52 protein-coding genes (2 of these 52 only partly in view) are annotated in these 56,551 nt (G+C 70.9%); 18 read left to right on the forward strand and 34 right to left on the reverse strand.

The features are described from left to right. Positions 1–61, reverse strand: the 5' end (the start) of a protein-coding gene (locus FXO23_RS14065; protein WP_158884825.1) for a DinB family protein. It extends 431 nt beyond the left edge of the window; the window shows 61 of its 492 coding nt (coding positions 1–61); its start codon is at positions 59–61; the stop codon falls past the left edge of the window. Between the two features lie 11 nt (positions 62–72). Next, on the reverse strand, positions 73–699 hold the full coding sequence (locus FXO23_RS14070; RefSeq protein WP_158884827.1) for an SAM-dependent methyltransferase: 627 nt from the start codon (positions 697–699) through the stop codon (positions 73–75). Positions 700–787: 88 nt separating this feature from the next. Here FXO23_RS14070 and FXO23_RS14075 point away from each other — a divergent pair, with 88 nt between their 5' ends. Further along, positions 788–1,357, forward strand: a complete 570-nt coding sequence (locus tag FXO23_RS14075) for a helix-turn-helix domain-containing protein (RefSeq protein WP_158884830.1) — start codon at positions 788–790, stop codon at positions 1,355–1,357. 72 nt (positions 1,358–1,429) lie between these two features. On the opposite strand, the gene car is transcribed toward FXO23_RS14075, so the two are convergent. The 3 genes from car to FXO23_RS14090 form a co-directional block, all read right to left on the reverse strand. Continuing rightward, positions 1,430–4,990 carry a carboxylic acid reductase gene (gene car / locus FXO23_RS14080; protein ID WP_158884832.1) on the reverse strand — a complete coding sequence of 1,187 codons (3,561 nt, stop codon included), beginning with the start codon at positions 4,988–4,990 and terminating at the stop codon, positions 1,430–1,432. A 656-nt stretch (positions 4,991–5,646) separates the two neighbouring features. Beyond that, positions 5,647–6,606, reverse strand: a complete 960-nt coding sequence (locus tag FXO23_RS14085) for a penicillin-insensitive murein endopeptidase (RefSeq protein WP_158884834.1) — start codon at positions 6,604–6,606, stop codon at positions 5,647–5,649. Between the two features lie 14 nt (positions 6,607–6,620). Next, positions 6,621–7,538, reverse strand: a complete 918-nt coding sequence (locus FXO23_RS14090; RefSeq protein WP_158884836.1) for a peptidoglycan-binding protein — start codon at positions 7,536–7,538, stop codon at positions 6,621–6,623. Positions 7,539–7,679: 141 nt separating this feature from the next. On the opposite strand from FXO23_RS14090, the gene FXO23_RS14095 reads away from it, so the two are divergent. Genes FXO23_RS14095 through FXO23_RS14110 form a run of 4 tightly spaced genes read left to right on the forward strand, consistent with a single transcriptional unit; the run spans position 7,680 to position 13,744 of the window. Continuing rightward, a complete protein-coding gene (locus tag FXO23_RS14095; RefSeq protein WP_158884838.1) occupies positions 7,680–9,413 on the forward strand; it encodes a glycoside hydrolase domain-containing protein in 1,734 nt (577 codons plus the stop codon). Positions 9,414–9,415: 2 nt separating this feature from the next. Further along, positions 9,416–11,020: an FG-GAP-like repeat-containing protein gene (locus FXO23_RS14100; RefSeq protein ID WP_158884840.1), complete on the forward strand. Its 1,605-nt coding sequence runs from the start codon at positions 9,416–9,418 to the stop codon at positions 11,018–11,020. 11 nt (positions 11,021–11,031) lie between these two features. Next, a complete protein-coding gene (locus FXO23_RS14105; protein WP_158884841.1) occupies positions 11,032–12,576 on the forward strand; it encodes an alkaline phosphatase D family protein in 1,545 nt (514 codons plus the stop codon). A gap of 28 nt (positions 12,577–12,604) precedes the next feature. Next, positions 12,605–13,744, forward strand: coding sequence for a right-handed parallel beta-helix repeat-containing protein (locus tag FXO23_RS14110; RefSeq protein WP_158884843.1), 1,140 nt, complete (start codon positions 12,605–12,607; stop codon positions 13,742–13,744). Here the strand turns inward: FXO23_RS14110 and FXO23_RS14115 are convergent, their stop codons facing one another. Further along, positions 13,745–14,710, reverse strand: a complete 966-nt coding sequence (locus FXO23_RS14115; protein ID WP_158884845.1) for an ArsR/SmtB family transcription factor — start codon at positions 14,708–14,710, stop codon at positions 13,745–13,747. 278 nt (positions 14,711–14,988) lie between these two features. Here FXO23_RS14115 and FXO23_RS51030 point away from each other — a divergent pair, with 278 nt between their 5' ends. Continuing rightward, positions 14,989–15,987: a C40 family peptidase gene (locus FXO23_RS51030; RefSeq protein ID WP_218952002.1), complete on the forward strand. Its 999-nt coding sequence runs from the start codon at positions 14,989–14,991 to the stop codon at positions 15,985–15,987. A 4-nt stretch (positions 15,988–15,991) separates the two neighbouring features. Here the strand turns inward: FXO23_RS51030 and FXO23_RS14125 are convergent, their stop codons facing one another. Beyond that, positions 15,992–16,201, reverse strand: coding sequence for a heavy-metal-associated domain-containing protein (locus FXO23_RS14125; RefSeq protein ID WP_158884847.1), 210 nt, complete (start codon positions 16,199–16,201; stop codon positions 15,992–15,994). Here FXO23_RS14125 and FXO23_RS51035 point away from each other — a divergent pair. Next, positions 16,157–16,384 (forward strand): hypothetical protein, encoded by a 228-nt coding sequence (locus FXO23_RS51035; RefSeq protein WP_218952062.1) that lies wholly within the window; start codon positions 16,157–16,159, stop codon positions 16,382–16,384. The genes FXO23_RS14125 and FXO23_RS51035 overlap by 45 nt on opposite strands. Before the next feature lie 7 nt (positions 16,385–16,391). On the opposite strand, the gene FXO23_RS14135 is transcribed toward FXO23_RS51035, so the two are convergent. Further along, positions 16,392–17,141: a DUF899 domain-containing protein gene (locus FXO23_RS14135; protein ID WP_158884851.1), complete on the reverse strand. Its 750-nt coding sequence runs from the start codon at positions 17,139–17,141 to the stop codon at positions 16,392–16,394. 87 nt (positions 17,142–17,228) lie between these two features. Between FXO23_RS14135 and FXO23_RS14140 the strand changes: the two genes are divergently transcribed. Then, entirely contained in the window at positions 17,229–17,720 is a 492-nt protein-coding gene (locus FXO23_RS14140) for a winged helix-turn-helix transcriptional regulator (protein WP_158884853.1), read from the forward strand. A gap of 6 nt (positions 17,721–17,726) precedes the next feature. Here FXO23_RS14140 and FXO23_RS14145 read toward each other — a convergent pair whose 3' ends face one another. Both FXO23_RS14145 and FXO23_RS14150 read right to left on the reverse strand, forming a co-directional pair. Next, positions 17,727–18,818, reverse strand: a complete 1,092-nt coding sequence (locus FXO23_RS14145) for a hypothetical protein (RefSeq protein ID WP_158884855.1) — start codon at positions 18,816–18,818, stop codon at positions 17,727–17,729. A gap of 21 nt (positions 18,819–18,839) precedes the next feature. Then, positions 18,840–19,115 carry an erythromycin esterase family protein gene (locus FXO23_RS14150; RefSeq protein ID WP_158884857.1) on the reverse strand — a complete coding sequence of 92 codons (276 nt, stop codon included), beginning with the start codon at positions 19,113–19,115 and terminating at the stop codon, positions 18,840–18,842. 631 nt (positions 19,116–19,746) lie between these two features. Between FXO23_RS14150 and FXO23_RS14155 the strand changes: the two genes are divergently transcribed. After that, positions 19,747–21,444: an AAA family ATPase gene (locus FXO23_RS14155; RefSeq protein WP_218952007.1), complete on the forward strand. Its 1,698-nt coding sequence runs from the start codon at positions 19,747–19,749 to the stop codon at positions 21,442–21,444. A gap of 3 nt (positions 21,445–21,447) precedes the next feature. Further along, positions 21,448–22,296, forward strand: coding sequence for a DUF7192 family protein (locus FXO23_RS14160; RefSeq protein WP_158884859.1), 849 nt, complete (start codon positions 21,448–21,450; stop codon positions 22,294–22,296). Here FXO23_RS14160 and FXO23_RS14165 read toward each other — a convergent pair. Continuing rightward, complete coding sequence (locus FXO23_RS14165) at positions 22,268–23,182, reverse strand: DMT family transporter (protein ID WP_218952008.1); 915 nt, start codon at positions 23,180–23,182, stop codon at positions 22,268–22,270. The two genes, FXO23_RS14160 and FXO23_RS14165, sit on opposite strands and share 29 nt — an antisense overlap. Before the next feature lie 37 nt (positions 23,183–23,219). Here FXO23_RS14165 and FXO23_RS14170 point away from each other — a divergent pair, with 37 nt between their 5' ends. Continuing rightward, positions 23,220–24,629 (forward strand): aminotransferase-like domain-containing protein, encoded by a 1,410-nt coding sequence (locus FXO23_RS14170; protein ID WP_158884863.1) that lies wholly within the window; start codon positions 23,220–23,222, stop codon positions 24,627–24,629. Here the strand turns inward: FXO23_RS14170 and FXO23_RS14175 are convergent. The 5 genes from FXO23_RS14175 to FXO23_RS14195 form a co-directional block, all read right to left on the reverse strand. Beyond that, positions 24,626–27,715: an ATP-binding protein gene (locus FXO23_RS14175; protein ID WP_158884865.1), complete on the reverse strand. Its 3,090-nt coding sequence runs from the start codon at positions 27,713–27,715 to the stop codon at positions 24,626–24,628. The two genes, FXO23_RS14170 and FXO23_RS14175, sit on opposite strands and share 4 nt — an antisense overlap. A 10-nt stretch (positions 27,716–27,725) precedes the next feature. Continuing rightward, on the reverse strand, positions 27,726–29,063 hold the full coding sequence (gene dctA, locus FXO23_RS14180; RefSeq protein ID WP_158884867.1) for a C4-dicarboxylate transporter DctA: 1,338 nt from the start codon (positions 29,061–29,063) through the stop codon (positions 27,726–27,728). Between the two features lie 78 nt (positions 29,064–29,141). Further along, positions 29,142–30,197 carry a tartrate dehydrogenase gene (locus FXO23_RS14185; protein WP_158884869.1) on the reverse strand — a complete coding sequence of 352 codons (1,056 nt, stop codon included), beginning with the start codon at positions 30,195–30,197 and terminating at the stop codon, positions 29,142–29,144. A gap of 73 nt (positions 30,198–30,270) precedes the next feature. Continuing rightward, positions 30,271–31,146 carry a LysR family transcriptional regulator gene (locus FXO23_RS14190; RefSeq protein ID WP_158884871.1) on the reverse strand — a complete coding sequence of 292 codons (876 nt, stop codon included), beginning with the start codon at positions 31,144–31,146 and terminating at the stop codon, positions 30,271–30,273. A 55-nt stretch (positions 31,147–31,201) separates the two neighbouring features. Beyond that, complete coding sequence (locus tag FXO23_RS14195) at positions 31,202–31,855, reverse strand: HAD-IA family hydrolase (protein ID WP_158884873.1); 654 nt, start codon at positions 31,853–31,855, stop codon at positions 31,202–31,204. Between the two features lie 65 nt (positions 31,856–31,920). Between FXO23_RS14195 and FXO23_RS14200 the strand changes: the two genes are divergently transcribed. Together FXO23_RS14200 and FXO23_RS14205 are read left to right on the forward strand one after the other, a co-directional pair. After that, on the forward strand, positions 31,921–33,039 hold the full coding sequence (locus FXO23_RS14200) for an ROK family protein (RefSeq protein ID WP_246257224.1): 1,119 nt from the start codon (positions 31,921–31,923) through the stop codon (positions 33,037–33,039). Between the two features lie 151 nt (positions 33,040–33,190). Continuing rightward, complete coding sequence (locus tag FXO23_RS14205) at positions 33,191–34,156, forward strand: helix-turn-helix domain-containing protein (RefSeq protein ID WP_246257225.1); 966 nt, start codon at positions 33,191–33,193, stop codon at positions 34,154–34,156. Here FXO23_RS14205 and FXO23_RS14210 read toward each other — a convergent pair whose 3' ends face one another. The 5 genes from FXO23_RS14210 to FXO23_RS14230 all read right to left on the reverse strand — a co-directional run bounded on the left by FXO23_RS14210 (position 34,157) and on the right by FXO23_RS14230 (position 38,636). Beyond that, complete coding sequence (locus FXO23_RS14210) at positions 34,157–34,690, reverse strand: hypothetical protein (protein ID WP_158884875.1); 534 nt, start codon at positions 34,688–34,690, stop codon at positions 34,157–34,159. Between the two features lie 263 nt (positions 34,691–34,953). Next, positions 34,954–36,267 (reverse strand): family 2 encapsulin nanocompartment cargo protein terpene cyclase, encoded by a 1,314-nt coding sequence (locus FXO23_RS14215; protein ID WP_246257227.1) that lies wholly within the window; start codon positions 36,265–36,267, stop codon positions 34,954–34,956. Positions 36,268–36,287: 20 nt separating this feature from the next. Further along, the gene (locus tag FXO23_RS14220; protein WP_158884877.1) at positions 36,288–37,142 is read right to left on the reverse strand and encodes a geranyl diphosphate 2-C-methyltransferase; all 855 of its coding nucleotides are present in this window, start codon (positions 37,140–37,142) and stop codon (positions 36,288–36,290) included. A gap of 574 nt (positions 37,143–37,716) precedes the next feature. Then, positions 37,717–38,292 (reverse strand): dihydrofolate reductase family protein, encoded by a 576-nt coding sequence (locus tag FXO23_RS14225; protein WP_158884879.1) that lies wholly within the window; start codon positions 38,290–38,292, stop codon positions 37,717–37,719. Positions 38,293–38,408: 116 nt separating this feature from the next. Next, positions 38,409–38,636, reverse strand: coding sequence for a hypothetical protein (locus tag FXO23_RS14230; protein ID WP_158884881.1), 228 nt, complete (start codon positions 38,634–38,636; stop codon positions 38,409–38,411). Between the two features lie 93 nt (positions 38,637–38,729). Here FXO23_RS14230 and FXO23_RS14235 point away from each other — a divergent pair, with 93 nt between their 5' ends. The 4 genes from FXO23_RS14235 to FXO23_RS14250 all read left to right on the forward strand — a co-directional run bounded on the left by FXO23_RS14235 (position 38,730) and on the right by FXO23_RS14250 (position 42,486). After that, a complete protein-coding gene (locus FXO23_RS14235; protein WP_158884883.1) occupies positions 38,730–39,557 on the forward strand; it encodes a metalloregulator ArsR/SmtB family transcription factor in 828 nt (275 codons plus the stop codon). After that, a complete protein-coding gene (locus tag FXO23_RS14240) occupies positions 39,554–40,153 on the forward strand; it encodes a dihydrofolate reductase family protein (protein WP_158884885.1) in 600 nt (199 codons plus the stop codon). The genes FXO23_RS14235 and FXO23_RS14240 overlap by 4 nt, the downstream gene beginning before the upstream one ends. Before the next feature lie 162 nt (positions 40,154–40,315). Continuing rightward, positions 40,316–41,749, forward strand: coding sequence for an MDR family MFS transporter (locus tag FXO23_RS14245; protein ID WP_158884887.1), 1,434 nt, complete (start codon positions 40,316–40,318; stop codon positions 41,747–41,749). Positions 41,750–41,826: 77 nt separating this feature from the next. Then, entirely contained in the window at positions 41,827–42,486 is a 660-nt protein-coding gene (locus FXO23_RS14250; protein WP_158884889.1) for a class I SAM-dependent methyltransferase, read from the forward strand. A 12-nt stretch (positions 42,487–42,498) separates the two neighbouring features. Here the strand turns inward: FXO23_RS14250 and FXO23_RS14255 are convergent, their stop codons facing one another. Then, positions 42,499–43,584 (reverse strand): hypothetical protein, encoded by a 1,086-nt coding sequence (locus FXO23_RS14255; RefSeq protein WP_246257229.1) that lies wholly within the window; start codon positions 43,582–43,584, stop codon positions 42,499–42,501. Between the two features lie 80 nt (positions 43,585–43,664). On the opposite strand from FXO23_RS14255, the gene FXO23_RS14260 reads away from it, so the two are divergent. Continuing rightward, positions 43,665–44,705 carry an alpha/beta fold hydrolase gene (locus tag FXO23_RS14260; protein WP_158884891.1) on the forward strand — a complete coding sequence of 347 codons (1,041 nt, stop codon included), beginning with the start codon at positions 43,665–43,667 and terminating at the stop codon, positions 44,703–44,705. A gap of 6 nt (positions 44,706–44,711) precedes the next feature. On the opposite strand, the gene FXO23_RS14265 is transcribed toward FXO23_RS14260, so the two are convergent. The 12 genes from FXO23_RS14265 to FXO23_RS14320 form a co-directional block, all read right to left on the reverse strand. Further along, the gene (locus FXO23_RS14265; protein ID WP_246257230.1) at positions 44,712–45,968 is read right to left on the reverse strand and encodes a DmpA family aminopeptidase; all 1,257 of its coding nucleotides are present in this window, start codon (positions 45,966–45,968) and stop codon (positions 44,712–44,714) included. A gap of 240 nt (positions 45,969–46,208) precedes the next feature. After that, positions 46,209–47,225: a methyltransferase gene (locus FXO23_RS14270; protein WP_158884894.1), complete on the reverse strand. Its 1,017-nt coding sequence runs from the start codon at positions 47,223–47,225 to the stop codon at positions 46,209–46,211. 26 nt (positions 47,226–47,251) lie between these two features. Further along, a complete protein-coding gene (locus FXO23_RS14275) occupies positions 47,252–48,628 on the reverse strand; it encodes an acetyl-CoA carboxylase biotin carboxylase subunit (protein WP_158884896.1) in 1,377 nt (458 codons plus the stop codon). 5 nt (positions 48,629–48,633) lie between these two features. Then, positions 48,634–49,101, reverse strand: a complete 468-nt coding sequence (locus FXO23_RS14280) for an acetyl-CoA carboxylase biotin carboxyl carrier protein (protein ID WP_158884898.1) — start codon at positions 49,099–49,101, stop codon at positions 48,634–48,636. Continuing rightward, positions 49,079–50,779: an acetyl-CoA carboxylase, carboxyltransferase subunit beta gene (accD, locus tag FXO23_RS14285; RefSeq protein ID WP_158884900.1), complete on the reverse strand. Its 1,701-nt coding sequence runs from the start codon at positions 50,777–50,779 to the stop codon at positions 49,079–49,081. The genes FXO23_RS14280 and accD overlap by 23 nt, the downstream gene beginning before the upstream one ends. Before the next feature lie 19 nt (positions 50,780–50,798). Beyond that, positions 50,799–51,860: a methyltransferase gene (locus FXO23_RS14290; protein WP_158884902.1), complete on the reverse strand. Its 1,062-nt coding sequence runs from the start codon at positions 51,858–51,860 to the stop codon at positions 50,799–50,801. Beyond that, on the reverse strand, positions 51,857–52,342 hold the full coding sequence (locus FXO23_RS14295; RefSeq protein ID WP_158884904.1) for an SRPBCC family protein: 486 nt from the start codon (positions 52,340–52,342) through the stop codon (positions 51,857–51,859). Before FXO23_RS14295 ends, FXO23_RS14290 begins: the two co-directional genes overlap by 4 nt. A gap of 1 nt (position 52,343) precedes the next feature. Then, on the reverse strand, positions 52,344–52,601 hold the full coding sequence (locus FXO23_RS14300; RefSeq protein WP_158884906.1) for an acyl carrier protein: 258 nt from the start codon (positions 52,599–52,601) through the stop codon (positions 52,344–52,346). A 34-nt stretch (positions 52,602–52,635) separates the two neighbouring features. Next, positions 52,636–53,868 (reverse strand): ketosynthase chain-length factor, encoded by a 1,233-nt coding sequence (locus FXO23_RS14305; protein WP_158884908.1) that lies wholly within the window; start codon positions 53,866–53,868, stop codon positions 52,636–52,638. Beyond that, positions 53,861–55,129, reverse strand: coding sequence for a beta-ketoacyl-[acyl-carrier-protein] synthase family protein (locus FXO23_RS14310; protein ID WP_158884910.1), 1,269 nt, complete (start codon positions 55,127–55,129; stop codon positions 53,861–53,863). The genes FXO23_RS14305 and FXO23_RS14310 overlap by 8 nt, the downstream gene beginning before the upstream one ends. Further along, complete coding sequence (locus tag FXO23_RS14315; RefSeq protein WP_158884912.1) at positions 55,126–55,554, reverse strand: cupin domain-containing protein; 429 nt, start codon at positions 55,552–55,554, stop codon at positions 55,126–55,128. The genes FXO23_RS14310 and FXO23_RS14315 overlap by 4 nt, the downstream gene beginning before the upstream one ends. Before the next feature lie 101 nt (positions 55,555–55,655). Then, positions 55,656–56,551, reverse strand: the 3' portion of a protein-coding gene (locus FXO23_RS14320; RefSeq protein WP_158884914.1) for a methyltransferase. Its footprint extends 142 nt past the window's final position; the window shows 896 of its 1,038 coding nt (coding positions 143–1,038); its start codon lies off the right edge, out of view; its stop codon occupies positions 55,656–55,658.

Raw genomic sequence — 56,551 nt, forward strand, 5'->3', positions numbered from 1 at the left:
TGTTGCCGGTGCGGGGCGGTGGTTCGTCGCGGCGGCGGGTGCGGCGGGCGGTGGTGGGCATGGTCGTCTCCTTCACGCGGTGCGGCGGATGAGCAGGATGTGGTCGGTGACCTCGGCGGTGCGCCCGCCGGGCCCGGTGGCGAGCCGGCGGGATGCCTCGGCGCGCTCGACCGCCCACCCCGCCGGATCCAGGCTGAGGTCGGCCGCGATCTCCCGCGGCGTCGGGTAATGGGCTTCGGGGTCCTGGTTCCACGACCACGGCGCGGTCGAGCCGTGGTCGACGACCAGGAGCCGCCCGCCTGGGCGCAGCGCGTGCGCGGCCGCGCGCAGGACGCGCGCCCGGGACAGCGCGAAGGGGGTGTGGAGATAGTGGGCGGAGACGAGGTCGAACCTGCCCCGGGGAAAGGACTCGTGCAGATCGTGGCACTCGGCGGCGACCCGGTCGCCGACGCCGAGCGAGCGGGCGCGGGCCCCGAGCCGCTCGGTCGCCACGGCCGAGATGTCGACGGCGGTGACGTGCCACCCCCGGCGGGCGAGCCACAGCGCGTCACCGCCGTTGCCGCATCCCAGCTCCAGCGCGGCACCGGGGGGCAGGTCGGCGGCCAGATCGACGAGGCTGCCGTTGGGTGGCGGATCGGTCGCCGCGGGTCGAGCGGCGTGGACGCCGTCCCAGAATGTGACCGCATCGGTGGTGTTCATCGGGGGCTCCTTCGGACGAGATGCGGCCAGTTTCGTCAGGCGCTCCCCGGGCTGGCACGGAATCTTGCCGTTCTGGCAACCTGGATCCATGGACGACGTGCTCAACGCGGTGGGCCCGCGGTTGCGGTCGCTGCGTAGTGCCCGCGGCATCACCCTCGCCGAACTCGCGGTGGCGACCGGCATTTCGGAGAGCACGCTGTCCAGATTGGAGAGCGGGCAGCGCAAGGCGACGCTGGAACTGCTGCTGCCGCTCGCCCGCACCTACGACGTTCCGCTGGACGACCTCGTCGGCGCGCCGCGCACCGGCGACCCCAGGATCCACTTGAAGCCGATCCGGCGATTCGGGATGACCTTCGTGCCGCTGACCCGGCGGCCGGGCGGGGTGCAGGCGTTCAAAATGCTCATCCCGGCCCGGCGGGAACCGGCGGAACCGACCCCGCAGACGCACTCCGGCTTCGAGTGGCTGTACGTGCTCAACGGCCACCTGCGGCTGGTGCTCGGGGAACGCGACCTGACGCTGCCGCCCGGTCAGGCCGCCGAGTTCGACACGTCCCTGCCGCATTGGCTGGGCAGCGCCGACGGGGGCGCGGTCGAGATCCTCGTCCTGTTCGATCCGCAGGGGGTGCGGGCCCACGTCCGGCCCGCCGCGCAGAACTGAGGTGGCCGGAATGCGGAAACCGGTCCGGGCCAGGGAAACACCCGTCGAGGCCCGGACCGGTTCAGCGCATTCCTAGAGCAGCCCCAGCCGCTGGAGATCGGTGACGTACTTGTCGATCAGGGCCGCGGACAGATGGGGGATGTCCTTGTCGGGCCCGATCTTGGCGGCCTGCACGGCCGCGTGGAACCGTTCGGCCGGGATGGCGGAACCGCGGACCGCCGCCTCCGGCCGTTCGAAGGCGTGCAGCAGGGGCAGCAGCGAGTGCTGCCGCTGCTTCTCCGGCAGGGCGCGGATGGCGGTTTCGAACCGGGCGAACCAGTCGCCGTAGTCGTCGATGCGGTGAATCGGGTGGCCGGTTTCGGCCAGCCAATCGACGAAGACGTCGAGCGAAATGCCGTCGTCGTGCGGGTTCACGGTGTTGTAGGTCCAGAACCCGTCGGTGGCCTGACCGCCGAGGGTGGCGATGGCTTCCGCGGTGAAGTCGGCCGGTAGCCCGTCGTAGTGCGCCCGCTGCCGGTTTCCTTCGGCGTCGGTGGGGTAGAACGAACGCGGCGCGATACCGGTGGCGACCAGGCTGAGCAGCAGGCGGGTGAACATGTCGGGCACGTTCAGCTGCCCGGCGTACCGGCTGTGCGCGAGGATCATGTCGGACCGGAACACGGCGACCGGGAGGCCGAAGAGGTCGTGCGCTTCCCGGAGCAGTACCTCACCGGCCCATTTGCTCGTGCCGTAGCCGTTGGCGTAGCTCTCGTCGATCTGGCGCACCGGGCTGGTGGCGCGGATGTCGGCGTCCTCGTCGAGGGCGGCGGGCCCGACCCCCGCGGCGACCCCCACGGTCGAGAGGTAGGTGACCGGCTTGATCCGCGTGGTGATGGCCATCCGGATCAGCTCGGCCGTCCCGACGACGTTGGGGCCGAACAACTGGCCGTAGGGGAGGACGTGGTTGACCAGGGCGGCCGGGTGGACGATCCGGTCGACCGTTCCGGCCAGCCGGTCCCAGGTCCCTTCGTCCAGGCCGAGGTTCGGCTCGCCGATGTCACCGGCGAGGACTTCCAGCTTCCCGTCGGCCAGTTCCCGGTAGTGCCGCAGCAGCTCCGCGTCGCCGCTGTCGAACGCGTCGTCGAGCCGTTTCCGCGCCGCGGCCGCGTCGCTTCCCCGCACGATGCAGATCAGTTTGCCGCCTTCCGGCGCCAGCCGCTCCAGCCATTCCAGGCACAGGAAGCGGCCGAGGTAACCGTTCGCCCCGGTGAGCAGGACGGTCCGCGCGACACCGTCCGCGCGGGGGAGCGTCCGGGCGCCGGCGAGCGTGCGGGCGTCGAGGAACTTGTCCAGCGTGAGGTCGCTCGCCCGGACCGCCGAGGCGCCGGGGCCGTGCACGCTCGCGAAGGTGGGCCGTTTCGCCCCGGAGGTGCGTTCCGCCTCGATGTACTCCGCCAGCTGGCGGAGGCTGTTCGCCGGGCTGATGACGACCCCCACCGGGACCTCGATGTCGAAGATCTCCTGGAGGAGGTTGGAGAAGGACAGCGCGGAGAGGGAGTCGCCGCCCAGATCGGTGAAGTGGACGTCCGGGCCGAGGTCGGCGCTCGAGCAGCCCAGCAGCGCCTGGGTGGCCCGGCTGACCGTTTCGAACACCGGCCGGTCCCGTCCGGCTCGGCGCAACTCGCTCAGCTCGTCCGCCTGCCCCCGGGCGAGATCGGCGTAGAGCTGCTCGAGGCGTTCGCCGTAGTGCTCCTTGAGCCGGGGCCGCAGCAGCTTGCGGGCGTCCGAGAGCAGACCGTTCTCGGTGCTGAACGGTTCGGTCTCGATCAGGAAGTCGCGCGGAATCTCGTAGGAATTCAGTTCGGCTTCCTTCGCGGTCCGTTGCAGCGACTCGCTGAGCAACGCCTTGAGATCCTCGCCGCTGTTCCCGGCCCGTTCGATCGCGTCCGGCGTGGGCACGATCACCGCGAGCAGGAATGCGCGTTCGCTGTTGCCGTAGACGAAGATCTGCCGGATCAGTTCGCCGTTCACGAAGACGGCTTCCAGGCGGGAAAGCGCCACGAACTCGCCCTGGGAAAGCTTCAGCACGTTCTTGCGGCGGTCGACGTAGACGAGTTCGTCCGGCCCGACTTCGGCCATGATGTCGCCCGTTTTGTAGTAGCCGTCCTCGTCGAAGATCTCCGCGGTGACCTCGGGCCGCTTGTAGTACCCGGGAATGATGGTCTCCGTCTTGATCAGGAGCTCACCCCGCGGATGCGGCGAATCGGTGCGGAAATAGCCCAGTTCGGGAACGTCGACGAGCTTGTAGTCGAGCACCGGCGGCCGGGCCAGCTTGTTGTCGAACAGAACTCCACCGGCTTCGGTCGAGCCGTAGCCGTCGTGCAGCGGCACGTCCAGGCACGATTCGACGAATGCCGCCATCTCGGCGGACAGCGGCGCGGAGCCGCACAGGGCGCGCACGACGCGCCCGCCCAGGAAGTTCTCCCGCAGATCCGCCTTCACCTCGGCTTCGAGCGCGGCCCGGTCGCCGGGTTCCGCCGCGCGCCGGTCCAGTTCGCTCTGGTACCGCTGGAAAAGCATGTCGCACACCCGCGGCACCAAGGTCAGCTCGGTGGGGCGGGCGAGCGCGATGTCCTCGAACAGGGTGGACAGATCGCTCTTCGCCGCGAAGTAGCCGGTGCCGCCGCGGGAGAGCGTCCCGATCAGCGAAATGCGTCCGGCGAGGTGGCTCAGCGGCATGAAGTTGATGCCGATCGAGGGCACCTCGGACTCCGCCGCCGACGGCCACAGCCCGTCCCACAGTGTGCGCACCAGCCGCTCGGGGTACATGGCGCCCTTGGGCGTGCCGGTGCTGCCCGAGGTGTAGATCAGCATGGCGAGCGGATCCTCGCCCGCGTCCGCGGTGAACAGGGGCGCGGGTGGCAACGCCGCTCCCCGTTCGCGGATCGCGGCCAGCGAGTCGACCACGATCGGGGAACCGGCTTCGGCCAGGCGCCGACGCGCGGATTCGAACGCGTCGCGCTGATCGTCGACCTCCGGGTGGTAGTCGAAAACGACCAGCCGCCGCAGCGAAGGGCTGGCCAGCGCGGCTTCGACGGCGGTGTCCAGGCGTTCGGCGCTCGCCGCGAGGATGCGCGGTCGCGTCTCCGCGAGGATCGGGTTCAGCTGGGAAACCGGCGCGCTGGACTGCAGCGGCACGGAGACCGCGCCGAGGTGGACGCAGGCCAGGTCGAGGATCTCGTAGTCGATGCTGGTGAAGCCGAGGATGCAGACGAAGTCACCCGCGCTCAACGGGTTTTCCTTGTTGTGGTGCCATTCACCGGCGATCGCGCGGACCCGCGCCCACAGTTCTCGGTAGCTGATCGTCTCGAACCTCGGCAGCAGGCGCAGCGACGTGCGACCCGTCGCGGGGTCCGTCGCCAGTTCCCGCGCGCGCTCGCCGAGCGCGGGCCGGTCCGCGTAGCCCTCCATGATCGTCGCCACGGCCCGCGCGAGCGGCAGTCCGGGATCTCGGACCGCCGCGGTGACCGATTCGAGTGGTTTCGCGTGCCGGACCTGCGGGTCGTTGGCGTACAGCTCGGCGGTGCGACGCTCTTCCCGAGGGTCGGTCGACCCGCCGTTGCCCTTGGCTTCAAATCGCGAATCAGTCGCCATAGTCAGCCTCCCGTCAGTTGCGGCTGCGCGTAGGGGAATTGCCCGAAAGGGCTCCGCGCTTAGATGCTTACGCTAACTAAGCGTATCGCGATTGCTCCGGGGAGCACAGGAAATGACGGTGTGACTTACCAGTCACCACTGCACTCGAATGGGTGACGAAGGCAAGTGGTGGCAGCTTTTTCGCCGCCCTGTGTCAAATGGCACCCGAATAACGGAATACTGCCCACCGGGCCAAGGACGGCGACCCGCCGCCGCGAGTCGCACACTCAGGCACGCGAGTTACACGTTCGGGCACGCGAGTTGCACACTCGGGTACACGGTTGTCCGTGTGGGACCCCGCAGGCGCATTCGGGCTGCCGGATGCGGTGTGTGCGGTACCCGGCGGGTTCCCGATCGCGGCGGGTCCTGGGGGTCGATCGGTGTCGCGGAGGTGGTCCCGAGTGTGTATTTCGCTTGCCCGAGTGTGTAGTTCACTTACCTGAGTGTGGAACTCGGCGACTGGAACGGGGACTCGCGGCGGGCGGAGGCCACTGGCGCGAGTCCCCCGTTTCGGACGTGCGAGTTCCCCGTTTCGGGCTACCGAGTTCCCCATTTCGGTAGGCGCGCTCCGCCCCCGGGCGTTTTTCGGCACTTCATGGCCAAAAAGCGGCCTGCGCTCAGCAGGTGTACAGGCTGCTGGGATGGACCGCCTCGCAGTAGCGGACGTGCAGGTGGTTGTCGTGGTTCGCGTAGCTGGTGGTCAGGCCCTCGCTGATCAGCGTCGGATCGTTGAAGAAGATCAGCTTGACGTGGCCGGGCGCGGCGGCGCGGATCGCGCGGACCAGTTCGCGGGTCGCCGCCCGGTCGTAGGCCGGGGACCGCCAGGTGATCCGGCCCCCGGAGCACTGGGCGCTGTCGGTCCGGATCGGCCACAGGTCGGCGTCGAGGCCGACCTCGTGGCTGGCGTGCCCCGGGATGTCGCCACCGTGCTCCAGAGCGATGTCGCCCACCGGGATCTTCCCGTTGCCGGAGGCCGCGAAGGTTCGCGCGGCCTGCTCCAGCTGCCCGATGGCGGCGGCGGTTCCCCAGTTCGCGGTTCCGTTGCCGTCGGGATCCTGGTCGCACATGCCGGTGCCGAAGTCCGGGTAGTCGTAGTGCCAGACCAGGTTCTTCCAGGTGTTCGGGCCGGTGATCCCGTCGGCGCCGATGCCGGCGTGGGTCTGGAACGCCCGCACCGCCGCGGTGGTGGCCGCGTCGTACTGCCCGGTGACGGCCAGGTTCAGTCGCCGCTTGGCATTCAGTTCGATCTGCAACGCCCGGACCGCCTCGCCGCTGTCCCCGGGCCGGATGGTGGGGGTCAGGGCAGCCCAGGTCAGCGGCCCGGCGATGCCGTCGACGCCCAGGCCCTTGGCGGTCTGGAAGGCGCGCACGGCGCCGGCCGTGGCCGCGTCGAACACGCCGCTGGCGGGCACGGCCTGGCCGTGGTGGGCGAGCAGGTGCTGGATCGCCAGCACCTCCACGCCGCGGTTCCCGCTGTGCTGGGTGTGGAAGAACGCGTTGCCGTACGCGTGTGCCGGGGTGCCGGAAACGATCGTCGCGCTCAGCAGGGCGGCGAACACGATAGCGAATCTGCGCATGGGTTCTCCCACGGTCAGTACGAGCAACCAGAGGTGGGCAGGGTGGCCGGTGCGGGCGGGGCCACGCCGTCGTAGATCGCCAGCAGGAGCCGTTGCGGGCAGTGGCTGGTGGCGCCGATCTTGATGCCGAAGTGCAGGTGCGGTCCGGTGGAATTCCCGGTGCTGCCGGTGTAGCCGAGGAGCTGTCCGGGCCGCACCGCCGCGCCCGAAGCCACCGCGTGCCGGGACAGGTGGCAGTAGATGTAGCGGACCCCGTTGGCGCTCAGCACCACACCCTTGCCGCAGCTGCTGTCGTTGACCAGGGCGGCGGTGCCCGCGGTGACGGCGAACGCCTTGGTGCCGGTGCCGACCGGAAGGTCGATGGCCGGGTAGTCGTGGTGCGGGTCGTCGTATTCGCCGCGCGGCAGCGCGTTGCGCGGCAACGGGAGCGCCCAGCCCTCGATGGTCGGGGTGCCGCCGATGAGCCACTGCCAGGTGACCGCGTCGATCAGGGAAGTGGCGGGGAGCCCGTGCTTGCTCTTGAACCCGGTCACCGCGGTGACCGTGCTCGCGCCGAACACGCCATCCGGGGTGACCGCGAAACCGTGCCGCACCAGCTGGTGCTGCGCTCCGGTCACCGCCTCGCCCCGGGCCCCGCTGTCCAGGTCCACCACCAGTTTCGCCCAGGTCAACGGCCCGACGATGCCGTCCGCCGGGAGACCCCGCCCGGTCTGGAACGCCTTGACCGCCGCCTGGGTCTTCGGCCCGACGATCCCGTCGGCCTCGATCTGCGCGCCGTGCTGGCGCAGCAGGTACTGCGCGGAGGTCACCTCGGGGCCGGTGGCGTCCGCGCCCACCAACGGCCACGCGGGCGCCGGGGCCGCGTTCGCGGTCCCCATCCCGACCATCACCATCGCCACCACGGTGGCCACCAGCGCCAGTAGACGCGCCATCTCGTTTCCTCCCAGATCAGACCGGGGCGAAACGGTAATCCGGGCACCGGGTGCGCCGGAAACCTTTTGGCCGGGGCCGAAACGCTTCCCGCCCGTGCGCGGGCGCGCATAGCCTGCCGTCCTTGCTCTGGGAGGAGAACGATGACCGATTCGTCATGGCGCGCGCGGGCCGCCGGCACGGTCGCGGGGTTGCTGGCCGCCGGGGGATTGTTCGCACCGGCCGCGACCGCGGCTCCGGCCGGACCGGACGTGCGCACGATCACGTACCACGGCTACCAGGTCGACGTGCCGGCCACCTGGCGAGTGGTCGATCTGGCCGACGATCCGCGCGCCTGCGTCCGGTTCGACACCGAGACCGTCTACTTGGGACGGCAGACCGAGCAGCCGGACTGCCCGGCGAAGCTGACCGGGCGGACGGCCGGGCTGGTGCTCGAACCGCTCGCCGGGCTCCCGCCCGAGCGGGTGCCCGAAGACGTGGTGACGGCGCCGCCCGGCACGGCCACGCCACCGGACGGGACGCCCTCCCGGCAAGGCGAGATCCACCTCGCCGTCCGGGACGCCGGGGTCCTGGTCACCGCGGCACACGCGGAGGACACCGAGCCGGCCGTGCGCGACGTGCTGGGCCGGGCGCGCCTGGCGCCCGGCGGCAATCCCGCCGAACTCCCCGCGGCGTTCCGGCGGGCGGCCCCGGCACAGCCGATCATCGCGCCGGGCACCTTCGAGGGCAAGGGATTCGACGTCTGCGCGGCGCCCTCGCAGTCCACAATGGACGCTTGGCGGGCGTCCCCGTACCGGGCCGTCGGCATCTACACCAGCGGCGGCCTGCGCGCGTGCTCGCAGCCGAACCTCACCCCGTCCTGGGTGGCGAACCAGGCCGCCAAGGGCTGGCGCTTCATCCTCACCGACGTCGGCCGGCAGGCGCCGTGCACCGGATTCCGGCTCAAGATGTCCACCGATCCGGCGACCGCCCGGCAGCAGGGGCGGGACGGCGCCACGGCCGCGATGACCGCGGCGACCGCACTCGGTTTCGGCGCGGGCAGCGCGATCTACAGCGACATCGAGGCGTACTCGGGAACCGCGTCCTGCAGGGCGAGCGTGCTCTCCTACGTCAGCGGCTGGACCGAGGCATTGCACGCCAAGGGCTGGCTGTCGGGCGTCTACTCGAGTGCGGCCTCCGGGATCAAGGACCTGGCCAGCGCCTACGACAACACGGCCTACCGCCGGCCCGACCACATCTGGTTCGCGTGGTGGAACGACAAGGCCGATGTGGACACCGGTTCCTACGTGCCGAGCACGTACTGGGCGCGGCACCAGCGGATCCACCAGTACGCGGGCGAGGTGCCGGAGACCTGGGGCGGGGTGCGGATCTCCGGCATCGACCGGAACTACCTCGATGTCGCCTCCGGCAAACCCAAGCCCTGCGACGCGGTGAGCCTGGACTTCACCAGCTACCCGAAGCTCGAGGCGGGCGCGACCGGGAACGCGGTCAAGGCGGCGCAATGCCTGCTGGCGGACGCGGGGCACCGGCCGGGCGCGGAGGAGCCGACCGGCACGTTCGACGAGGCCACGGTCGCCGCGGCGAAGGCGTTCCAGCAGTCCCGCGGGCTCGCCGCGACCGGTCTGGTGGAGGCGCGCACCTGGACCGCGCTGCTGTCCACAGGAGACGGTCCCACATTGCGGCAGGGTTCGTCCGGTGCGGCGGTGAACCGGCTGCAGCGCGCACTCACCGCGGCGCTCGGCGCGACGCTGGCCATCGACGGCAAGTTCGGGCCGGACACCGAGAAAGCGGTTCGCGACTACCAGGGCTCGCGCGGGCTGAGCGTCGACGGCGTCGTCGGCCAGGCCACCTGGGCGGCCCTGCGGGCAGGGAGGTAACCATGGTTTCTCAGCGCGGATTTCTGGTATTGGCGGCTGCCGCGGTAGCCGCCCTGGCCACCTTCCCGGTCGCGGCGGCCTCGCCGGTCGCGCCCCAGGCGGCATCCCGGGCGGACGTGAACGGTGACGGCGTCGCCGATCTCGTCCTGTCCACCGGCGCGCGGGTCACCTACAGCGGCGACACCTCGCTCGTGCCCCACGACCTCGGCGGCTCGGTCCAGGTGGTCCCCGGTGGCGCGGGCGCGCTGCCCGGCGCGCCGTCCGCGCTGGTCAACCAGAACACCCCCGGGATCGGGCTGGGGATGGAGGCCAACGACAAGTTCGGCGCCGCCCTCGCGACCGGCGACTTCAACGGCGACGGGCTGGCCGACGTCGCGATCGGCAATCCCGGCGAATCGGTCGGCAACCTGGCGGGCGCCGGTACCGTGTCGATCCTGTACGGCCAGCGCACCGCGCCGTACCTGCGCACGCTCCCCGGCGCGCTCGGCACCATCAACCAGGACACCGCGGACGTGCCCGGCGGGATGGAGGCCGGTGACCTGTTCGGCGGCAGCCTGGCCACCGGTGACTTCAACGGGGACGGGTTCGCCGACCTCGGTGTCGGCTCGCCCGGTGAGGCGATCGAGACCAAGGCGCGCGCCGGCGCGGTGTGGATCTTCTACGGCAGCGGCGCCGGGCTCACCACCCGCGGCGTGATCGCGTTCAACCAGGACGATCCGAACCTGGCCGGAGCCGCGGAGGCGGGCGATCTGATGGGCTGGGCGCTGGCCGCGGGCGACGTCACCGGCGACCGGCGCGACGACCTCGCCGTGGTGTCGGCCGGTGAGGTGATCAACGGGACCACCGGCGCCACGGGGTCCGTGCACCTGCTGCACGGCTCGGCGAGCGGGCTGTCCTCGGCCGCGTCGTCGTACGTCAGCGTGGGCAACGCCGCCACCGAGGGAAAGTGGCGGGGTGCGGTGATCGGACGCTTCCACGGCGGCGCCAACGCGGATCTGGTGATCCAGGCCGAACGCCGCCGCGGCGGGCCCGCCGGCTCCGGTGCGCTGGCCGCCGTGCGCGGCAGCGCTTCCGGGCTCACCACGACCGTCCAGGTGATCGACCAGGACACCGCGTCGATCCCGGACAACGCCGAAGCGAACGACTTCTTCGGCGGCACGGTCGCCGCCGGCGACCTGGACGGCGACTCGATCGACGACCTCGCCGTCGGCACGCTCAAGGAGGACAACCGCACCGGATCGGTGACCCTGCTGCGGGGTGGCGCCAACGGCCTGCTCACCGCGCCCGGCACCGAGGTGCGGGAGAACACCCCGCCGATCAACGCGAATCCGGCCGTGGGCGAGGGTTTCGGCTACGGGCTGCGGATCCTCGACATCACCGGCGACGGCAAGGCCGAACTGGTCGCCTCCGCGCCGTGGGAGGGCGGCACGCCGCAGACCGGCGCGCTGTTCGTGCTGAACACCGGGCTTTCCGGGAACGCCTTGGCGGTGACGGCTTCGCGCCAGGTCACCCGGTCCGATATCGGGATGCCGTCCGGCTACGGGCCGGGCACCCCGTTCGCGGGCGGTTCCCACGTGCTCAACGACAACCAGGACTCACCGAAGTAGGGGGAGGAGACATGACCAAGTTCAACCGCCGGATCTTCGTGCTCGGCAGCGTCGCCGCCGCGGGAACGCTGGCCCTGGGCGGCGGGGGACAGGCGAGGGCCGCGCTGGCGTACCCGTTCAAGCTCGGCGTCGCCTCGGGCGACCCGCTGCCGGACGGCGTCGTGCTGTGGACCCGGCTGGCGCCGACCCCGCTGGATCCCGATCGGCCCGGGGGCATGCCGACGAACCAGAACTTCACGGTGGACTGGGAAGTCGCCACCGACGAGCGGTTCACGAACGTCGTCCAGCGCGGGAGCGAGGTCGCCGTCCCCGGCGCCGCCCATTCGGTGCACGCGGAAGTGCACGGCCTGCGGCCGGACTACGAGTACTTCTACCGGTTCAAAACCGAGGGGCACCTCTCTCCCGTCGGCCGCACCCGCACCGCGCCCGCGCTCGACGTGCTCGGCCGCGACCTGCTGCTGGCGTTCACCTCGTGCGCCGCCTTCGAAGACGGCTTCTACAACGTGTACCAGCGGATGGCCGAGGATCGGCCGGGGCTGATCCTGCATCTCGGCGACTACATCTACGAGGGCGGCCCCGGCGCGGACGCGCTTCCGGGCCGGAAGCACTCGGGCACCAGGGAGATCGTCAACCTGGCCGAGTACCGGCTCCGGTACGCGCAGTACAAAGCGGACGCCGATCTCCAGGCGGCGCACGCCGTGGCGCCCTGGCTGGTGGTTCCGGACGACCACGAGGTGGAGAACAACTACGCCGCGTGGAAACGCGACAACAACAAACCGGAACTCACCGAGCAGCAGTGGAAGGACCGCCGGGCACACGCGTACCAGGCGTACTACGAGAACATGCCGCTGCGCGGCGGGGCCAAGCCGAACGGGGGCAACATCCAGCTCTACCGCCGCATCCGGTGGGGCAGGCTCGCCACCTTCCACCTGCTGGACACCCGCCAGTACCGCGACGACCAGGCGTGCGGGGACGGCTGGAAGTACTGCCCGGAGGCCGGTGACCCCGCCCGCAGCCTGCCCGGCACGGCGCAGGAGAACTGGCTGCTCGACGGGTTGGGGCAGCGGAACGGAACCTGGGACATCCTCGGCCAGCAGGTGTTCTTCGCCCGGCGGGTCGACGGCAACGACGCGTCCGGAATGGACGGTTGGGACGGTTATCCGGCATCCCGCGACCGCATCCAGAAGGGCTGGGTGCAGCGCGGCGTCCGCAACCCGGTCGTGCTCACCGGCGACGTGCACCGCGCCTGGGCCAACGAGTTGAAAGTGGACTTCACCAATCCCGCTTCCCCGGTCGTCGGCACCGAACTGGTCACCAGTTCGGTCGCCTCCGGGGGTGACCGCGACATCTCGGACATCCCCATCCCGGACGCGGCCTACAACCCGCATCTCAAGTTCTACTCCCGGCGCCGCGGTTACGTGCGCGCCAACCTGAGCCAGACCAGGATGGACGTCGACTTCCGGACCGTCAGCACGGTCACGTCGAAGACGCACACGGTGTCGACGCAGCGGTCCTTCGTCATCGAAGAAGGCCGGCCCGGTCTGCGGAATCCTTGAGGGATCGGAAAGCGCGGAAAGGGATCGCATGCGAATCGGCTCGGCACTCGTCGGCGTGCTGCTCGCCGTCACGTCCTGCGTCGGCGTGGGAACCGCACAGGCCGCGGACGTTTGCACCGTGTACATGGCACCGACCGGCTCGGACGGCGCGAGCGGGCTGACCCCGGCCGCCGCGGTGCGGAGTCTCGTCCGGGTGCAGGAGGTGCTTCGCGACGCGAAGCCCGCCACCGACGTCGAGGTCCGGATCGAACAGGGCACCTATGTCGCGCCACCGATGCAGGACTGGCGCTTCTACGTGCCCGGCCACACCATCTCGTTCCTGCCGATCGACTACGAGTACGGCGAAGGCGAGGACGGCATCGCGGGACGGCCGGTGTTCCGCAACCTCGCGGGCAAACCGGCCGGGTTCTGGCTGCAACCCCGGCTGCCGAAGGATCCCGCCGATCCGCGGTACGACGGCGGGGACAGCGGTCTCCGCTTCTACTACCTGCAGGTCGAGCACTACTCTTCGGGCGCCGTTTCGGTGTTCGGCGATTCGGAGCGGGACATCACCGACGAGAACCACGATCCGCCGATGCGCCGGCGCGGCAGCAAGGGGCTCAACGGGAACACCTTCTTCGGCATGGTTTTCACGCAGCTGGGCAGCAAATGGGCGCCGTGCGGCGCGACCTGCTACGGTTGGGGCGCGATCGTGCTGACGAATTCCTCGAACAACAAGATCGCCAACAACCATTTCGTCAACGTGGAGAACCACGGGAACTACGGCGGCCACATCCACGGGCTTTACGTGACCCATTTCAGTTCCGGCAACACGATGAACGCGAACCGGTTCTCGTTCATCAACGGGGACCCGGTGAAGATCCGCGACCGGAGCAATTTCAACACCGTGGAGAGCAACACCTTCACCCGGACCGGCCGGGCCGGTTTCTACCGCGACGAGTTCTGCGACCTCGCCTGCGTCAAGGAACATCCGGAGGTGGGCAGCCGCCAGTGCGCCTCGTACCACAACCGCTTCGCGAACAACCGGTTGATCTCGGACTACGACGGCGACAACTCGAGCGAGGCGTGGACCTTGCAACCACCCGGGCTCACCAACGCCGGGGGCGCCCCCTGCGCGATCCCGGCCGGGGACCAGCGCCTTCGCACGGCCGGGAACACCACGTCGTGATCACTGGGCTTCGGCCAGCAGGGCTTGGCCCAGGGGAGTGATGGAATGCAGCACGGACTGGCCGTTCTGGCGGCTGCTGACCAGGCCGGCGGCGCGCAGGGTCGCCGCCTGCTGGCTCGCGGTGGGCAGGCTGGTGTCCGTCCGCCCGGCCACTTCGCTGGTCGTGCACGGGCTTTCGCCGATGGCTTCGAGGGTGCTGGCCCGGGTGCGGCCGAGCAGGGCAGCCAGCGGCCGGCGCCCGCCGTCCTCCGCGGACCAGCCCGCGCGGTGCTGGATCGGATAGACCAGGGTCGGCTCGAACTCGTCGTCGAAGAAGGTCGTCGGCATGCCCCAGCAGAAGAACGACGGCACCAGTTGCAGGCCGCGCCCGTTCAGGTGCAGCTCGTGGTCCACCGGGTAGCCCAGTTCCAGCACGGGATAGCTCCAGCGGACCGTGGGGTGCAGCTCCCCGAGCAGGCGCTCGAAGCCGTGGTCCGCCATCAGCTTCGCCTGCCTCGCGCGTTCGGAATCGACGCGGCCGCGCACGCGCGGCCAGTACGGCGCGATGCAGGCCGCGAAGTAGCGGTCGATCGCGTCGGCGAGGTGCGCCAGCACCTCGGTGCGCCCTTCGGCCAGGTCGGCCGTCCACGACGGAAGCCGCCGGTCACCGGCGAGGACGGACAGATCGGTGCGCAGCCGCCGTTTCGGCGTGTGCCGCAACTCGTCCAGGCCCTCGGCCAGGGACCCTTCCCGCCCCACCGGGGTGAGGAAGTCGGCCGCGTAACCGGCCGGTGGCACGAGGTCGGTGAGCAGCCCGGTGCTCGCCGGCACCCGCGCGGCCACCGATCTTCGCCACTCCGCGAAGACGACGTCACCCTGCCGGTTGCGCAGGCGGTACAGGCTGAGCAGCATCTCCCACATCGGATGCGGGGCGCTGCTGATCTTCGTTCTGGCCAGGTCTTCGGGGGTGAAGTGGATTCTCAGCACTGGGGCTCCCGGGGTCGGGCGACGAGTCGGTGGTCGGACGAGCACGCGGGCAGGCGGAGCGCGCGACATAATGTCCCCCAGCGCACTCCGAACTGCCAGAAAACGAGGAATCCGATGGGTTCGCACCCGATTCTAGAGTGTTCCGGATTTCCGTGAACTGGAGTCGGCGTTTTTTCCTACCAACATTTTCCCAAACACCCGCCCCCGCAGGACAGGGGTGGGACGCGTTTTCCCCAGTTTCCGGGCAGCGCCCGGATCCGATGCGGTAAGGATTGCTCATGCGCACCAGAGTCGCCGGCGTTGTCGCCGTTTTCACGGTCCTCTGCGGACTTTTCCTGGCCGGCGGCCCGACGGCCGCCGCGCGGCCGGATCCCGGTGCCGCCGGCCACCCGGCGGCGGATCTGAAGCTGACCCGGGACGACATCCTGACCCGCGCGCGGAGCTGGCTGGACGAGCGGGTGCCCTACAGCCAGTCGGCTTCGCACACCAACCGGTACGGCACCTACCGCCAGGACTGCTCGGGTTACGTGTCGATGGCCTGGGGGCTGAAGACCGGGCGCTGGACCGGCAACATCATGGAGGTCGCCACCCGCATCGACAAGAGGGACCTGCTACCGGGCGATGGCCTGTGGGTGCACAACAGCAGCCACCAGCACATGGCGCTGTTCCTCCGGTGGGCCGACACCGCGAAGACGCGGGCGGTGGTGTGGGAGGAGTACCGGACCGGGACGGTCGCCTCGGAACGCACCTGGTCCGCGGAGCGGACGGCGGGGTTCGCCGCGATCCGTTACCGGAACGTCCTCGAGGGGGACGCGAAGACCTGTGCCGCGGTCAACCTGAGCCACTCGCGTTACCCGCTGATCGCCCCCGGTGCGACGGGTGAGCTGGTCAAGGCCGCCCAGTGCCTCCTCACCGCCGCCGGATTCGGCACCGGCGCGGAAGGGCCCACCGGTGCCTTCGACGAAACGACGGCGAGCGCGGCCCGGCAGTTCCAGGCGAAGGCCGGACTGGAACCCACCGGAACGGTCGACGCGCACACCTGGACCGCGCTGCTGGCCCGCGGGGCCACGCCCCAGGTGCGGGAGGGCGCCTCCGGCGACGCGGTGCTGCGCCTGCAACGCGCCCTGAACGCGGCACTCGAGGCCGACCTGGACGCCGACGGCAAGTTCGGTCCGAAGACGACGGCCGCGGTGAAGCAGTACCAGGGCGCCCGCGGCCTGGACGCGGACGGCATCGTCGGCGCCAACACCTGGGCCGCCCTGCAGGCCGGTAAGTAGGACCCTAGCGCGAGCCGAGTTCGTAGCCCGCTTCCTCGACCGCCGCGCGCACCTCGGCGAGGCGCAGGTCCCGGTCGCTGGTCACCGTGACCGTGCCGTTCTCGACGTCCACCGCCACGGCGGTGACGCCGGTGACGCGTTCGATCTCCTCGGTGACGAATTCCGCGCAGTGCCCGCAGGCCATCCCGCTGACGGAGTAGGAACTCTCGGTCATCCGGACACCTCGGGCGGGTCCGAATTCGACGACCGGCTTTCCGCGGACTGGCTGGTCGCGGTCACCGTCAAACTCGGCCACGCCGCCAGCGAGGAGGTGGACGCCGGCCGGATGTCCGGAAAGCAGGCGACCCGGGCGCTGCACACCAGCCTGCTCCGCGTGTTCGGCGCGACCACGCCCTGAAGTCGCCTCAGCCCGCGGCGGCCGGGTAGCCGGGGTCGGCCGGATACGCGTCGGGCACCCGGCCCTTCGGCTCCTCCCAGTCCTCCTGGCGGCCCAGGGCGGTGAGGTCGAGGAGGGTGTAGGCGTTCATCATCACCTCGACGCCCCGCCCGAACGTCGAATAGGTGTGGAAGACCTGGTCGCCGTCGCGCAGGAAGCAGCTGACGCCGGGCTGTTCGCCGACGTATTCGGTGATCCACGTCAGGCCCGCGGCGGCCAGCTCGTCGGCGTTCCGGAAGTTGTAGCTGACCGGCGCCACGGCCGGATCGAGCGTGACGTGGAAGTCGTAGTTGAAGTCGCTGCCGTGGGAGGAGTACCAGGGAAAGGTCCATCCCTTCGCCGCTCGCACGGCCCGCAACTTCGGGTACGGCGCGCGCGACACGGCGGCGAACGCGGTGTCGCGCTTGCCCAGGTGCTCGAGCACGCCGCCGCTCAGATCATCGGCCATGGCGGTACAGCTCGGGCAGCCCTCGTCCCACGACGGGTCGAACATGAAGTGCTGGAGGACCAGCTGCCGGTGGCCGTCGAACAGGTCGAGCAAGCCGACCTCGCCGTCCGGCCCGGTGAACCGGTAGTCCTTGTCGATCCGCACCATCGGCAACCGCCGCCGGTCCGCGCTGAGCGCGTCGCGGGCGCGGGTGAACTCCTTCTCGCGGCGCAGCAACTCCTTGCGTGCGGCCAGCCACTCGTCGGGTGAGACGACCTGCGGAAGATTCATCGGAGCCTCCTCTTGGACTTGCGTGATGCAAGTACGCTACCGTGCGTGACTTGCATCACGCAAGCTCGGATTGGCTATCATCGGTCTGTGCTGGGTCGCAGGTACGAACGCCAGAACTGTTCCGCGGCGCGCGCCCTCGAGCTGGTGGGCGAGCGCTGGAGCCTGCTGATCATCCGCAACGCGGTCTTCGCCGGGATGACGCGCTTCTCGGAGTTCGAGCGCCGGCTCGGCATCGCGCCGAACATCCTCGCCAAGCGCTTGGACGGTTTCGTGTCCGACGGGCTGATGGAATCCCGGCCCGCGGGCGATGCCGCCGGCGCCCGCGAATACGTCCTCACGCAGAAGGGGCGCGAGCTCGGGCTGGTGGTCATGGCGCTGACCGAATGGGGTGACCGGTGGGCCGCGCCGCAGGGGCCGCCGATCCTCTTCGAGCACGAGGCGTGCGGTGGCTCGGTGCACCTGTCGACCAGTTGTGACGAGTGCGGGCAGGCACCGGCCGTGGCGGAGATCGTCGCGGTGCCCGGCCCCGGCGCACGTCCCGAAGACCGGCAGCGCCTCGCCAACCGGCCCGGCCGATGACCAGTCTCACGGCTGCTTCCCATGCAGTTCGTAGATGATGGTTTTGCTCGGGGTGAGGGTGCGGCAGGCGAGGAACTCCTCGCCCTGGTGCGGCACGGTCCGGCAGATCGACTGGTACTCCCCGGGCACGGGGACGTCGCGCGCCACCGAGTTGTAGAAGACGAACCAGTCCGGCTGGCCGCTGAAGACCGGGAAGCTGTTGTGGGACAGCGTGCCGTCCGGCTCGGTGGTGTCCTCGCTCAGCTGGTACTCGTCGCGGCCCAGGACCTTCCGGTCGAAGACGGTGACGGTCTGCGGCTTGGTGACGGCCAGTGGCTCCGGCACCGTGGTGAATTCGGTCTGCCCCGGGTCGAACGGGTAGACGGCGAGCCGCGGCCAGGCCGTGTGCGGCTCCCAGTTCGTGACGTTCAGCCGCGGAAAGGTCGTCCGGCTCCACTGGTCGCGGAACACGTTCAGCACCTCCGCGTCCGTCGGACGCGCGCCCGGATCGGTGCCCTGCTCGATGTTGACCTGGTAGTTGATACCGCGGTCCGGCCGGATGACCCGGCACAGCAGGAACTCCGCACCGGCCTTGCGCAAGGTCCGGCAGGTGTGTTCGAACTCGCCCGGCAGGGGCGGATGGGCGACGGTGTTGTAGAAGGTGAACGACGCCCGGGTGCCGAGGAACGTCGGGAACCGGTTGACCGCGTGCGTTCCGTCCTCCAGCACGATGTCCTGGACGATCTGGTGCTCCACCTCGCGCCGGGGCGGCGGCGCCGAGTCGGTGTCGTTGATCGTCCGCTGGACCAGGTCGTAGGTGAGGCGCCTGGTGAGCTGCTGCGGTTTCGGCTTCGCGTTGGTCTCGTCGGTTCCGGGGTCGAATCCGAACTGGGATCGTCTGGTGAAGCTGGAGCCGGGCAGCCATCCGACGACGCCGGTGCCCGGGAAGGCGGTCTGGCCCCACTGATCGCGGAAGGCGGCCATGACCTTCGCTATCGGCGGGCGTTGCGTGGCCTGGATTTCGTGGTGCTGTGCGATGGCCGTGCTCGCGCTTGCCGGGGGTGAAAGCAGTCCGAGGGAAAACGCGCTGGCTGCGGTCAAAGCGATGGCGATTCGCATGATTGCTCCCGCTGACACGAACTAATGATGGTGAAATGGGGTCAGTTCCTGGCGGTGGACGAGCACGTCGAACCACTGCGCCAGGCGGCCGCCCGCCAGGTACGAGCCGGGGCGGTGCGGCAGGCCGCGGGTCTTGAGGGGAGCCGCCAGCCAGCGCCGCACCGGGGGCGGGGCGGTGCCGCGCAGATCCAGGGAGAACTGGTCGAGGGCGACCTCGCCGAGGGATTGCTCGAACCAGTCGGCCGAGGGGCGCGGCATGGCGACGGTTTGCCCGGGGCCGCGTTCTGCCTGAGCCAACCGATCACCGCTTGCGGCATCGGAGAAAGGTAACCGCCCGGTCTTGCGGAAATCCTGCGGCGCGCTTGAAGTTGATCATGAAGTCGACCGGGTACGAGCGATGTCCACTGAGGTTTTCCCGGTGTGCGGCTTCGCGCTGTGCTCGTCCCGCCGTTGCGAATTGCACACTCAGGCACGCGAGTTACACGTTCAGGCACGCGAGTTACACGTTCAGGCACGCCAGTTACACGTTCGGGCAAGCGAGTTGCACACTCGGGCAGCCGAGTTGTCCGTGTGGGACCCCTTAGGGCGCATTCGGGCTGCCGGAGGTGGGGCGCGGTACCCGGCGGGTTCCCGATCGCGGCGGGCGCCGGAAGCCGACCGATGTCGCGGGGTGGTCCCGAGTGTGTATTTCGCTTGCCCGAGTGTGTAGTTCACTTGCCTGAGTGTGGAACTCGGCGAACTGAGAAACCTCGATGCGGGATTCGGTGCGCGCGGGAAGACGGGGTTCCCCACGCCGCATCGGGTCTCCGAGCAGCTCTCGAGAAGCCCTGCTGAGAAAGCCTCGCTGTGGCAGCAAGGTGCCGATCTCCGCCGGGGGCTCCACGGCGAACCCACACTGGGCGGGACACCACGGAACTGCGGAGGAAGCGTGCGGGTTAGTACGAAGGCGGAGGTCACCCGGATCTCCGAGGCGGTGGCGCATTCGGTATTCACGCAGAGCAACCTGCTCTGGATGGTGGAACGCGAGGTCCGCGCCCGGCTCCCGGTGACCATCAACCAGTACGCCCAGTCGATGCTGCCCAACCTGGCCCAGCTCGCGGTCGCCGAGGCCACCCCGGACCTGGCCGCGGCGCAGGCCGCGGTCGAGGGGAAAGCCCGGGAGAGGTTGGAGGCCCGCCTGCCCGAGCTGATCAACCGCACCGCGGACGGACTGCTGCCGGGTCTGGCCAAGGGCGCGGTGCGGGACGCGACACCGGAGGTGCGCGAGGAACTGGTCGCCACCGCGACCTCGGAAGTGACCGGCCTCCTGCGCGACCGGGCGGGGGCCGTGCTGGCGGATGTGGTGCGCCAGGCGACCGGCGAGGTGCGCGCCGCGGTCGCCGGCAGCCTGGAACGGCAATCCGAGGAGGTGATCTCCGAGCTGGCCCGCGCCGCGGTCGCCCGGGCCACCCCGGACCGCGCCCAGCTGCGCGACGAGCTGGTGCGCGCCGGGACCGCCACGATGATCGAGATGGTGCGCAGGGCGGTCGAGACGGCGGCGCCGGAGGCGGTGCGGGATGCCGCCGAAGAGGTCCGCGGCTCCCTGGCCGACGCCGTGGCGCGGACGGCGGGGGAGGTGCTGCCGGAACTCGCCCGCGAGGCGGTGGCCAGGGTGACTCCGGATCCGCGACCGCTGTACGACGAGCTGACCGAGAAAGCCACGGTCACGGTGATCGACACGGCCCGCGAGGTGACCCTCAAAGCCGTTCCGGACCTGGTCAGCACGGTGTCCGGAGAAGCGCTGAACTCCGTGCGCGACGCGGTGCGCGAAGAGGCGGAGAAAGCGTTCGCGCAGTACGGGCCGAACGTGGTCACCGTGGTGCTCCCGCAGGGCGGGAAGGTGGAACTGGGCGCGGACACGCACGCGGTGCTGCCGGAGTTGCTGGTGGCCCTGCACGCGCGCTGCCACGTGCTGCTGGTCGGCCCCGCGGGCACCGGGAAGTCGATGCTGGCCAAGCACGCGGCGAAGGCGCTGGGCTTGGAGTTCCAGGCGCTGTCCCTGGGGCCCACCACACCGATGAGCAAGGTGTTCGGCTACTACGACGCGCACGGCAACTACCACGACACCCCGTTCCGCCGCGCGTTCGAACACGGCGGCGTGATGCTGCTGGACGAGTTGGACAACGGCCACCCCGGGCTGCTCGCCGAGCTGAACCAGGCGCTCGCGCTGGGCACCTGCGCGTTCGCGGACCGCATGGTGGACGCGCACGAGGACTTCCGGTTGGTGGCCACCGGAAACACCTACGGCACGGGCGGCGACCGGCAGTACGTCGGCCGGCAGACGCTGGATTCCGCCACACTGGACCGGTTCGTGGTGATCGACGTGCCGATCGACGAGGGCCTCGAGGAGCGGATCGCGCTGCGGCACGCCCCTTCGCACCCGGACGCGGTGCGGGAACTCCTCGCCGAGGTCCGGGATTTGCGCAAGCAGGCGGAAGACAAGAAGCTACCGGTGATCTTCTCGCCGCGGGCCAGCATCGATGGCGCCAAACTGCTGGAGGCGGGCGCCACGGTGGACCAGATCGTGCAGTGGCGGGTGGTGCGCGGCCTCTCCGACGCGCACCGCAAGGCACTCGGCCTGGACTGACCCGTGCACCCCCTCAAACTGCCGCACCTGCTGTCCTGGCGCGAATTCCTGGATGCCGCGACGGCTCCGCCGTCCATCGACTACGGGGAAAGCCGGAGCACCCTGGGCGACTGGCACGGCGCCTCCTGGGAAGAAGCGGTCCAGCTGGCCATCGACGGCTGGCCGCTGGCCTTGGAAGAGATCGACGTGACGGTCAGCGAGTTGCGCGAAAGCGCCGGACTGTCCCATTCGGTCACCTTGCTGGAACCGACCTGGGACGTGACCGGGAGCGAGGTGGACGTCGGCGCCTATCTGGCCGGGGTGCCGGAGTGCATGGTGGACGCGGTACCCCGGCAGGTTTCCCGGCGCGGCAAGGTGATCACGTTCCTCGTCCCGGCCGGGTACTCGCACCGGATCGAACACAAGGTGATCATCAACCGCGGCCTGGCGCTGGCCACGCTGTGCGCCGCGATCATCGATGCCGGGCACAGCGTGGAAATCTGGTCCGGGTTCGCCGGGATAGTCCAACTGCCCGGCACCGAGCAACGCTACTGCGGCGTCACCCGGGTGATCGCGGCCGGTGAACCCTTCGACGTGGGCAGGCTGATCTTCGCGGCGGCGCACCCGGCGATGTTGCGGCGACTGTGGTTCGGCGTGTGGAACGCGCAGCCGGAAGCGGTCGCCGCGGCGATGGAAGCGGACAACTACGGGCATCCCCCGTACACGTGCGAAGCCACCGACCTGCCCGCCGAGATCACCGAGCCGTACGTGTTCCCCTACCTGACCGAAGAGGATCGGCAGTGGGACGATCTGCCCACCGCGCTTTCCTGGGGACGGCAGATGTTCAACGAACTCGGGTTGATCCAGGACTGAACTCGCTCCCGAACCGGGCGCGGACGGCGATTCCGGCGCAGGCGATCACCGCGATGCCGCCGAGGACGGTGGGCCAGGTGAGCCGCTCGTGCAGGAACAGCGCCGCCCAGCAGATGCTCAGCACGGGCTGGACGAGCTGGATCTGGCTGACCCGCACCATCGGGCCGATCGCGAGTCCGCGGTACCAGGCGAAGAAGCCGAGGAACATGCTCACCACGGCCAGGTAGGCGAACGCGGCCCATTCGATCGGGGTGCCGCTCGGGGGTCGCTGGGCCAGCGAAACGCCGGTGAGGACGATCATCAGCGGCGCGGCGAGCACGAGCGCCCAGGAGACGGTCTGCCAGGCGCCGAGTTCGCGGGCGAGGAGCCCGCCTTCGGCGTAGCCGATCGCGGCCGCGACCACGGCGCCGAACAGCAGCAGGTCGGACCAGTGCAGCCCGCTGAGCCCGCCGCCCTGCAACGCGGCGAACACGACGGCGGCGATCGCGCCCGCGGTGGCCATGAGCCAGAACGACCTCGGGGGCCGTTCGTGCCCGCGGAGCACGGCCGTCACCGCGGTCGCGGCGGGCAGCAGGGCGATCACGACGGCACCGTGGCTGGCCGGTGCGGTGGTGAGGGCGAAGGAAGTCAGCACGGGGAAACCCACGACCACGCCACCGGCGACGATCGCCACGCGACCCCACTGCCTGCCGCGCGGCAGGCGTTGCCTGGTGCTCGCCAGCGCCACGGCCGCGAGCAGCGCGGCGACGACCGCCCGCGCGGAGCCGATGAACAGCGGCGACATCCCGCCGCTCTCGACGGCTACGCGGGTGAACGGGACGGTGAACGAGAACGCCGCGACGCCGAGCAGGCCCCACCCGAGACCGGCTCGGGACGGGGATAGCACTCGCGGCTTCACCAGGGTAGCGCTACTGTTGTGTTCCATGTCCGACGGTAGCAGTTCGCAGATCGTCGCCGAACTCCGCGAGTGGATCGAAGCGGCGCCACCGGGTGCGAAGCTGCCGTCGACGCGGGCGCTGGTGGCGCGATACCGGGCGAGTCCGGTCACCGTGCAGAAGGCGTTGCGGACGTTGACCGCGCAGGGGATGGTGGAGAGCCGTCCCGGGGTGGGCACCTTCGTGCGCGCGATCCGCGTTGCCCGGCCGAACGACTACGGCTGGCAGACCGCCGCGCTCGGGTCGCCGGAGAACCGCATCCCGCGACTGTCCACCGCGTTGCGCACCGCGCCGAACGACGTGGTCGCGTTGCACTCGGGCTACCCGGACCGGGAGTTGCTGCCCGAGCGTCTGGTGCGGGCCGCGTTCACCCGCGCCGCCCGCGGCGAGGCGGCCGTCAGCAGGCCCCCGGCCGCGGGCCTGCCGGAACTGCAGGCGTGGTTCGCGGCCGAACTCGGCGCCGACGCCCGGTCCGCGGTCGCGCCGCCGGCGCCGAGCGACGTGGTCGTCCTCCCGGGAAGCCAGAGCGGGCTCAGCACCGCCTTCCGCGCACTGGTCGGTGCGGGCCGGCCGCTGCTGGTGGAGTCACCCACCTACTGGGGTGCGCTCCTCGCCGCCGCGCAGGCGGGCGTTCAGGTCGTGCCCGTGCCCAGCGGCAGCCGCGGACCGGATCCGGACGAGCTGGCCCGCGCGTTCGAGCGCACCGGGGCACGCGCCCTCTACGCCCAGCCGAACTTCGCCAACCCCACCGGCGCGCAGTGGTCGCCCGCCCTGGCCGATCAGGTGCTGGACACCGTGCGCCGGTACGGCGCGTTCCTGATCGAGGACGACTGGGCGCACGACCTCGGGATCACCGCCGATCCGGTCCCCCTCGCCGCGCGCGACGACAGCGGGCACGTCGTGTACCTGCGTTCGCTCACCAAGAGCGTGTCCCCGGCCGTGCGCGTCGCCGGGATCATCGCCCGCGGCCCCGCCCGCGAACGCATCCTCGCCGACGCCCAAGCCGTATCCATGTACGTCAGCGGCACGCTGCAGGCCGTGGCGCTCGACGTCGTCACCCAACCCGCCTGGCGCACCCACCTGCGCGCCCTCCGCCCCCAGCTGGCCGCCCGCCGGGACCTCCTCACCGGCGCGCTCCGGGAGCACGCCCCCACCGCGCATCTGGAAGCCGTGCCCCGGGGCGGGCTGAACCTCTGGGTGCGGCTGCCGGACACCACCGATCTGGCACGGCTCGTCCGGGACTGCGAAACCGCCGGAGTCATCGTCGCCCCCGGCGACGAGTGGTTCCCCGCCGAACCCACCGGCCCCCACCTCCGGCTCAACTACGCCGGCCCGAACCCCGGCGCCTTCCCCGACGGGGCCCGCGTGATCGGCCAGGCGCTCGCCCGGGACGACTAGGTTCCCCCGGTCGCGCGCGCCCGCAGCGCCGCCAGCGCCGCGGCCCGCAGGCCCTCGGGGCCGAGTCCGGCGTACGCCGACACCGCGTCGGCGTAGGCCGGCCGATCGGCCCGTTCGGCGGCGCGCCTGGCCCGCTCGGGGGACATCGTCGGGTGGAACCCGCTCAGCGGCCCGAACCGCTCCGCCAGCGCGATCATCCGCACGCCCGAGTGGGTGTTCCCCCGCTCCAGCTCCACCAGGGCCACGGCCAGCAGCAGCGAGCCGCAGACCCGGAAGTCCACAACGGACACCGTGGTGACCATTGTGGACAGTGCGTCCGGCAGTCCGCCGGTGATCTCCGCGACCAGGTCGAGCCGGCCGTGGTGGGCATGGGCGACCACCGCGACGGCCTGGACCTGCCAGGCCCAGTTCCCCGCGGCGGGGGACGCATCGCCGCGCAGCCGGTCGGCGGCCTGCCGCCACAGCCGCAGGCCGGCCTCGACCTGACCCCGGCCGATCAGGATCTCGGCGCGGGCGCAGACATCGAACAGCACCATGCCGTTCGCTTCGTCGACACCGCTCCCCACGGCCTGCTCCAGGTCTCGCTCCGCCTCGTCGAACGCGCCGCGCTGCAGATTGGCCAGTACCAACGCCCACCGCGTCCGGCCCACGACCGACCGCCACCGGAGTTTCTCGGCGATCGCCAACGCGGCGTGCAGCTGCCGGTACGCCGCCTCTCCTGGTTCCCATTCCAGGTACAGCTCCGCCGCCCGGCCGTGAGCGATGGCCTTGATCAACGGAATGCCGTCGCGTTCGAAGCAGGCGAGCATCCGCTCGGCCGCCCGCAGCGCGCGGTCCGGCTCGTGCGCGTTCGCCCAGGCGTAGCTGGCCACGTAGTTGGCCATACCGGCGAGCAGCGGCCGGTCGCTGTCGCAGAACTTGAGCAGCGCCGGGACCTCCGGGGCGCACAACGCGATCTGGGTGGCCCGGATCAGGGTGTCCGGTTCGGCCTCCGGCAACCGGCGGAGGGTGACCAGGGTGCGCAGCGGGCGATCGTCCTGGGCGAGGGACCCGCTCAGCGCGCACAGCACCGCCGCCGCCCTGGTGGCTTCGACCTGGGCGGGCTCCGGCCGGAAATGCGACAGCACCCAGGCGGTGTCCTTGGCCAGCGCGATCAGCCGGGTGAAGTTCGATTCGGTGAGCCACAGGCCGCCCAGCAGCGCCGCCATCGCCGCGACGGTCGCGCCGTCCTCCCGGTCCAGCCCGTAGCGCAGCGCCTGCACCAGGTTGTCCTGTTCGGACCGGATCTCGTCCACGGCGGCGACGACGTCGGCGGCGAGCAGCGATTGGTGGTGCAGCATCCCGAATTCGCGGGCCCAGCCGAGGAAACCGTCGAGGACGCGCTCGGTCTCACCGGCCTCCTCCCGGCGCGCCGCGCTGAACTCCCGGACGGTCTCCAGCATCCGGAAACGGACGCCGGACCCGGTGTCCGCCACCTTCAGCAGCGACTGGTCGACCAGTTGCTCCAGATCGGCGTCCTCGCCGAGCAGGGAGCGCGCGGCGTCGGCGGTGAAGCCGCCGGGGAAGATCGACAACGCGCGCATCGCCGCCTGCCCGGCGGGCTCCAGCAGGTGCCAGCTCCAGTCGATCACCGCGTGCAGCGTGCGGTGCCGCCGCGGCGCGTCCCGCGCGCTGCCCCGCAGCAGGCCGAACCGGTCGTCCAGGCGGCGGGCGATCTCGGGGACCGACATCACCCGCACGCGCGCCGCGGCCAGTTCCGCGGCCAGCGGCAGCCCGTCCAGATGCCCGCACAGCTCCGACACGGTCTCCGCGGGCAGGGCGACATCGGGCCGCGCCGCCCGCGCTCGCCGGCCGAACAGCTCGGCCATCGTCGGCGGGTCCAGTTCGGGCAGCGGGTACACCGATTCCGAGGACAGGCCGAGCGGAGCGCGGCCGGTGGTCAGCACGCGCAGCTCCTCGCTCAGCGACACCAGGGCGTGCACCAGTTCGGCGGCGCCGCGCACCACGTGCTCGCAGTTGTCCAGCACCAGCAGCGCGGGCCCGGGGCCGAGGGCGTCCACGATGCCGGTGAACACGTTCGCCGGGGCGGCCAGGCCGCCGACCGCCTCCCCGACGCCGAGGGCGGAAGCGACCTCGGTGGCCACGTCCGCGTCGGCGGTGACCCCGGCGAGCCCGACGAAATGCACCACCCGCTGCTCGGCCCGGCGGCTGACGGCGTGCGCGAGACGGGTCTTGCCCAGGCCGCCGACGCCGACGATGGACGTGACCCGGGAGACGGGCAGCAAGGCGGCCACCGCCGCGAGGTCGTCGTCCCGGCCGAGCAGCGGGTTGGGTTCGTGCCGGACACCGCGCCGGACCACGGGCGTGTCGTGCACCAGCAACTCCTGGTGCACGCCCCGCAGCGCGGGACCGGGGCCGGTGCCCAGCTCCTCGCGCAGCGCGCGGCGGTAGGCGTCGTACCGGGCCAGCGCCGCGGCCGGGCCCTCGGTCACCGCCTCGCAGCGCAGCAGCTCCGCCAGGACCTCCTCGTCCCGGGGGCCGGTCCGGGCCAGCTCGCCCAGCGGCCCGGCCGCCTCGGCGGGGCGGCCCAGCCGGGACAGCGCCAGCGCGCGGGCGCGCACCAGCGACCGGTACGTCGCCGCCCGCGCCGCGCGCAGCACCGACACCGGGTCGTCCCGGCCGGTGTCCCATTCGTCGGCGCCCGCGCACAGCGCGAGTCCCGCTTCGGCGTGCTCGAGCGCCGCCGCGTGGTTCCCGTCCCGGGCGGCCCGCTCACTCGCGGACGCGCGGAGCAGCACCGCCGAGGCATCCACCTGATCCTCGCCCAGCGACAGGCGGTAGCCGGCGGGTGTGCTCACGATGAGGTCGGAACCCAGCCGCGCCCTGGCCCGGGACACCACGATCTGCAGCGCCTTGGCGGGGTGCTCGGGCTGACCGTCCGGCCACAACCCCGCCACCAACCGGCCCGTGCCGCACCCCGCGCGCAGGTCACCGGCGAGCAGCGCGAGCAGGCCACGCAGCCGGGAGCCGGTGATCTCCGAGCCGCGGCAGCACACCCGCGACAGCAGGGTCAGCTCGACAGTCATCGAGATCAGACTAGCCAGCGCGCTCCAACGCGGGTGTGGTTCCAGTGCCGTCGCTCGGGGGCTGGGCGGGGGCTCTGGTGCGGAGGACCCGGTTGACGTGGGCGGCGTCGAGGACGCGTTCCCAGCGGGCGACGACGAGGCAGGCGACGCTGTTGCCGGCGAGGTTGGTCAGCGCCCGGCATTCGGACATGAACTTGTCGATGCCGAAGATCAGCATGATGCCGGCGGCCGGGACGGTGCCGACCGTGGAGAGCGTGGCGGCCAGGGCGATGAATCCGGCGCCGGTGACGCCACCGGAACCCTTGGAGGTCAAGAGCATCACGGCCAGCAGGCCGATCTGCCCGCCGATCGTGAGCGGGGTGTCGGTGGCCTGCGCGATGTAGACGGCGGCGAGGGAGAGGTAGATCGAGCTGCCGTCGAGGTTGAAGGAGTAGCCGGTGGGCACGGTGAGCCCGACGATTTCGCGCCGGATGCCGAGTCCCTCGAGTTTGGCCATCAGCCGCGGCAGCACGCTTTCCGAGGAGGAAGTGCCCAGCACGATCAGGAATTCCTCGCGCAGGTACCGCAGCAGCCGGAAGATGTTGACCCGGACCAGGGCGGTGATCCCGCCGAGGACCACGACCACGAAGAACAGGGAGGTGCCGTAGAACAGCGCGATGAGGTGGCCCAGGCTGGTGAGCGTGGCGACGCCGTACTTGCCGATGGTGTAGGCCATCGCGCCGAAGGCGCCGACCGGGGCGGCCAGCATGAGGTAGCGCAGGATCGTGAACACGATGGCGGTCAGCCGGTTGACGCCTTCGACGACGGGCCGGCCGGCGGGGCCGACGGCCTTGAGCGCGATGCCGAACAGCACCGCGATGAAGATGACCTGCAAGACGTTGCCGTCGGCGAAGGCGCCGATCGCGCTGGTGGGCACGATGTCGGTGAGGAAGTGCCACCAGCTCTGGTTCTCGCCGGACTGGACGTACTGGGCCGCGCTGCCCGAAAGCTGCAGCGAGCCGGGATGCGCGTGCACCCCGGCGCCGGGCTGGAAGACGTTGACGGCGATCAGCCCGACGAGGAGCGCGACCAGGGTGCCGGCCTGGAAGTAGGCGAGGGATTTCAGGCCCACCCGGCCGACGCGGCGGAGGCTGTCGACGCCGCCGATGCCGGCGACGATCGTCAGGAAGACGATCGGCGTGATGAGCATCTTGATGGCGTTGACGAAGGTCGTGCCGACGGGTTCGAGCGCGATCCCGGCGGAGGGCCAGAGCCAGCCGGTGAGGATGCCCGCCGCGATCGCGGTGAGCACCCAGAAGTACAGCTGCTGGTACCAGGGCTTGGCGGTTTTGGCCGGGGAGAGGGCCATGGTTTCTCCTCGTTGAGAAGGGGGACCCGGCCCGGAGGGGACTCCGACGCCCGGCTCGGTGGTGGTCCGCTGGATGCCTCAGAGCAGTTCGAGCAACGCGCCGGTGAACTCGGCGGTGGTGGCGGTGCCGCCCAGATCGGGAGTGCGCACGTCGGTCTTGGCCAGGACGGTGGCGATCGCGCCGGTGACCTCGTCGGCGGCTTCGCGGTGGCCGAGGTGGTCGAGCAGCATCGCCGCCGACCAGATCGCCCCCAGCGGGTTGGCGATGCCGCGGCCGGCGATGTCCGGCGCCGAGCCGTGCACCGGTTCGAACATGGACGGGAATTCCCGCTCCGGGTTGAGGTTCGCCGACGGCGCGATCCCGATCGAACCGGCCACCGCGGCGGCCAGATCGGACAGGATGTCGCCGAAGAGGTTGGAGGCGACCACCACGTCGAACCGGGCGGGGTCGAGCACGAACTTCGCGGCCAGCGCGTCGATGTGCTCCTGGTCCCAGGTGACCCGCGGGTGCGCGGCGCCGCGTTCGGCGACCAGCTGGTCCCAGAACGGCAGGGTGTGCACGATGCCGTTCGACTTGGTCGCCGAGGTGAGGTGGCCGCGGCGGGTGGCGGCGAGGGCGAAGGCGTAGTCCAGCACCCGGGTGACGCCGGCGCGGGTGAACACGGACTCCTGCACGGCCAGCTCGTCGGGATGGCCCCGGTTGAGGCGCCCGCCGATCTCGCTGTACTCGCCCTCGACGTTTTCCCGCACCACGACGAAATCCACCTCACCCGCCGCGGCCGTCCGCAGCGGGCTGTCCACCCCGTCGAACACGCGGATCGGCCGGAGGTTCACGTACTGGCGGAAGCCGCGCCGGATGGGGATCAGCAGTCCCCACAAGGAGACGTGGTCGGGAACCCCGGGGTACCCGACGGCGCCGAGGAGGATGGCGTCGGACTCCCGGAGCTGGTCCAGACCGTCCGCGGGCATCATCGCGCCCTGCTGTGCGTAGCGCCGGCACGACCAGTCGTAGGAGGTGTAGTGGAAGCCGAAGCCGTGCCGGTGGCCGACGGCGTCGAGGACCTGCTGGGCCGGGGGCAGTACTTCGGCGCCGATCCCGTCTCCGGGGATCAGGGCGATCCGGTAACTCGTCATGCGGTCGATTGCAGCAACCGCGCGGCCGGGCCGTCCAAGACGCAGATGCGATGTGCCTTATAGGCGGTGCTTATCAGTGCTTTTCGGCCTCGGCCAGGAAGGCGTGGGCGGCGGGGGACAGTTCGGCGCGGCGACTGACCAAGGCGATCCGGAGCGTGCTCTTCGGTTCGATGTCCAGCACCCGGGCTCCGGCATTCTCGGCGAACGTGCGCCAGGACTCGGTCAGCACGGCGAACCCGACGCCCGCCAGCACCAGCGGCAGAATCGTCGTCCGGTGCTCGGTCTCGGTCGCCACGGTGAACGCGATGCCCGACTCCCGCAGCCCGTCGACGTAGGCGCGCATACCGGTGCCCCGCTGGCCGACGATCAGCCGGTGCCCCGCCAGGTCTTCGCGGGCGACGGGCCGCCCGGCGGGAAACGGGCCGTCGCCCGGAGTCACCAGCACGAATCGCTGCTCCCCGACCGGGTGCGCGGTCACTTCCTTGTCCGGCAACGGGTCCGGGGTGGCCAGCAGCCCAAGTTCGGCGGTACCCGTGCGGACCAGGTCGACGACATCGCGCGGGGTGAACGCGGCCCGGATGGTCACCGACACGCCGGGATACCGGTCGCTGAAGCCGCGGATCATCGTGGTCAGCGGCTCCACCGCCTGCGAAGGCATCGCCGCGATGTCCAGTCGCCCCTCGCGCAGTTCGTGCACGGCGGCCACCCGGGCACGCGCCGTCTGCAGGCTGCGCACGGCCGCGCGAGCCGGATCGATCAGCGCCTTCCCCGCCTCGGTGAGCACCGCCCGCCGCCCGATCCGGTGGAACAGGTCACCGCCCAGGTCGCGTTCGAGCGCCCGCATCGACTGGGACAACGACGGCTGCGACACGTACAGCACCGAAGCCGCCCGGCCGAACCCGCCGTGGTCCACAATGGCCAGGAAGTACTCAAGCTGCCGGATGTCCATGAGCCCAATTCTCGGCAGCCGCCCACCAGTCCCGCCGGTGGGGCGTACCGGGTTCTCAGCCGAGGACGCGCACCTGCACGCCGTCCTCCAGCACCTCGAGGTCGGCCAGGCCGGGGACGCGCGCGGTGGGTTCGACCGCGCGGAGATCGCGGGTTCCCACGGCGAGCACCGGCATCCCGGCCGCGAGTCCCGCCCGCACCCCGGCCGGCGCGTCCTCCACCACGAGGCATTGGTTCGGCGCGATGCCGAGCCGGGTGGCGGCGGTCAGGTACCCCTCGGGCTCGGGTTTCCCGGCGCTGAGCTGATCGGCGGTGACCAGCACCTCGGGCGTCGGCAGGCCGGCGGCGGCCAGCCGCGCCCGCGCCGCGGGTTCGGTGCACGCCGTGACCACGGCCCACGGCCAGTCGGCGAGAGAGGCGAGCAGTTCACCGGCGCCCGGGAGGGCGACCACCTCGTCGGCGTACGCGGTCTCCAGGGTCAGCAGTTCGGCGTTCTCCGCGAGGTTGACCTCCGCGGGGCGGTCCGGCAGCACCTCGGCCATCACCTCCTGGCCCGGTCGGCCGTGCACCCGGTCGAGGAAGCTCGCGGGATCGATCCCCACCCGGGCGGCCCAGACGCGCCAGACGCGCTCGACGACCGCGTCGGAGTTGACCAGGGTGCCGTCGAGGTCGAACAGTACGGCGCGGACGCGAAACTCGAAGCCAGCCATGGTCCTCCTTTAAGTTCTCCAGGTGAATAAAATAGCCGGAAACGGCCGTCGAGGAAAGGAGCCCGGTGCCCGAACCGCTCGCCGCCGGCAAACTGCTGACCCTCCTCCACATGCGGGGGGCGATGACCCGCGCGCAGGCCACCGAAAGCCTCGGGCTGGCGCGCAGCGCCATCGGGGTAGCCGTCGACGAGCTGGTGGGGCTCGGCCTGATCCGCACCGCTCCGGCCGGTCCCGCCGCCGGTCGGGGCCGTCCCTCACCGCTGATCGAGCCGGATCCGCGCGGCCCGGTCGCCGTCGCGGTCGAACTGCGGCCCGGCTACCTGCGGGTGGCGACGGCGGGGCTCGGCCTGACCGCGCTGCGGATCGCCACGCATCCGGTCCCGGATCTCGAGCCCGCGGCGGTGGCGCGGCAGGTGGCCGAACTGGTCGACGGCATCGGACCGTGCGCCGGGGTGTGCGTGATGGTGCCGGGGGCGCTGCGGGAAGCCGACGGTCACGTCCGCTCGGCCCTGCACCTCGGCTGGAACGAGGAGCCGTTCGGCGCCCGGTTGGGCGAGCGGATCACCGCACCGCTGCGGTTCGGTGACGACGGCACGCTCGCCGGGCTCGCCGAGTACCACCGCGGCGCCGGCCGGGGGACGACCACCATGCTCCTGCTCTGCTGCGAACACCGGGGGATCGGTGGCTCGCTGGTCAACGCGGGCGTGGTCTTCGGCAAGAACTCCTTCGGGGTGCAGGCCGGGCACATCACCGTGGATTCGGCCGGACCGCGCTGCCCGTGCGGCGCGCGCGGGTGCCTGGAGTTGTACGCGGACGGCGCGGCGATGCTCCGGGAAGCCGGTGCCGATCCGGGGGAGGCCCAGGAGGCGGCGGTGGCACGGGTGCTGGCGGAGGACGCGGCCGTGGTCCGGCACGCGGTCGAGTTCCTCGGCGCCGGGCTGGCCGCGCTCACCAACATCCTCGCCCCGGAGCGGATCGTCCTCAGTGGACTCCTCGGCCGGCTGGCGGCCGCGCGGCCGGGGCTGCTGCGATCCGTCCTCGACGAGCGATCGATCGTGGCGAGGAGCGACCGCACGGACCTCACCGCCGGCGAGCTGGCCCACCCGGTGCTCGTGGGGGCGTTGGACCGGGCCTTCGCTCCCTTGCTGGCCAACCCCGGGCTCACCGCGACACCGGATCGGTGAGGAATCGCGAGTCCCCCGTTTCGGACGTGCGAGACCCCCGTTTCAGCACACCGAGTTCCCCATTTCGGAAGGCGAGTTCCCGCCTTGTTACATTCCAACGCTTGCCCGCGATATATCACGCACGATACGGAACGTGCCCCGGGGGTGCGAGGTGTCTCAGGTATCGGGTGTCCCGGAGCCCCGTAGCACCGCCCTGCCCCAGGCGCTCGGGAACGCCCTGCGGTACGGGCCGTTCCACCGCGCGCTCGCCGAAGCCATCGAACACCGGGGGCTGTCGCTGTCCCGCCTGCGCGCGCACCTGGCCGCGCGGGACATCGCGATCGCGGAGTCGACCCTGAGTTACTGGCAGCGAGGGCTGCGGCATCCGTCCGTGCCCCGTTCGCTCGCCGTGGTCCGCGCGCTGGAACAGGTGCTGCGACTTCCGGACGACAGCCTGGTCGTCCTGCTCGGCCCGCGGCGGCGCGCCCCGGAGGTCAGCGAGCATCGGCCCGCGATCTCGGAGCTGAGCCAGAGCTGGGCGGAGACCTGCACGCTGCTGGACGAGTTCACCGGGGTGTCCGGGGTTCCCTGCAATTCGGATCTGGACCTGGCGACCGTGATCGACGCCCTGCGCTTGACCGCGGAGGGCGGGATCGGCGAGCTCACCTCGACGATGGTGGTCCGCGCCCGCCGCCCCGGACCGGACGGCTTCGTGGTCACGCATCAGGCGGAGCCCGGCACGGAAGCCGAAGTCCCCCAGGCGTTCGCCGTCGACGGGTGCCGGCTGGGCAGGGTGCGGCGGCACCCGTCGTCCGCCGGGATGGTGTTCGAGGCGTTGTTCGACCGGAGGCTGGACGAAGGGGACACCCACGTGTTCACGTTCCGGGTGACGCTGGCCAAATCGCTCCGGTCCACCAGTTTCCACCGGACCATTCGAGGCAGGATGTCGGCCTACCTCCTGCGCATGCGCTGCGATCCGGCGGCGCTGCCCGTCCGCTGCACCAGGGTGGTGCGCGAACGCGAAGGGCTCGACCCGATCGTCAGCGAATCCCTGCTGTGCGGCCACGGCGGCGTCGTCAGCGCCTACTTCGAGAACCTGGGCCCCGGGGTGGCCGGTATCGATCTCATCTGGGACTAGCTAGTCCGGGATTCCGCGCCTGCGCCGCACGATCTCCCGGCCGATCACCGCCAGCCCGGCCACGACGGCGGCCACCAGACCGATCACGACCTCGGGCCGCGCCCCCTCGGGCCGGTCCCCGTCCACCGGTGGCTTCACCCGCTGCTGCTCCAAGCCGATCTCCCGGCCCGGCACAGCGCGAGGCGGTGTCGCCCGCAGGGGCGCGCGCTCGCCGCCGTCCGCGATGGCGGTCACGGCGATGAGCTGCGGCGCCCCCGCGGGCACACCGGCCGCACCGCGAACGAGATCCGCGCTGAGCGGGTAAACCGGAGACCCCCGATCGGCGATCGAGACCCGTTTCGGCTCGATGTGGTGGATCTGCCGGAAATAGGACCCCGCGAAACCGTTCGCGGCACGCACGGCGGCGGAATCCGCCGGTGACGGCGGAACCACCGCACCGCCGGCGCAGGCGTGCGTCGCGGCGAACAGCAATGCGCACACCGCCGCGAGGACCCTGCTCGATTTCCGGCAGATCCGGACCATTCCCCGGGTCATCCCGTCACGAGGGCGGAACGCGCGACCCGTCGAGTGGATGTGCGGCCCACGGGACCACTCCTTGTCGCAGCGAGACCGGCACGGTTCGTGCCGGTCGCCGGGCGGGTATGCCCGACTGCGACTACCTTGCGCCGCAAGGCTTTCCCGGACAACCTCCGGAAGCGGGGGCCGGAGCCGCCCGGCGATCGTTCACGGGTGCGGCAACCGCCGGACCCCGGTGCGCGGGAAGATTCACCGGGGGAGGTTCACAACTTGTGAACGGGCTACGTGGTGGCGGGCTGGGTCCGGTAGCGGGGGTTGGTGGCGTGCCATTCGAAGCCGCCACCCATCCACGACTGCAGCCCCCGCAGGAACCGGTGCAGTTCCGGGGACGGCACGGCTTGGAGTTCGCGGTGCAGGGCCTGGAAGTCGCGGACCACGTTGTTGTGCAGTTCGACGGTCGCTTCGGTGGCCTCGTCGATGGAGCAGTCCCGGTCGGCGGCGATCTGCAGGACCATGTTGCAGGGCGGATTCTCGTCCGCCAGGTCCTTGGTCACCGAATGCAGGTCGTTGACGAGCACCGAGGCGGTCCCGGCCCAGAAGGCGGCGCGGCGGGCCCGCGGCTCGTAATAGAGGTTCGCGGGCAGTTCGTAGCCGCCCAGGACGTCGATGACCGTCATGGAGGTGTAGAAGCTGTCGTGCTGCCGGGCCGCGAGGTACTTCCACGCGGGTGGGCTCTGTTCGGTGTGCTTCCAAGCCGCGTAGGCGGTCCAGCTCACGAACATCGCGAACGTGGAGTAGCAGACCCGCTGAACCTGGGCGGGAGTGGCGTAGCGCGTCAAGTGCTCGACGGCCGACCCCAGGGCGACGAGCACGCGGTCGCCCGCGAGCGTCTTGTCGAGTTCGCGGGTGAACTCCCCGGCGGGCGGGACCGGGTCCATGGCCGCCATCGCCAGGGTCAGCCGCTCGGGCAGTTCCGTCGGCGTGGCGCCCAGCGCGGTGTCGTCCGCGTACAGGTCGTCCGCGGCCCACCACGCCGCGTTCAGCTTCGCCGCGACCAGCAACCGGTCCGGATCGGCGCAGTCGGGATGCGCCAGCGTGACCAGCCGCCCGAACCGCGTTTTGCGGATCTGGTCGAGTTCCTCGTCGGGGAAGCCGCATTCGGCCGCCCAGGCGACCAGCCGCTCGTCGACCTCGTCCGCGAGGACGTCGTCGACGCGCTCGGTCACGGGGCAGTACAGCGGTGTCGCCGTCCCGTCCCCCCACGCCCGGTCCGCGTAGCCGGGTTCCGGCACGGCCGGCGCCTCGGCCGGCGGCTGAGCCAGCTGGGCGGCCAGCCGAGCGGCCGAAGTTCCCAGACCCGACGGCCAGCCCGGAAGAGCGGGGAACCCGTCCGGCGGATCCGGAACGGGCGGGGGTGCCGCCGTCTCCTCTTGTCCGGGCGCGTCGGCGACGGCCGGTGCTTGTTCGGCCGGAACGTCTTGCGGCGCCGGTGCTTCCGTCACGAGCCGGGCGGCCGAGGTGCCCAGGCCGGTCGGCGTGGGCAACCCGCCAGGCAGCGGCCGGGCGTGGGGAGGTGCGGGATGGGTGTCCGTCATTGCTGCGCCCCCTGTGTCGGTCAGATGCGGTCGGCGGCGATGAGCAGGTAGTGGAAGCTGCCTTCGCGGTAGGCCGTGAGGAACGTTTCCTCGATCCCGGTGGTCACCGAGGATTTGGCGCGCAGTTCCCAGTACGGGATCGTTTGAGCGGTCAGGTCGACGACGGCGATCGGGACGAGATTGGCCGCCATCATCGCCTTGAAGTACGCGCTGCGGGGATGAATGTTGCAGGTGTAATGCTGGTCGATCTGGCTGACCGCCTTGGACCGGCCACCGGTCACGTCGTTGTAGCAGCCGGTGATGCACACGTACCGGCCCCCGAACACCAATTGCCGCGAGTGCTCGGCGAACAGTTCGAACAGATCCACGTACATGGTGCTCTCGTTGTTCCAGATCCCCCGCATGCTGCCGGTCTCGAAACCGGTGTCGAGCATGTTGCGGAAGTGGTAGCGCACCGCATTGTCCACCCCGCGCAGTTTCGCCTGCTGGTTGGCGAACTCCACCTGCTGCTCCGAAATCGATATCCCGTCCACCCGGCACCCGAAACGCTGGTGCGCCATTATGCTGCTGCCGCCGCGTCCGCACCCGGCGTCCAGCAAACGGTCCCCGGGCCCGACGTCGCCGAGGTGATCGAGCAGCACCTCGGCCTGCACGGTTTCCAACCGGTGCAGTTCGGCGATGATCCGCTCGTCCCGGGTGTCCTCGGCGCTTTCCAGTACGGACCAGTCGACCTCGCCGATCCCGTAGTGGTGGTGGTAAAGACCGTCGACATCGCCCAACCGGAGGTTGACCGGGTTCTTCTCCTTGTTCCAATAGGACGCCACAGCTTTTTGGTAGTCACTGCGCAGGACATTGCCCGGATTGGAACGTGTCATGGACGCAGATGTCACAGATGAGTCCCTTCAAGTGTTGTTCGTGGCACGACACGGGTTTCTATTTCGGCGACCGAAACAAAAAGAAGTTAGCACCTGGAAACGGTCATCGGTACCGCTACCTCCCGGCGGGCGAGGGGCTTCCGTAGTCGGTGGATTGCTTGTGCCTTAGCCACTATGCGCGCTGTGCCCCGCTCTGAACACCCATCGACGCGAGGACAACTCGAAAGGTGACAACGGCAACCGAACACCCACCGGCGCCCGCCCCCGCAATCCGCGTCATTACACCGACACGGCGGGGCGCTGGGCCAATACGGTGAAACCCGCCGAGCGGTTTGCTGACTGCGCGTCGCTGGCCGTTAAGAAATGGGACTCGGCCGTCGCCGCGAATTGATCTTTAAGTGCCGGGATTGGGCGCCGGGGGATAGGGGCAATGACTGGGCCGATGCGGTGATTCGTGCGTCGATGACCCGCCCGTGCGACGTCGGTGGGGTAGGGCGTTGGCGGTCCGGGTGACCGGGGCGGGCGAGATCCGCCCCGGCACGGATGGCGTACGAATTACCGCGCGGAACGTCGGTCACCGGACGACGTCGTAGACCAGCTTCTGGATCCCGTTGGCGTAGGGCTGGCTCTCGACGAGCTTGAGGTTCTGCTTGTCCTTGTCGGTGTCGCTGAACAGCCGCTTGCCCGCGCCGAGCAGGACCGGGAAGACCAGCAGGTGGTAGCGGTCGATCAGGCGGGCATCGGACAGGTTGCGGTTCAGGGTGGCGCTGCCGTGGACGATGATCGTCCCGCCCGCGGTCTCCTTGAGCGCGGCGACGTCGTCCAGGGAACGGAGAATGTTGATCTCGCCCCAGTTGGTCACCAGGTCCTGCTCCCGCAGCGTGGTCGACACGACGTACTTCGGCATCGCGTTGTAGCCGGGGAACTCCGCGGTCATGTCCGGCCACACCGGCGAGAACGCCTGGTAGCTGACGCGGCCCAGCAGCATGGCCGCGGCCTCGTCCTGCTCGCGGGTCTTGATCTCGTAGGCGGCCTCGTCGAACTGGATGTCCTTGACGGTCCAGCCGGAGTTGCGGTAGCCCGGCTCTCCGCCAGGCGCCTCGACGACGCCGTCGAGCGAGACGAACGCGGTGGCGATCAGGGTGCGCATGTGGTTGCTCCTTGGTTGTTCGGACGTGCTGTCGTCAGTGCGTCGAACGGGAGCTGCCGAATGCGACAAGCCGCGCCGGGAATTTCCGTCGCGCCGATCTTGCCCGCGCCCGCCGGTCACTCGTCGCGCAGGGAGCGGCGGATCTCCTCCAGCTTGTCGCGGGCCGACTTGTCGCGTTCGGCGAGTTCGTCGTCGAACGCCTTCGCCTCCGGCGTCTCGCCGGCCAGCTCGGTCGAGCCGAGCGCGGTCGCGAACCGGTTCTCGATCCGGTCGCGGACGTAGTCGAAGTTCGGCACTCCGGACTCGGTGTAGTCGCCTTCCGGTGGCGTGGTGTCGCTGGGCATGGGTGCACGGTAGCCCCGCGGCCGGTGTCCGGGCAGTCTCGACTTCAAGGTATTCCTTGACAAGAATATTCTGTTGAGTGAATACTTCGAGCCATGGACCGGATCGCCTCAGCACTCGGGGACGCCGCGCGGTGGCGCATCGTGGAACTCCTCGCCGAGCGGCCCCGGTCCGTCGGTGAACTGGCCGAGCTGACCGGGTTACGGCAGCCGCAGACCACCAAGCACCTCCAGACCCTCGCCCGAGCCGGTCTCGTCACCGTCTTCCCGCTCGGGCAACGTCGCGTCTACGCGGTCGAGGCGGCGCCGCTGGCGGCGCTCGCGCGCCGACTGCGGGAACTGGTCGAGACCACCGAGGCGCACCAGGGCGAGCGGGAGGTCATCGCGCGGTACCGCGCGACCATCGAAGCGGAATCCGCGGTCGCGGACCGGGAACGGTGGGCGGACGGCCGGGGCTTCTCGTTCGAGCGCGTGCTGGCCGCGCCCCGGGACGTCGTCTGGCGGCACTGGGTCGACCCGGACCTGCTGGCGTCCTGGTGGGCCCCGCCGTCGATGACGGTCACCGACTGCGCTCTCGAGCCGCGGGCGGGCGGGCGCGCCGTCCTCGAGTACCGCGACGCCGAAGGGCGGTACCGCTCCGCGGGGATCGTCCACTCGGCGAAGGAACCGGAGCGCCTCGTGTTCGACCTTTCGGTACTGGACGCGGCGGGGGCGGTCTCGTTCAGCGGCCACTACGACCTGACGCTCACCGCGGCCCCGGGCGGCACCCGGCTGCGGCTCGGCCTGCGCATCACCGAAACGACCGTCGAGGCCGTCCCCCACATCGCCGGGATCGAAACCGGCTGGGGCCAGGTGCTCGACAACCTCGCCGCCGCCGTCGGCGCGGCCCGGCGCACCACCAAGGGAAAGGAACGACAGTCATGACCGACTCGACCGGCCGCAGGGTCACCGCGAACATGAGCCTCACCCTCGACGGGCGCTACCACGGCCCCGGCGGGCCCGGTGATCTCGGCGCGATCGTCCGGTACGCGACCACCGAGGTCGCGCGAAGGCACCTCACCCGCATCTGGGAGACCGCGACGACGGCGCTGCTCGGCAGACGCAACGCCGAGGGATTCCTGGGGTTCTGGCCGTCGGTAGCCGGCGACGAGAACGCCGATCCGCGTGATCGCGGATACGCGAAGTGGCTGGTCGACGCGGAGAAGGTGGTCCTCTCGACCACCTTGACCGAGGCGCCGTGGGAGCGCACCCGCGTGGTGAACGCCCCGGCCGCGGAGGTCGTCGCCGGGCTCAAGGCCTCCGGCGCGGGCGACATCCTCGTCAACAACAGCGCGAGCGTCATCAAGGCATTGCTTTCGGCGGATCTGCTCGACCGGCTGTATCTCATGATCTGCCCCGAGATCGCCGGGGGCGGGCAGCGGTTGTTCGACGACGGCCTGCCGGCTTCGAAGTGGACACTCGCGCACCAGGAGACCGGTGAACTGGGCGAGCTGGCCCTGGTCTACGACCGCGCACGCTGAGGGAGTGCGGTGTCCCTTCCGGACACCGCTGGTGTGAGCCGGCCGAAATTCGGGTGAGATCGTCGCAACGATGGGGAACACTCGGGCCGCCCGATGAGTTTGTCACGCGTGCGGCCACCCGGCCCGCGAGGCGAATCCCCCGAAACCCAGCGAGGTGCTGCCATGTCAGCTGCGATCACAGAACAACCGGCCGTGCGGGCGGGCCGCACACCGATTGTGGTGCGGCTGCTGGTGCTGGCCACCTTCGTGGTGATCCTCAACGAGACGTTGATGATCAACGCCATTCCGCGGTTGATGGACTCGCTGCACGTCACCGAGCAGGCCGCGCAGTGGGTGTCCACCGCGTTCATGCTCACCATGGCCGCCGTGATTCCGATCACCGGCTGGTTCCTGCAGCGGGTCACCACCCGCCGGGCCTACGCGATCGCGATGGGCGTGTTCCTCGTGGGCACCGCGCTGTCCGCCGTCGCGCCGTCCTTCGCCGTGCTGCTGCTGGGGCGGATCGTGCAGGCCTCGGGCACCGCCGTGATGATGCCCCTGCTGATGACCACGTTGATGACCGTGGTGCCCGAGCACGACCGGGGCCGGGTGATGGGCAACGTCACCCTCGCGATCTCGGTGGCGCCCGCGCTCGGGCCCGCCGTTTCCGGGCTGGTGCTGCAGCTCGGCTCCTGGCGGTTGCTGTTCGTGGTCGTCCTGCCGATCGCGGGCCTGGTCACCCTCTTCGGGCTGCGCAAGGTGCGCGACATCGGCGAGCCGGAGGTGAGTTCCATCGACTGGTTCAGCGTGGCCGCGGCCGCGCTCGGCTTCGGCGGCCTGGTGTACGGCCTGAGCCTGTTCGGCGAACGCGACGGCCACGCCGGGCTGGGCATCGGCATCGTCGTCGCCGGGGCCGCGACGATCGCGGTTTTCGTGCTCCGCCAGCTCAAGCTGCAACGCACCGGCGCGCCGCTGATGGACCTGCGCACCCTCAAGCACCGCACCTACGGGCTGTCTCTGGCCCTCATGTCCATCGGGTTCCTGGCGATGCTCGGATCGATGATCCTGCTGCCGCTGTACCTGCAGAACCTGCGCGGGCTCAGCCCGCTGGAGACCGGCCTGCTGCTCATGCCGGGCGGTCTGGCCATGGGCCTGCTGGGACCGACCGCCGGAAAGGTGTACGACCGGTTCGGCAGCCGGCCGCTGGTGCTGCCCGGCACGATCGGCATGGTGCTCGCCCTCGCCGGGCTCTCCCAGGTCTCGATGACGATGCCGTACTGGCAGGTGCTGGGCCTGCACGCGCTGTTGATGGTGAGCCTGGCGGCGACGTTCACCCCGGTCTTCACGCTCGGCATGGGCGCGCTCCCGGCACACCTGTACTCGCACGGCAGCTCGATGCTCGGGACCTTGCAGCAGCTCGCCGCGGCGCTCGGGACCGCGCTCGTGGTGACCGTGATGTCCGCGCGCGCCGGCAACCTGGTCGCCGACGGCGTCGCCGCCGCGCCCGCGCAGCTGAGCGGGATGAAGCTGGCGTTCCTCGTCGCGGCCGCCCTCGCCGTGGTGACGATCGCCGTCGCGGTGACGCTGCCGCGCCGGGTCGCGACCGCCGACGCCTGACCCCGCGCCTGGTGGAGGGCGACGCGCTCGGCGTGTCACGATGAGGCCGCCAGACCAGTCGCGGGGGAGGGGCGAAAATGCCGGAGCGATCGGGAACCCCTGCCGACGATCCGTTCGGTGGCCGGCGCCCGACCAGTCACGAACGGATGGCGGGGCGGCCTTGGGACGCGTCGTACCACGACGGCCCCGCGCCCTGGGACATCGGCCGGCCGCAACCGTCGATCGTGCGGTTGGCGTCCGAAGGCGGATTCGCCGGCGCGGTGCTCGACGCGGGTTGCGGGACCGGCGAGAACGCCCTGCACGTGGCCTCGCTGGGATTGCCGGTGCTGGGCGTCGACGTGGCCGAGACGGCACTGGCGATCGCCCGGGAGAAAGCCGCCCGCCGCGGGATCGAGGTGAAGTTCGCCGCGGCCGACGCGTTCCGGCTGGAGCGGTTGGGGCGCAGGTTCGCCACGGTGCTGGACTGCGGGCTGTTCCACACCTTCGACGGCGACGAGCGACCGGGATACCTGGCGAGCCTGGCGTCGGTGACCGAGCGCGGTGCGACCCTGTACGTGTTGTGCTTCAGCGACGACGGTCCCGATACCGGCCCGCACCCGGTCAGCCAGGCAGAGTTGCGAGCGGCGTTCGGCCCCGGCACCGGGTGGGCCGTCGCCGCCGTCGAACCGGACCGGATTCAGACGACATTCCACGACGACGGCGCACCGGCCTGGTTCGCGACGATCGAACGGAGCTAGCCCGCCCGGGCGTCAGCGGTCGTGCACGGCGGCGAAGGGCTGGGGCCGGTCGGCGGCGCCGTGCGAGCCGATGCCGAGCAGGCGGCCGTCCGGGAGTTCGGTGCCGGTGCCGAGGCGGCCTTCCGGCGGCCCGTCGACGGGCCGCCACGAGGTGCCGTCGTAGCGGAGCAGCGCCCCGGTGCCGAGGTTCCACAGCGCGCCTTCGGCGTGCACGAGCTTGCCGAGGCCGCCGGTGGGCACCGGGGCCGGTTGCCGGGTCCACGCCGTCCCGTCCCAGTGCATCAGGACGGGGCTGCGCTGGTTCGGATTGTCGTAGGACGCGTGGGTGGCCGAGATCCACACGTCGGCCGGGGAGTAGGCCGCGACGTCGTGCACGGTGAGGTAGTCGGTGGCGGGGACGTCCACCGGGGGCACCGGGGTCTGCGTCCATCGCGTGCCGTCCCAGTGCATCGCGACGATCCGCGACGGCCGCTGGGTCGTGCCGGCCAGCCAGATGTCGTCCGGAGCGGCGCCGTCGACGCTGGTGAAGTACAGGTCGTTGGCGGCGGGCGGGAGCGGTATGTCCTGCCACCCGTTCCCGTTCCAGCGCTTGGCGAAGCTGAACTGCTTGGGGTCGTTGCCGTCCAGGTACGCCTTGCCGATGGTCCAGACCTCGGCGCCGATGGCGGTGACGTCACTGGGGGAGATCCGCGGGGCGCCGGGCACCTCCAGCGGTACCTGGGTCCAAGCCTTGCCGTCCCAATGCACGGTGCCGCCGGCACTGACCTTGGCGAACGAGCTGACGGCCCACGCGTTGCCGGGGCCGGTCACCGCGGAGGCGACGATGTTACCGATGTTCGGCACCGGTGTTTCCGCCCAGCCACCGGATTCGTCGCGCCGGAACGCCTGCGCGGTGATCGACGTCGGCGCGCTGGGCCGGGTGTGGCTGCCGAACGCCCAGGTCGCCCCGCCACCGCTGGACGCGGTGCTGATGGAGGAGGCCAGGCCGGGCCGGGTTGGGAACGGCTCGCCGGTCCAGGTGTCCCGCGCGGTCGCGGGCCCCGCGGTGCCGACGGCCATGGCCGCCACCACGGCGAGGATCGTCCCGGTTCGCTTCAACGTCGCAACCCTCCGGTTGGTGAAAGTCTTCCCCCTGGTACGACGTTCGCGGTGTTGATCCGGTTGCCCGGCAGCGCATCATGATCAGACGACGGAAGGTGGCTGCGTTGAACGACTACGAGAACTACGACCTCGGTGACTTCGTCCTGCAACACGGCGCGACCCTCCGCGGCGCCCGGCTGGCGTACCAGACCTACGGCACGCTCGACGCGGACAAGGGCAACGCGATCGTCTACCCGACCTGGTACTCGGGCCGGCACTGGGACAACGAGTGGCTGATCGGCGAGGGCATGGCGCTCGACCCCGCCAGGTACTTCATCATCGTGCCCAACATGCTCGGCAACGGCCTGTCCAGCTCGCCGAGCAACACCCCGCCGCCGTACGACCGGGCCCGCTTCCCCCGCGTCACCATGTGGGACAACGTCCGGGCCCAGCACCGGTTGGTGACCGAGCACTTCGGCATCCGGACCCTCCCGCTGGTGACCGGCTGGTCCATGGGGGCCGGGCAGACCTACCAATGGGCGGTGTCCCATCCGGACATGGTGCAGCGGATCGCGCCGTTCTGCGGTTCCTCGGCCACCAGCGAGCACAACAAGGTCTTCCTCGAAGGCGTCAAGGCCGCGCTCACCGCCGACGACGCGTTCCGCGGCGGTTGGTACGACCAGCCGCCGGTCAAGGGCCTGCGCGCGGCGGCGCGGGTGTACGCGGGCTGGGGCTTCTCGCAGGCGTTCTACTGGGATCGCGTCTACCGCGATCTCGGCTACAGCTCGCTGGAGGACTTCCTGGTCGGTTTCTGGGAGGGGTTCTTCCTCGACGACCGCGACGCCAACAACCTGCTCACCATGCTGTGGACGTGGCAACACGCCGACGTCGGCCGGACGCCCGGGTTCGACGGCGACACGGTGGCCGCGCTGCGCTCGATCACCGCGAAGGCGATGGTGCTCCCGGCGGAGAAGGATCTGTACTTCCCGCCCGAGGACGAGGCGTGGGCGTGCCAGTACATCGCGAACGCCGAGCACCGCGTGATTCCCGGTGTGTGGGGCCATTTCGCCGGCGGCGGCGCCAACCCGGTGGACATCGGGTTCATCGACACCGCGCTCAAGGAACTGCTGAGCCGGTGAGGGGTCTCACCCCGCGGTGCGGGGATAAAGCCGATGCCGTTTGAGGATCTCGACGAGCTTGTCCAAGGGCAACGCCTCGCGGGTTCCCAGGTTGCCGGTCATGCGCTCGGCTTTGGTGGCGGAGTTGAGCAGCGCTTCCTGGGTGGCCTCGACCACGGCGTGGAAGAACGGGTCGATCTCCTCGTTGTCGATCGCCCGGGCTTCCCGTAGCGGCACGGGCTTGTCCGCGCGGACGTCGTTGCCGGTCGAGAAGGCGAGGTAGATGTCACCGTCGCCGTTGGAGGCGACGCCACCGACCACGCCGAGGCCGATACCCGCGCGTTCGGCGAGCCGCCGGCACTGACCGGGCAGCATGGGGGCGTCCGTCGCGACGATGATGATGCACGACCCCTGCGACCTGTCCGCGGCGGAACCCAGCGGCGCGGGCGGGGGCAGTTCCGCGCCGACCGGCGCCCCGTTGACCCGGAGGTCGCGTGGCCGGCCGAAGTTCGTCTGCGCGAAGACGCCGACGGTGTACTCGGTGCCGTGGTAGGTGACCACCCGCGAGGAGGTGCCGCTGCCACCCTTGTAGCCGAAGAAGGACATCCCGGTTCCGCCGCCGACGTTGCCCTCGGCGGGCAGCCCGCCCCTGGCGTCGGCCACCGCTCGCCGGACGTGGTCTTCGGTGATCCAGAACCCGTTCATCTGGTTCAGCGGGCCGTCCCAGGTCTCGGCCACCACGGGCAGCCGCCACAACAGCGCCGGGTTCTGCTCGGCTTCCAGTTTGACGAGGGTGTCCCGGACGATGCCGACCTGGTGGGTGTTGGTGATCCCGATGTTCGAGGACAGCCATCCGGACTCGGCGATCCAGTGCGCGCCGGTCAGTTCGCCGTTTCCGTTGTGCGAGTGGATGCCCGCGTAGCAGTGATTGCGCCACACGGGTTCGTCCCGGGGAACGATGATCGTCACGCCGGTCCTGGCGATGTTCGGCGGCGGCCCGGGCCGGTCGAAGATCAACGTCTGGTACCCGACCTTGACCCCGGGCACATCGGTGATCGCGTTGTGCCGGCCGGGCGGCAGCTCGTCGAGGACGATGCCGAGTTCCCGCAGCCGGTAACGCTTACCGCGCAGGATCCCCTGCCACACTTCCGGCGGCACTTCGCCCGCCTCGGCAGTGCCGGAAGGGAGCAACGCCCCCGCCGCGACCGCCGTGGCGGCCGATGCCTTGAGCACTTTCCGGCGGCCCACCGGACGGATCCCGCTTTCCCGTGCTGACTGGTTCACGAGCGCCTCCAAGCTCACCAGCGAGACTTCGGAGCACGAATCACAGTAGCGAGCGGAGGACGCGTTAGCCATGGTTCGCCTGTCGTGCCGCGACCGCATCACGGCGGTTTCTCAGTGTGTGGCTTCGCGCCGTGCTCGTGGGGCGCCCGGGTGGTGAACTCGCCTACCGGAACGGGGAACTCGGTGTACTGAAATGGGGGACTCGCACGTCCGGAACGGGGGACTCGCGCCAGCGGGGCGTCATTTCTTGTAGCCGAGCACCAGGGTGTCCGGCGGGCCCACGTCTTGGACGGCGATCCGGGTGAATCCGGCTTCCAGAAGCCAGGTGCGGCATTCGGACGGGGTGTATTCGCGTCCGCCGGGGGAGGTCAGCAGCATGTTGAGGCTGCCGAGCAGGCTGAGCGTGCGCACCCGGCGTTCGTCGTCGATCATCCGGTCGTAGACCAGTACGGCGCCGCCGGGGCGGACGGCTTCGAGGATCCGGGCGAGCAGGCGCTGCCGCTGCTGGAGGTCGAAGTAGTGCAGCACGTGGCCGACGATGAACACATCGGCCGGGGGCAGGGGGTCGGTGAAGAAGTCGCCCGCCACGAACCGCGGCGACGGCGCCGCCCCCAGGGCCGCCTGGTGCTCGGTGAAGAACGGTTCGAGCTGCGGCAGGTCGAAGCAGATCGCCTCCAGATCGGGGTGGTGCCGGATCAGCGTGGCCGCGAGGTTGCCGCGTGCCCCGCCGAGGTCGACGAACGACGAGTACCGCCGCCAGTCGAACCCGGTGGCCAGGCGGTGTGCCACCCCGCCGTTGACCGCGTCCATCGCGCCGAGGAAGCTGCGCGTCGCCTGGTCGTCTCCGTACCCGTCGAAAAACCCGCCCTCGCTGGGCACCTGTGCCTTGCCGGTGCGCAGGGCCTCGGTCAGGTTGGCCCAGACGGGGAACAGCATCGCGTCCGCCAGGTGCGCGTAACCGCCGACGTAGCCCGGTTTGCGCCGGTCCAGGTACCGGTCCGCGGCGGGGGAGTTGTGGTAGCGGTCGCCCTCGCGGTCCAGCAGGCCCAGCGACACCAGGGCGTCCAGGAAGTCGGTGGCTCCGCGCGGGTGCACGCCGACGGCGGCGCACACCTGCGCGCTGGTCATCGGCCCGCGGGCCAGTGCGCTGAACAGGTCCAGTTCGACGGCGCTGATGAGCGCGCGTGAGCCGTAGAACGCCATGGTGAGCCGCAGGATCTCACCGGGCCCCTCCGGGCCGGGATGTTCTTGGGACATGCGATTTCCCTTTCCTGGTAACGGGTTCACGACCGCGTGGTCGCCGCGGCCCAGTGCCGCGCCGCCTGGTCGGCGAACGCCGTGGTGTGTACGGCGTCGCGGAATTCTTCGCGGGAGGTGAGGTACCGCAAGAACTCCGCGGTGGTGGACACCCCCGGCCCGCCGATCGCGAACTCGTCGAGCGCGCGCCGGAGCCGGTCCAGGGCGCGGGGCCGGTCCGGCGCCCAGACGATCAGCTTCGCCAGCAGTGAGTCGTAGGCCGACGGGATCCGGTAACCGGGGTAGGCGTGCGAGTCCACCCGGACGAACGGCCCGTCCGGTGGTGCGAAGCGATCCAGGACTCCCGGTGCGGGCGCGAATTCGCGGGCGGGCTCCTCCGCGTTGATCCGGCATTCGATCGCGACCCCGCGGCCGGTGACGCCGTCCTGCCCGAAAGCCAGCGGTTCCCCCGCGGCCACCCGGAGCTGCTGTTCGACCAGGTCGATCCCGGTGCGCAGTTCGGTCACCGGATGCTCGACCTGGATGCGGCAGTTCACCTCCAGGAAGAAGAATTCGCCGGTGGTGCCGTCCACCACGAACTCGAACGTGCCGGCGCCGACGTAACCGGCACGGCGCGCGCCTTCGACCGCGGCCCGGCCCATCCGGTCGGCCACGTCCCGGGGCAGTTCCGGCGCGGGGGACTCCTCGACCAGCTTCTGGTGCCGCCGCTGAACCGTGCAGTCGCGTTCGCCGAGATGGACGACGTTCCCGTGCTGGTCCGCGAGGATCTGCACTTCGACGTGCCGTGCGTGCCGCAGGTACCGCTCGAGGTACACCCGATCGTCCCCGAACAGGGCGCGGGCGGTCGCCCGGGTCGTCTCGAACTTCTCGCCCAGCTCGCTGGCGTCCCGGACCACGCTCATCCCGCGCCCGCCGCCCCCGGCGACCGCCTTGATGATCAGCGGGCAGCCGATCCGGTCCGCCGCGGCGGCCGCCTCGGCGAGTCCGGACACCGGCGCGATGTTCCCCGGCAACAGCGGCAGGCCGTGTTCGGCCATCAGCGCGCGGGCCGCCGACTTCTCGCCGAGGCGAGCGATGACGCCGGGTGGCGGACCGATGAACACCAGGCCTTCTTCGTGGCACACCTCGGCGAAGACCGGGTCCTCGGAGAGGAATCCGTAGCCGGGGTGGATGGCCTCGGCGCCGGTCTGCCGGGCGGCCTCGATGATCGCCGGGATGTTCAGGTAGCTGTCCCGCAGGGGCGCGGGACCGATCTGCACCGCGGCGTCGGCGAGCCGCACCACCGCGGAGTCGCGGTCGGCCGTCGAATACACCGCGACGACCCGGATGCCCAGTTCCCGGCAGGTCCGGGCCACGCGAACCGCGATTTCACCGCGGTTGGCGATGAGCACTGTGCGGAACACGGCCGTCAGTCCGCCGCGGCCAGTTCGAACAGCGGCGCACCGTACTCGACCGGCGCACCGTTCTCGGCGACCACCGCCAGCACCCGCCCGCCCTGTTCGGCCTCGACCGGGATCATCACCTTCATCGCCTCGATGATCCCGATCTGCTGCCCGGGCCGGACCACGTCACCGACCCGGACGAACGGTTCGGCGCCCGGGTTCGGCGCCACGTAGAACAGGCCGACCGCGGGGGCGCGCAGATACGTTCCCGGTTCCGGCGCGGGCTCCGGTGGCGCCGCGGCGACCCCTTCGCCGTCGGCCCACTCCAGTTCCACCGAGCAGACCGGGCTGTGCACGCGCAGCACGCGCAGCCGCCGCCCGGATCTTTCGACGAGTTCCCCCAGCAACCGGTGGGTGGCCGTCAGGGTCCGCTCCAGCTCCCGCGCCTCGGCCGTGCCGGGCGCGGTCAGCTCAGGCGGTGAGTTCTGCGCCACGGCTGCTCTCCTCCCACGAGTCCAGGCCGAACGCGCGGAATCGCCGCCGGCGGTGGTCGATCAGCTCGCCGGGGCCCAGCGGGCCCAGGTCGGCGAGGGCGTCGCGCAACGCCCGGCGCAGGGCGCCGGCCGCGGCGCGGTGATCGGCCTGCGGCCCGCCGGCGGGTTCCGGGATCACGGCGTCGAGGACGCCGAGGGACAGCAACTCCCGCGCGCTCGGGCGGAGGGCTTCGGCCGCCCGCCGGGCCTCGGCCGGGTCTCCCCACAGGATCGCCGCGCAGCCCTCCGGACTGATCACCGAGTAGGTGGAGCTGGGGAAGGCCAGCACGGTGTTGGCCACGCCGAGCGCCAGCGCGCCGCCGCTGCCGCCCTCCCCGGTCACCACGGCGACCACGGGGACCGGCAGGGTGGCCATGAGCCGGATGCTCTCCGCGATCGCCCCCGCCTGCCCCTGCTCCTCGGCCTCGACACCGGGGAACGCGCCCGGGGTGTCGATCAGGGTGATCACCGGGATCCCGAGCTTGCCGGCGAGGCGCATCAGGCGCATCGCCTTGCGATAGCCGGCCGGGGTGGCCATGCCGAAGTTGTGCGCGGCCAGCTCCGCGGCCGTATGCCCCTTCCGGTGGCCGAGCACCAGGACCGGGGCGCCGTCCAGCCGGGCCACCCCGCCGAGCAGGGCCACGCAGTCGCCGCCCGCCCGATCGCCGCGCAGTTCCAGGAAGTCCTCGAACACCGAACCGATGTAGTCCATTGTGGACGGCCGGTTGACGTCGCGGGCGCGCTGGACCACGTCCCAGCTCGGCTCCGCGGGCAGTTGCGCGCAGTCGCGGATCAGGCCGCCGTCCGCGGGCGCCGGCGGCGGGGCCGGAGTCGCGGTGGCCAGCAGCCTGCCGAGCACCCCGGCGAGTTCCTCGCGGCGGTGGATGCCGTCGATCAAGCCTCTGGCCAACAGGAACTCCGCGGTCTGGAAGCCTTCGGGCAGGCGCTGGCCGATCGTCTGCCGGATGACCCGGCTCCCGGCGAATCCGAGCCGGGCGCCCGGTTCGGCGAGGACCACGTCGCACAGGGTGGCGTAGGACGCCGCCACGCCGCCGAAGGTCGGATCGGTGACCAGGGAGAGGGTGAGCACCCCGGCCTCGTCGAGACGGCTCAGCGCCGCGGCCGTCTTCGCCATCTGCATCAGCGCCAGGGCGCCTTCCTGCATGCGGGCGCCCCCGGACGCCGACACGATCAGCAGCGGCGTGCGCTCGGCCAGCGCGAGTTCGGCGGCCAGCGTCACCAGTTCGCCCACCGCCGCACCCAGGCTGCCGCCCATGAACCGGAAGTCCATCACCGCGGCGATGACCGGGTTGCCGCCGATGCGCCCGCGCACGCACAGCACCGCCTCGGCCAGCCCGGTGGCCACCCGGGCCCGGCGCAGCCGTTGCGGGTACGGCGTGGAATCCACGAAACCCAGCGGATCCGCGGTTTCCACCCGGAAGTCCAGCGGCTCGGCGGAACCGTCGTCCAGCAGCTGTTCGATCCGCTGGGGCGCCGGCAGCCGGAAGTGGTGCCCGCAGTCGGCGCACACTCCCCGGGTCCGGGCGAGCGTGCGGTGGAACACGAGCCGCCGGCATCCCGGGCACAGCATCCACGACGACCGCGCGCCGGTCCGGTCGTCCTGCTTCTGGCTGGGCATCACGTCCTTCCCTTCCGGTTCACTTCGGGCGGCACTCCAGCATGGTCCAGTGGTAGACCGGTTCGCTGATCAGCTCGAATCCGGTGCTGTCGAACAGTTCGTGCCACTCGTCCAGGGTCCGTTCCCGGCCGCCGAAGAGCACGAGCATGTCGACGTCGAGGAACTTCGCGTGGTCCCAGCGGTTCCGGGGCGCCATCACCTGGTCGAAGACCAGCAGGGTGGCGCCGGTGTCGCCGATCGTCGCGCGAACCCGCCGCAGCAGCTCGGCGGCCCGGTCGTCGGACCAGTTGTGCAGCACCGCCTTGAGCAGGTAGGCGTCGCAGCCGGTCGGGAGCGGGTGCGTGAAGAAATCCCCGGGCACCACGGTGACCCGGTCGGCCACCCCCTCCTCGTCGAGCACCGGCCGCGCCGCGGACACGACTCGGGGCAGGTCCAGCAGCACCCCGGTGGTGTGCGGGTTGCGCCGCAGCACCTGGGCGAGGAACCAGCCGTCCCCACCGCCGAGATCGGCGATCCGGGCGAAGCGTTCCAGCCCCACGTCCGGCAGCTCGTCGAGAACCAGCTGACGGCTCCAGTGCATCATGAACCGTTCGAAGAACGCGCCGACCTCGGCGTTGCGCTCCAGATGCTGGTAGAAGGAGTGCCCGAACACCCGGTCGAACGACGGCTCGCCGGTGCGCACGCTGTGCATGATCTCGTCGAACGGGCGCCAGGTGATGTCCATGTTGTTGTACTTGACCAGCGGCAGCACCCCGTCGGTGTTGTCCGAGCGAAGACCGTCGGACAGCGGGGTGTTGGCGAAGGTCTTTCCCCGGCCCTCGACGAAGATGCCGACCGCGGCGGCGCCCCGCAGGATCCGGTAGAGCGACAGTTCGTGGGCGCCGGTGGCGGCGGCGAGTTCGGCCACGGTCCGCGGCCGATCGGCGAGCTGGTCGGCGATGCCGAGCTCGGCCACGACGTGGACGATCCGCGCCAGCCGCCCGCCACTGGCCAGCAACAGCAGGTGCCGTGCGTGCAGGTCGTCGGGCAGCGCCGTCGGTTCCGGTGGGACGGTCTCCGCAGTTCTGTCCACAGTGGTCATGAGAGTCGGTTCCTCCCTCGTCCTCGGGCGACCATTCCCGCCGTCGCCTCGATGGTTTTCTTGATGTGCGCCATGTTCTTCCGGGTCGCCTGGTTGAGATGCGCGGCCATGCCCTCGTCGTCCAGGTGCGCCCCGGGGTTCATCTCGAATTCCTGAACCCATCGCATCTCGGTTCCGGAACCGTTCTCGCGGTAGGACCAGAACAGGTTCATGTATTTGAAGGGGCCCGGCTCCAGGCGGTGCGCCCGGACGGTCAGCTCGGCTTTGTTCAGCACCCGGCGGGAAACCCATTGCCAGGACTTGCCGTTCGCGTCCGGTTTGGTGGTCAGCCGGAAGTCGATGCTGTCGCCGTCCCGCCGGAGGACCTCCGCCTCGGCGTACTCGGCGAACAGGTCCGGCCACGACTCGATGTCGTTCGTCATGTCCCAGACGAGCTCGACCGGCGCCTGGATGGTCACCGCGTTGTCCGTTCGCGCGGCCATTTCAGCGCACCCCTTCGCGGGTGGCGTTGATGATCCGCAGGGCGAGCCGGGGCGTCGTCATCTCGATGACCTCCTCCTCGGACAGGGCGACCCCGTCCTCCTGTTTCAATTTCGCCGCCAGCTCCATCAGTGCCAGCGAGTCGTAGCCGAGTTCGTCGAACGGAATGTCCAGAATCTCGCCGTCGAGGTCGTATTCGTCGGAATCGCCCGCGCATTCCCTGAGCGCCGCCACCAATCGCGCCAGATCTATTTCAGCCATACCTTCCTTCCCCTCATCGATCCTGTTCGCGTAATCACTGATCGGTTCGCTGAACGACCAGCGCGGAGTTGAATCCGCCGTGCCCGCGCGCCACCACGAGCGCGTTCCTGATCGGCAGTTCCCGCGGCTGGTCCCGCACGAGATCCAGTTCGATCGCCGGGGCGAGTGCCGGGACGCCGATCGTGGGCGGCACGACCGACTCCTGCAGCGACAGCAGGGCGCAGGCCAGGTCCAGCGCCGCGCCTCCGGCGTAGAGCCGCCCGGTCATCGTCTTCGGTGCGGTCACCGGCACCCCGCGCGGGCCGAAGACCTCGGCCAGCGCGGCCGCCTCCGCCCGGTCCAGTTCGGGCAACCCCATCGCGTCGGCGAACACCACGTCGACCTCGCTCGGGCGCAGCCCGGCGCGATCCAGGGCGCCGCGGATCGCGGGCGCGAGCGCGGACGGACGGCCGGAGCCGGGGCGCGGGTCGAAGGTCGACGCGTGGCCCGCGATGCGGCCGTAGGTCTTGGCCGCGCCCCGCGCCCGGGCCGCTTCCACCGGTTCGACCACCAGGATCGCGCCGCCCTCCCCGGCGACATACCCGGACGCGTGCGGGGTGAACGGCCGGTAGGCGGTGCGTGGATCGGGCACGGTGCTCAACCGGCCCGGGGGCAACTGGGCGACCAGCCCCCACGGGCACAGGGACGCGTCCAGGCCCCCGGTCACCGCGAGGTGGATCGTGCCCCGGGCGAGCAATCGGCTCGCGTGCGCGGCCGCGTCCAGGCCGCCGGCCTGCTCGGAGACCAGCACCGAACTGTGGCCCCGCATCCCGTTGCGGATCGAGATCTGCCCGGTGTTCACCGCGTAGAACCACGCGAACGACTGGTACGCGCTGACCCGGTCCGGGCCGGTGCCCCAGAGCTTTTCCAGTTCCCGTTGGCCGAACTCGAACCCGCCGGAAGCGCTGGCGGTGACGACGCCCATGACGTACTCGTCGAGTTCGCCGGTCTCCACCCCCGCGTCGGTCAGCGCCCAGTCGGTCGCGGCCAGCGCGTACTGTGTCATCCGGTCGGTCTGCGGCAGCAGCCGCTTCGGCAGGTGCTCACCCGGGTCGAAGTCGAGCACTTCGCCGCCCACCTGGACGGGATAGCCGGAGGCGTCGAATCTGCGGATCACGTCGAGGCCGCTGCGGCCGTCCAGGGTCCGTTCCCAGAACTCCTTGGTACCCAGCCCGTTCGGCGCGACCACGCCGATGCCGGTGACCACCGGCTGTGCGGCGTCAGGCATGGGCGCGCCCGTCGGGCCGGGTCAGCACCGCCGCGCTCTGGAAGCCGCCGAACCCGCTGCCGACGCTCAGCACGGTGCGCACGTCGACCTCCCGCGCCTGGTTCGGCACGTAGTCGAGATCGCATTCGGGGTCGCGTTCGGCGAAGTTCGCGGTGGGCGGCACCACACCGTGTTCGATCGCCAGCGCGCACGCGGCCAGCTCGAGCGAGCCGACGGCGCCCAGGGAATGCCCGATCATGGACTTGATCGAGCTGACCGGGACCCGGTAGGCGCGCTGCCCGAGGCTGCGCTTGAACGCGGCGGTTTCGTGCCGGTCGTTCTGTTTGGTCCCGGAGCCGTGCGCGTTGATGTAGTCCAGATCGTCACCACCGACGCGGGCCTGGGCCATCGCCGCGTCGATGGCCGCCGACATCTCGCGGCCGTCTGGCCGCAAGCCGGTCATGTGGTAGGCGTTGCACCGGGTCGCGAAACCGGACAGTTCGGCGTAGACGTGCGCGCCCCGGCGGCGGGCGCGGGCGGCGTCCTCCAGGACGAACACGGCCGCCCCCTCGCCGAGCACGAAACCGTCCCGGGCGCGGTCGAACGGGCGGGAAGCGTGCGCCGGATCGGCGTTGTTCGGGGAGGTGGCCTTGATGGCGTCGAAGCAGGCCACCGTGATCGGTGAGATCGGGGCGTCGGTGGCGCCGCAGACCATCACCTCGGCCTGCCCGTCGCGCAGCAGTTCCGCGGCGTAGCCCACCACGTCCAGCCCGGACGTGCAGCCGGTGGACACCACGGTCACCGGGCCTTCGGCGCCCACTTCCCAGGCGACCTCCCGGGATATGGAGGTGGGCACGAAGTAGTCGAAGAGCTGTTCGGGCGCGAGGGTGTGGTCGACCAGCCATTTCGAACCGCGGTCGCTGACGCGCGCGTATTCCCGGTCCAGGCTCATCGTGCAGCCCACCGCGCTGCCGATGCTCACCCCGACCGAGCCGGGGTCCAGCCGGCCCAGGTCCAGCCCGCTGTCGGCCACGGCTTCCCGGACGCAGGCGAGGGCGAGCAGCGTGGCGCGGTCGAGACCGGCGTCCTGCCCGGCGCCGAGACCTTCCGCACGCGGGTCGAAGTCGATCTCGGCGGCGATCCGGGACCGGAACGGGGACGGGTCGAAGAAGGAGATCGTCCGGGTCGCCGTCCGGCCGGCGGTGAGCAGGTCCCAGAACCGGGCCGTGTCCCCGCCACCGGGCGCCCGCACGCCGATGCCGGTGATCGCCACCCCGGTCATACCGGCCCCCCGACCGCGGGCGGCGCGTCCGCCGGCCGCGGCACCGCCTCGGTGTCCACGTGTCCCAGTTCGGGTTTCGGCGCCAGCGGGGTTATCTGGAACACCGCCCGCGCCCGGACCGTGCCGCGGTTCTCGATCCGGTTGCGCTCGCCCCGGGTGATCAACAGGGCATCGTCGGGGTCCAGGGTGACTTCGGTGCCGTTCACCCGGACCACCAGGTGCCCGCTGATCAGAAAGACGAATTTGTCCGAATAAGGATGGTAATGCTCGCTGATGAACTCGCCGGGTTCCAATTCGAATGTGCCCATGAATCCGGAGATCGCGCCCACCGAGGACGGGGTCAGCAGCGCACGGGTGGTGCCGCCCTGGCGATGGCTGGGCGTCGTGTCCGCAACGGCGACCTTGGCCACCGGTCGTGTGGACATGTTGAGTTCCTTCCCCCAGAAGATCGCGTTGTCCCAACTTTGCCGGAACGCCCTGGTAGCACGAGTGAACCCCGCTGGTGCCGGGTGCTCCGGCGGCGTTCTCAGCTCAGGCCGGCCTCGATCAGGCGCAGGGCGGAGGACCGCGTGTCCAGTTCCCGCCGCACCGCGAATCCGGCTTTGCCCAGCAATTCCCGATATTGCTCGATGGTTCGATCGAATCCGGGCACGAGAACCAGGATGAGCAAATCCACGAAACGGGCCACCGCGGACGATTCCGGGAGCGGAATCGAATCGATTACCAGTATCCGCGAGTCCGGTTTCATCGCGCGGCGGACGGTGTTCAGGATGCGCAGCGCGTCCTCGTCACTCCAGTCGTGCAGGGTCCGCTTGAGCAGGTAGAGGTCCGCGCCCGCGGGCACGGCGTCGAAGAAATCACCGGAGACGACGTCGAACCGCCCGCCCAGGTCCTGCCCGTCCAGCCAGCGCCGGGCTTCCTCGGCCGCGGCGGGCCGCTCGAACAGCGTCCCGGTCAGGCCCGGGTTGGCGGCCAGCACCGCCGCCAGCAGGCAGCCGAGCCCGCCCCCGACGTCCACCACCGTCCGCGCGCCGCCGAAGTCGAAGCCGGCGGCGACGTCGGCGCTCTCGCGGAGCGAGACGTCGGCCATCGCGCCGTTGAACAGCGCGGCCGCCGCCGGATCCTGGCCGGTCAGCGTCCAGAAGGACTGCCCGTTGGCCTGGTCGAACGCGGTCTCCCCGGTCCGCACGCTGTGCGGCAGCGCGCCCCACGCGCGCCAGTTCCAGGGCGCGCCCTGGAACCGCGCCTGTGCCGCCACCGAGCCTGCCCGGTCCGTGCGCAGCCATTCCGAGAGCGGGGAGTTCGCCACGAGCGCGCCGCCGTCCCGTTCGGCGAACACCCCGATACCCGCCAGCGCGCGCAGCAGCCGGCGCAGCGACGGCGCATGCGTGCCGGTGGCTTCGGCGAGCTGTTCCACCGTCC

Source organism: Amycolatopsis anabasis (genome assembly GCF_009765355.1).
GTDB lineage: Bacteria > Actinomycetota > Actinomycetes > Mycobacteriales > Pseudonocardiaceae > Amycolatopsis > Amycolatopsis anabasis.

Coding starts and splice junctions, on each gene's coding strand:
- FXO23_RS14170 (WP_158884863.1), top strand. CDS start 23,220: ATGTCCGACGGTAGCAGTTCGCAGATCGTCGCCGAACTCCGCGAGTGG.
- FXO23_RS14210 (WP_158884875.1), bottom strand. CDS start 34,690: ATGACCCGGGGAATGGTCCGGATCTGCCGGAAATCGAGCAGGGTCCTC.
- FXO23_RS14125 (WP_158884847.1), bottom strand. CDS start 16,201: ATGACCGAGAGTTCCTACTCCGTCAGCGGGATGGCCTGCGGGCACTGC.
- FXO23_RS14175 (WP_158884865.1), bottom strand. CDS start 27,715: ATGACTGTCGAGCTGACCCTGCTGTCGCGGGTGTGCTGCCGCGGCTCG.
- dctA (WP_158884867.1), bottom strand. CDS start 29,063: ATGGCCCTCTCCCCGGCCAAAACCGCCAAGCCCTGGTACCAGCAGCTG.
- FXO23_RS14230 (WP_158884881.1), bottom strand. CDS start 38,636: ATGCCCAGCGACACCACGCCACCGGAAGGCGACTACACCGAGTCCGGA.
- FXO23_RS14315 (WP_158884912.1), bottom strand. CDS start 55,554: ATGTCCACACGACCGGTGGCCAAGGTCGCCGTTGCGGACACGACGCCC.
- FXO23_RS14135 (WP_158884851.1), bottom strand. CDS start 17,141: ATGAATCTTCCGCAGGTCGTCTCACCCGACGAGTGGCTGGCCGCACGC.
- FXO23_RS51030 (WP_218952002.1), top strand. CDS start 14,989: ATGCGCACCAGAGTCGCCGGCGTTGTCGCCGTTTTCACGGTCCTCTGC.
- FXO23_RS14300 (WP_158884906.1), bottom strand. CDS start 52,601: ATGGCTGAAATAGATCTGGCGCGATTGGTGGCGGCGCTCAGGGAATGC.
- FXO23_RS14190 (WP_158884871.1), bottom strand. CDS start 31,146: ATGGACATCCGGCAGCTTGAGTACTTCCTGGCCATTGTGGACCACGGC.
- FXO23_RS14095 (WP_158884838.1), top strand. CDS start 7,680: ATGACCGATTCGTCATGGCGCGCGCGGGCCGCCGGCACGGTCGCGGGG.
- FXO23_RS14235 (WP_158884883.1), top strand. CDS start 38,730: ATGGACCGGATCGCCTCAGCACTCGGGGACGCCGCGCGGTGGCGCATC.
- FXO23_RS14070 (WP_158884827.1), bottom strand. CDS start 699: ATGAACACCACCGATGCGGTCACATTCTGGGACGGCGTCCACGCCGCT.
- FXO23_RS14260 (WP_158884891.1), top strand. CDS start 43,665: ATGATCAGACGACGGAAGGTGGCTGCGTTGAACGACTACGAGAACTAC.
- FXO23_RS14225 (WP_158884879.1), bottom strand. CDS start 38,292: ATGCGCACCCTGATCGCCACCGCGTTCGTCTCGCTCGACGGCGTCGTC.
- FXO23_RS14195 (WP_158884873.1), bottom strand. CDS start 31,855: ATGGCTGGCTTCGAGTTTCGCGTCCGCGCCGTACTGTTCGACCTCGAC.
- FXO23_RS14105 (WP_158884841.1), top strand. CDS start 11,032: ATGACCAAGTTCAACCGCCGGATCTTCGTGCTCGGCAGCGTCGCCGCC.
- FXO23_RS14295 (WP_158884904.1), bottom strand. CDS start 52,342: ATGGCCGCGCGAACGGACAACGCGGTGACCATCCAGGCGCCGGTCGAG.
- FXO23_RS14090 (WP_158884836.1), bottom strand. CDS start 7,538: ATGGCGCGTCTACTGGCGCTGGTGGCCACCGTGGTGGCGATGGTGATG.
- FXO23_RS14075 (WP_158884830.1), top strand. CDS start 788: ATGGACGACGTGCTCAACGCGGTGGGCCCGCGGTTGCGGTCGCTGCGT.
- FXO23_RS14220 (WP_158884877.1), bottom strand. CDS start 37,142: ATGACACGTTCCAATCCGGGCAATGTCCTGCGCAGTGACTACCAAAAA.
- FXO23_RS14270 (WP_158884894.1), bottom strand. CDS start 47,225: ATGTCCCAAGAACATCCCGGCCCGGAGGGGCCCGGTGAGATCCTGCGG.
- FXO23_RS14245 (WP_158884887.1), top strand. CDS start 40,316: ATGTCAGCTGCGATCACAGAACAACCGGCCGTGCGGGCGGGCCGCACA.
- FXO23_RS14215 (WP_246257227.1), bottom strand. CDS start 36,267: ATGACGGACACCCATCCCGCACCTCCCCACGCCCGGCCGCTGCCTGGC.
- FXO23_RS14290 (WP_158884902.1), bottom strand. CDS start 51,860: ATGACCACTGTGGACAGAACTGCGGAGACCGTCCCACCGGAACCGACG.
- FXO23_RS14305 (WP_158884908.1), bottom strand. CDS start 53,868: ATGCCTGACGCCGCACAGCCGGTGGTCACCGGCATCGGCGTGGTCGCG.
- FXO23_RS14240 (WP_158884885.1), top strand. CDS start 39,554: ATGACCGACTCGACCGGCCGCAGGGTCACCGCGAACATGAGCCTCACC.
- FXO23_RS14250 (WP_158884889.1), top strand. CDS start 41,827: ATGCCGGAGCGATCGGGAACCCCTGCCGACGATCCGTTCGGTGGCCGG.
- FXO23_RS14085 (WP_158884834.1), bottom strand. CDS start 6,606: ATGCGCAGATTCGCTATCGTGTTCGCCGCCCTGCTGAGCGCGACGATC.
- accD (WP_158884900.1), bottom strand. CDS start 50,779: ATGCCCAGCCAGAAGCAGGACGACCGGACCGGCGCGCGGTCGTCGTGG.
- car (WP_158884832.1), bottom strand. CDS start 4,990: ATGGCGACTGATTCGCGATTTGAAGCCAAGGGCAACGGCGGGTCGACC.
- FXO23_RS14145 (WP_158884855.1), bottom strand. CDS start 18,818: ATGCGAATCGCCATCGCTTTGACCGCAGCCAGCGCGTTTTCCCTCGGA.
- FXO23_RS14110 (WP_158884843.1), top strand. CDS start 12,605: ATGCGAATCGGCTCGGCACTCGTCGGCGTGCTGCTCGCCGTCACGTCC.
- FXO23_RS14185 (WP_158884869.1), bottom strand. CDS start 30,197: ATGACGAGTTACCGGATCGCCCTGATCCCCGGAGACGGGATCGGCGCC.
- FXO23_RS14310 (WP_158884910.1), bottom strand. CDS start 55,129: ATGACCGGGGTGGCGATCACCGGCATCGGCGTGCGGGCGCCCGGTGGC.
- FXO23_RS14100 (WP_158884840.1), top strand. CDS start 9,416: ATGGTTTCTCAGCGCGGATTTCTGGTATTGGCGGCTGCCGCGGTAGCC.